Annotated in this window: 47 protein-coding genes and 1 tRNA gene (2 of these 48 running past the window's edge); 22 read left to right on the top strand and 26 right to left on the bottom strand. The window is 68.9% G+C overall.

Features of this window, described 5'->3' with window-relative positions:
* On the top strand, nt 1-296 hold the end of the coding sequence (locus tag PG878_RS09575; protein ID WP_209031330.1) for an SGNH/GDSL hydrolase family protein. The gene continues 403 nt to the left of window position 1, outside the view; 296 of the gene's 699 nt are visible here — the last part of the coding sequence; its start codon lies beyond the left edge, outside the window; the stop codon is at nt 294-296.
* A 145-nt stretch (nt 297-441) separates the two neighbouring features.
* On the top strand, nt 442-930 hold the full coding sequence (locus tag PG878_RS09580) for a GNAT family N-acetyltransferase (RefSeq protein ID WP_244672612.1): 489 nt from the start codon (nt 442-444) through the stop codon (nt 928-930).
* A gap of 43 nt (nt 931-973) precedes the next feature.
* Here the strand turns inward: PG878_RS09580 and PG878_RS09585 are convergent, their stop codons facing one another.
* The 8 genes from PG878_RS09585 to hutI form a co-directional block, all read right to left on the bottom strand.
* Nucleotides 974-1600: a TetR/AcrR family transcriptional regulator gene (locus PG878_RS09585; RefSeq protein ID WP_209031331.1), complete on the bottom strand. Its 627-nt coding sequence runs from the start codon at nt 1598-1600 to the stop codon at nt 974-976.
* Nucleotides 1600-1857: an acyl-CoA-binding protein gene (locus tag PG878_RS09590; RefSeq protein ID WP_209031332.1), complete on the bottom strand. Its 258-nt coding sequence runs from the start codon at nt 1855-1857 to the stop codon at nt 1600-1602. Before PG878_RS09590 ends, PG878_RS09585 begins: the two co-directional genes overlap by 1 nt.
* Before the next feature lie 98 nt (nt 1858-1955).
* Nucleotides 1956-2774: a hypothetical protein gene (locus tag PG878_RS09595; protein WP_209031333.1), complete on the bottom strand. Its 819-nt coding sequence runs from the start codon at nt 2772-2774 to the stop codon at nt 1956-1958.
* 145 nt (nt 2775-2919) lie between these two features.
* Nucleotides 2920-4356, bottom strand: a complete 1437-nt coding sequence (locus PG878_RS09600; protein ID WP_209031334.1) for a serine hydrolase domain-containing protein — start codon at nt 4354-4356, stop codon at nt 2920-2922.
* A gap of 187 nt (nt 4357-4543) precedes the next feature.
* The gene (hutU, locus tag PG878_RS09605; protein WP_209031335.1) at nt 4544-6211 is read right to left on the bottom strand and encodes a urocanate hydratase; all 1668 of its coding nucleotides are present in this window, start codon (nt 6209-6211) and stop codon (nt 4544-4546) included.
* Nucleotides 6212-6261: 50 nt separating this feature from the next.
* A complete protein-coding gene (gene hutG / locus PG878_RS09610; protein WP_209031336.1) occupies nt 6262-7125 on the bottom strand; it encodes an N-formylglutamate deformylase in 864 nt (287 codons plus the stop codon).
* Between the two features lie 108 nt (nt 7126-7233).
* Nucleotides 7234-8772 (bottom strand): histidine ammonia-lyase, encoded by a 1539-nt coding sequence (gene hutH / locus PG878_RS09615; RefSeq protein ID WP_209031337.1) that lies wholly within the window; start codon nt 8770-8772, stop codon nt 7234-7236.
* Nucleotides 8769-9971, bottom strand: a complete 1203-nt coding sequence (hutI, locus tag PG878_RS09620) for an imidazolonepropionase (protein WP_209031464.1) — start codon at nt 9969-9971, stop codon at nt 8769-8771. The genes hutH and hutI overlap by 4 nt, the downstream gene beginning before the upstream one ends.
* Nucleotides 9972-10034: 63 nt before the next feature.
* Between hutI and PG878_RS09625 the strand changes: the two genes are divergently transcribed.
* From PG878_RS09625 to PG878_RS09635, 3 genes are all read left to right on the top strand, one after another.
* Nucleotides 10035-11432, top strand: coding sequence for a formimidoylglutamate deiminase (locus PG878_RS09625; protein WP_209031338.1), 1398 nt, complete (start codon nt 10035-10037; stop codon nt 11430-11432).
* A gap of 52 nt (nt 11433-11484) precedes the next feature.
* A complete protein-coding gene (hutC, locus tag PG878_RS09630) occupies nt 11485-12216 on the top strand; it encodes a histidine utilization transcriptional repressor HutC (protein WP_209031339.1) in 732 nt (243 codons plus the stop codon).
* A 307-nt stretch (nt 12217-12523) separates the two neighbouring features.
* Entirely contained in the window at nt 12524-14512 is a 1989-nt protein-coding gene (locus PG878_RS09635; RefSeq protein WP_209031340.1) for an SDR family oxidoreductase, read from the top strand.
* A gap of 164 nt (nt 14513-14676) precedes the next feature.
* On the opposite strand, the gene PG878_RS09640 is transcribed toward PG878_RS09635, so the two are convergent.
* The 3 genes from PG878_RS09640 to PG878_RS09650 all read right to left on the bottom strand — a co-directional run bounded on the left by PG878_RS09640 (nt 14677) and on the right by PG878_RS09650 (nt 17915).
* Complete coding sequence (locus PG878_RS09640; RefSeq protein WP_209031341.1) at nt 14677-15678, bottom strand: restriction endonuclease; 1002 nt, start codon at nt 15676-15678, stop codon at nt 14677-14679.
* A gap of 199 nt (nt 15679-15877) precedes the next feature.
* Nucleotides 15878-16528, bottom strand: a complete 651-nt coding sequence (locus PG878_RS09645; protein ID WP_209031342.1) for a phasin family protein — start codon at nt 16526-16528, stop codon at nt 15878-15880.
* 121 nt (nt 16529-16649) lie between these two features.
* A complete protein-coding gene (locus PG878_RS09650) occupies nt 16650-17915 on the bottom strand; it encodes a patatin-like phospholipase family protein (RefSeq protein WP_209031343.1) in 1266 nt (421 codons plus the stop codon).
* 87 nt (nt 17916-18002) lie between these two features.
* Here PG878_RS09650 and PG878_RS09655 point away from each other — a divergent pair, with 87 nt between their 5' ends.
* Nucleotides 18003-18722: a DUF8198 family protein gene (locus PG878_RS09655; protein ID WP_209031344.1), complete on the top strand. Its 720-nt coding sequence runs from the start codon at nt 18003-18005 to the stop codon at nt 18720-18722.
* A gap of 756 nt (nt 18723-19478) precedes the next feature.
* Here the strand turns inward: PG878_RS09655 and PG878_RS09660 are convergent.
* On the bottom strand, nt 19479-19754 hold the full coding sequence (locus PG878_RS09660; RefSeq protein ID WP_152236279.1) for a polyhydroxyalkanoic acid system family protein: 276 nt from the start codon (nt 19752-19754) through the stop codon (nt 19479-19481).
* 116 nt (nt 19755-19870) lie between these two features.
* Here PG878_RS09660 and PG878_RS09665 point away from each other — a divergent pair, with 116 nt between their 5' ends.
* Nucleotides 19871-20668: an FHA domain-containing protein gene (locus PG878_RS09665; RefSeq protein WP_209031345.1), complete on the top strand. Its 798-nt coding sequence runs from the start codon at nt 19871-19873 to the stop codon at nt 20666-20668.
* Here the strand turns inward: PG878_RS09665 and msrQ are convergent.
* The gene (gene msrQ / locus PG878_RS09670; RefSeq protein ID WP_209031346.1) at nt 20637-21266 is read right to left on the bottom strand and encodes a protein-methionine-sulfoxide reductase heme-binding subunit MsrQ; all 630 of its coding nucleotides are present in this window, start codon (nt 21264-21266) and stop codon (nt 20637-20639) included. The genes PG878_RS09665 and msrQ overlap by 32 nt on opposite strands.
* A gap of 134 nt (nt 21267-21400) precedes the next feature.
* Complete coding sequence (gene msrP / locus PG878_RS09675) at nt 21401-22369, bottom strand: protein-methionine-sulfoxide reductase catalytic subunit MsrP (RefSeq protein ID WP_209031347.1); 969 nt, start codon at nt 22367-22369, stop codon at nt 21401-21403.
* Nucleotides 22370-22522: 153 nt separating this feature from the next.
* On the opposite strand from msrP, the gene serC reads away from it, so the two are divergent.
* Complete coding sequence (gene serC / locus PG878_RS09680; RefSeq protein ID WP_209031348.1) at nt 22523-23608, top strand: 3-phosphoserine/phosphohydroxythreonine transaminase; 1086 nt, start codon at nt 22523-22525, stop codon at nt 23606-23608.
* A gap of 79 nt (nt 23609-23687) precedes the next feature.
* Entirely contained in the window at nt 23688-24836 is a 1149-nt protein-coding gene (pheA, locus tag PG878_RS09685) for a prephenate dehydratase (protein ID WP_017916069.1), read from the top strand.
* A gap of 81 nt (nt 24837-24917) precedes the next feature.
* Here the strand turns inward: pheA and PG878_RS09690 are convergent, their stop codons facing one another.
* Nucleotides 24918-25151: a hypothetical protein gene (locus PG878_RS09690; RefSeq protein ID WP_209031349.1), complete on the bottom strand. Its 234-nt coding sequence runs from the start codon at nt 25149-25151 to the stop codon at nt 24918-24920.
* Between the two features lie 403 nt (nt 25152-25554).
* On the opposite strand from PG878_RS09690, the gene aroA reads away from it, so the two are divergent.
* The gene (gene aroA / locus PG878_RS09695) at nt 25555-26871 is read left to right on the top strand and encodes a 3-phosphoshikimate 1-carboxyvinyltransferase (RefSeq protein ID WP_209031350.1); all 1317 of its coding nucleotides are present in this window, start codon (nt 25555-25557) and stop codon (nt 26869-26871) included.
* A 205-nt stretch (nt 26872-27076) separates the two neighbouring features.
* On the opposite strand, the gene PG878_RS09700 is transcribed toward aroA, so the two are convergent.
* The 4 genes from PG878_RS09700 to PG878_RS09715 form a co-directional block, all read right to left on the bottom strand.
* Complete coding sequence (locus PG878_RS09700; protein ID WP_209031351.1) at nt 27077-29884, bottom strand: S9 family peptidase; 2808 nt, start codon at nt 29882-29884, stop codon at nt 27077-27079.
* 1 nt (nt 29885) lies between these two features.
* Nucleotides 29886-30218 (bottom strand): thioredoxin, encoded by a 333-nt coding sequence (gene trxA / locus PG878_RS09705; protein WP_160970992.1) that lies wholly within the window; start codon nt 30216-30218, stop codon nt 29886-29888.
* 49 nt (nt 30219-30267) lie between these two features.
* On the bottom strand, nt 30268-32037 hold the full coding sequence (locus PG878_RS09710; protein WP_209031352.1) for an ABC transporter ATP-binding protein/permease: 1770 nt from the start codon (nt 32035-32037) through the stop codon (nt 30268-30270).
* 85 nt (nt 32038-32122) lie between these two features.
* A complete protein-coding gene (locus PG878_RS09715) occupies nt 32123-34519 on the bottom strand; it encodes a TonB-dependent siderophore receptor (protein ID WP_209031353.1) in 2397 nt (798 codons plus the stop codon).
* 385 nt (nt 34520-34904) lie between these two features.
* On the opposite strand from PG878_RS09715, the gene PG878_RS09720 reads away from it, so the two are divergent.
* Nucleotides 34905-36428: an aminotransferase-like domain-containing protein gene (locus PG878_RS09720; protein WP_209031354.1), complete on the top strand. Its 1524-nt coding sequence runs from the start codon at nt 34905-34907 to the stop codon at nt 36426-36428.
* A 368-nt stretch (nt 36429-36796) separates the two neighbouring features.
* Here the strand turns inward: PG878_RS09720 and PG878_RS09725 are convergent, their stop codons facing one another.
* Together PG878_RS09725 and PG878_RS09730 are read right to left on the bottom strand one after the other, a co-directional pair.
* Nucleotides 36797-37051, bottom strand: coding sequence for a hypothetical protein (locus PG878_RS09725; RefSeq protein ID WP_209031474.1), 255 nt, complete (start codon nt 37049-37051; stop codon nt 36797-36799).
* A 105-nt stretch (nt 37052-37156) separates the two neighbouring features.
* Nucleotides 37157-37813, bottom strand: a complete 657-nt coding sequence (locus PG878_RS09730) for an energy transducer TonB (RefSeq protein ID WP_209031355.1) — start codon at nt 37811-37813, stop codon at nt 37157-37159.
* 132 nt (nt 37814-37945) lie between these two features.
* Here PG878_RS09730 and serS point away from each other — a divergent pair, with 132 nt between their 5' ends.
* The 3 genes from serS (at nt 37946) to PG878_RS09745 (ending at nt 40786) form a co-directional block, all read left to right on the top strand.
* A complete protein-coding gene (serS, locus tag PG878_RS09735) occupies nt 37946-39226 on the top strand; it encodes a serine--tRNA ligase (RefSeq protein WP_209031356.1) in 1281 nt (426 codons plus the stop codon).
* Nucleotides 39227-39607: 381 nt separating this feature from the next.
* Complete coding sequence (locus PG878_RS09740) at nt 39608-40597, top strand: LysR family transcriptional regulator (RefSeq protein WP_209031357.1); 990 nt, start codon at nt 39608-39610, stop codon at nt 40595-40597.
* Between the two features lie 99 nt (nt 40598-40696).
* A tRNA-Ser gene (locus tag PG878_RS09745) sits at nt 40697-40786 on the top strand.
* A gap of 251 nt (nt 40787-41037) precedes the next feature.
* Here PG878_RS09745 and PG878_RS09750 read toward each other — a convergent pair.
* On the bottom strand, nt 41038-41958 hold the full coding sequence (locus PG878_RS09750) for an AraC family transcriptional regulator (protein ID WP_209031358.1): 921 nt from the start codon (nt 41956-41958) through the stop codon (nt 41038-41040).
* A 114-nt stretch (nt 41959-42072) separates the two neighbouring features.
* Here PG878_RS09750 and PG878_RS09755 point away from each other — a divergent pair, with 114 nt between their 5' ends.
* From PG878_RS09755 to PG878_RS09775, 5 genes are all read left to right on the top strand, one after another.
* The gene (locus PG878_RS09755; protein WP_209031359.1) at nt 42073-42780 is read left to right on the top strand and encodes a DUF2306 domain-containing protein; all 708 of its coding nucleotides are present in this window, start codon (nt 42073-42075) and stop codon (nt 42778-42780) included.
* 369 nt (nt 42781-43149) lie between these two features.
* Nucleotides 43150-43812 (top strand): rhodanese-like domain-containing protein, encoded by a 663-nt coding sequence (locus PG878_RS09760; RefSeq protein WP_244672613.1) that lies wholly within the window; start codon nt 43150-43152, stop codon nt 43810-43812.
* 65 nt (nt 43813-43877) lie between these two features.
* Nucleotides 43878-44387, top strand: coding sequence for a hypothetical protein (locus PG878_RS09765; protein ID WP_244672633.1), 510 nt, complete (start codon nt 43878-43880; stop codon nt 44385-44387).
* Complete coding sequence (locus PG878_RS09770) at nt 44374-44964, top strand: hypothetical protein (protein ID WP_244663690.1); 591 nt, start codon at nt 44374-44376, stop codon at nt 44962-44964. The genes PG878_RS09765 and PG878_RS09770 overlap by 14 nt, the downstream gene beginning before the upstream one ends.
* Complete coding sequence (locus PG878_RS09775) at nt 44961-46265, top strand: hypothetical protein (protein WP_209031361.1); 1305 nt, start codon at nt 44961-44963, stop codon at nt 46263-46265. The genes PG878_RS09770 and PG878_RS09775 overlap by 4 nt, the downstream gene beginning before the upstream one ends.
* Before the next feature lie 149 nt (nt 46266-46414).
* On the opposite strand, the gene PG878_RS09780 is transcribed toward PG878_RS09775, so the two are convergent.
* On the bottom strand, nt 46415-46993 hold the full coding sequence (locus PG878_RS09780) for a DUF3617 domain-containing protein (protein WP_244663691.1): 579 nt from the start codon (nt 46991-46993) through the stop codon (nt 46415-46417).
* Nucleotides 46994-47341: 348 nt separating this feature from the next.
* Between PG878_RS09780 and PG878_RS09785 the strand changes: the two genes are divergently transcribed.
* Nucleotides 47342-48529 (top strand): DUF2252 family protein, encoded by a 1188-nt coding sequence (locus PG878_RS09785; RefSeq protein ID WP_209031362.1) that lies wholly within the window; start codon nt 47342-47344, stop codon nt 48527-48529.
* 24 nt (nt 48530-48553) lie between these two features.
* Here the strand turns inward: PG878_RS09785 and PG878_RS09790 are convergent, their stop codons facing one another.
* Nucleotides 48554-49018 carry a GNAT family N-acetyltransferase gene (locus PG878_RS09790; RefSeq protein WP_209031363.1) on the bottom strand — a complete coding sequence of 155 codons (465 nt, stop codon included), beginning with the start codon at nt 49016-49018 and terminating at the stop codon, nt 48554-48556.
* Nucleotides 49019-49477: 459 nt separating this feature from the next.
* Here PG878_RS09790 and PG878_RS09795 point away from each other — a divergent pair, with 459 nt between their 5' ends.
* Nucleotides 49478-50125, top strand: coding sequence for a response regulator (locus tag PG878_RS09795; RefSeq protein ID WP_010342586.1), 648 nt, complete (start codon nt 49478-49480; stop codon nt 50123-50125).
* Nucleotides 50126-50685: 560 nt separating this feature from the next.
* Here the strand turns inward: PG878_RS09795 and PG878_RS09800 are convergent.
* Nucleotides 50686-54255: an Rne/Rng family ribonuclease gene (locus PG878_RS09800; RefSeq protein WP_209031364.1), complete on the bottom strand. Its 3570-nt coding sequence runs from the start codon at nt 54253-54255 to the stop codon at nt 50686-50688.
* 398 nt (nt 54256-54653) lie between these two features.
* Here PG878_RS09800 and PG878_RS09805 point away from each other — a divergent pair, with 398 nt between their 5' ends.
* The gene (locus tag PG878_RS09805) at nt 54654-55643 is read left to right on the top strand and encodes an RluA family pseudouridine synthase (protein WP_209031365.1); all 990 of its coding nucleotides are present in this window, start codon (nt 54654-54656) and stop codon (nt 55641-55643) included.
* 51 nt (nt 55644-55694) lie between these two features.
* On the opposite strand, the gene PG878_RS09810 is transcribed toward PG878_RS09805, so the two are convergent.
* A protein-coding gene (locus PG878_RS09810; protein WP_209031366.1) for a DUF3300 domain-containing protein crosses the window boundary here: on the bottom strand, nt 55695-56461 show its 3' end. The gene runs 1075 nt beyond the window's last position; the window shows 767 of its 1842 coding nt (coding positions 1076-1842); its start codon lies off the right edge, out of view — the gene reads right to left on this strand; its stop codon occupies nt 55695-55697.

A 56461-nucleotide genomic window follows, 5' to 3' on the forward strand; every position in this document is an offset into this window, starting at 1 on the left:
CGCGCGCCAACCTCACGGAGATGATCCGCGAGGCACGATCGGCGAACGCGTGCGTGGTGCTGATGACGCCGAGCATCGATTTGAAGGGCGATCCGCCAGCGGCCAAGTCGACCTTGCTCGAACAGGTCGACATGATCCGCAAGCTCGCGAAGACGCAAGGCGTCGCGTTGGTCGATTCCTACGCGGCCTTCGCTGCCTACAAGGGGAATCGGCAGGACCTGATGGCGCAGTCGAACCATCCCAATGCAAAGGGGCATCAGCTCATCGCGGACAGGTTGGTCGAACTGTTCAAGTGACGCGGTGTGCGTTGGCAGGCCGACGCGCGTGCGACGCAGTCCGCGTCCGGGTCGCCCCCCAGCGTCGCGAGCGAGCGGGTTCGCCGTTGGCGGCGGAACGCCGCGCTCGGGCATACTCGCGTGCCGTTCCCCGAGATGCCACTCCATGCAGATCCGGCCTGCGACGCTCGACGATGCCGAGGCGATGGTCGCCGTGCAGACTGCGATCTTCGCCGCCGGTCTGCGCAAGGCGCCGACCGATCTGGCGACGGTGTGCGCGACCTATCTGCAGCATCCCGATCGTCTCCAGTGCGTGCTGGCCGAGGACGCCGACGGGCGTGTCCTCGGCTTCCAGTCGCTGCGCATCGCGCGTCCCGGCAATGCCTACGACGTGGCCGAGGGCTGGGGCATCATCGGCACCCATGTCGACCCGCGGGCGGCGCGCCGTGGGGTCGGCAGCGCGCTGTTCCGGGCCACCCGTGCGGCCGCGCGCAGCGCCGGGCTGGCGCAGATCGACGCCAGCATCGCCGCCGACAATGCGCTCGGGCAGGCGTACTACGAGGCCATCGGCTTTCGCACCTACCGCACGCCGCCGGGCCTGGTCTGCAAGGTCTATCGGCTCGACGGGCCAGCCGCGCAGGCCGCCGCCGACTGAGCATCACCGCACCGCCTGTGCTTGCGCGCAGGGCAGGGCGCTTTCAGTCCAGATAGGCGTCCATCAACGCGGCCAGGTGCGCGCGCTCGGCGTCGCGCAGGAACGGCGCGATCAGTCGCATCACCTGCACGATGCCGTGGCGGATCGCCACTTGCTCGTCCTTCTCGCCGCGCGCGGCCGCGTAGTTGAGCCAGAACGTGGCTACCACCAGCACGTTGGTGGCCACGCCGCTTCTTTCCTGGGCGCTGGCGCGCATCGCGCCGGTCTGCGCCAGGCCCTCGAACACCGCCTGCACGCTGGCGTCGGCGCGGCGCAGGATGCGCGCGAAGCGCAGGCGCAGGCGCCGGCTGCGGCTGAGGATCTCGACCAGGTCGCGGTACAGGAAGCGGTAGTCCCAGATGCACTCGAACACCAGGTGCAACTGCAGCCAGATGTCCTCCAGCCCGGGCAGGCGCGCGCTCGGCAACGCCAGCGCCGCGTCCATGCGCTCCTCGTAGCGCGCGAACAGGTGCTCGATGATGTCGTCCTTGTTGCGGAAGTGGTAGTACAGGTTGCCGGGGCTGATCTCCAGCTCGTCGGCGATGTGGTTGGTGGTGACGTGCGGCTCGCCCTGCGCGTTGAACATCGCCAGGGCGGTCTCGAGGATGCGCCGCCGGGTGTCGCGGGCCATCAGGCCAGCAGCTTCTTCACCAGGTCCACGTACTTCTTCTGCGCGTCCGCCTGCGGCATGCCCTTGAGCTTGGCCCAGGCCTCGTACTTGGCGGTGCCGACGAAGTCGAAGAAGCCCGGCTTGGTGCCGCTGACGTCGCCTTCCGAGCCTTGCTTGTACAGCGCATAGAGCCGCAACAGCGTGTCGTTGTCGGGGCGCTCGGCCCGTTGCTTGATGTCCTGGACCGCTTTCTCGAAGGCCGCCTTGCTGTCTGCCATGATCCCGCTCCGCTCCGCCCTGACCGGCAGGCATCACAGCACGGGCGAGAGGCCGGGTCAACGCGGGGCGCGGCCGTCGGCCGGGACGGATGGCGCCGTCACAGCATCGGCAGTGCGTCGGCCTGACGGCTGTCGGCGATGCGTTCGTGCGCATGCGCGGCCTGTTCGTGCGCGGCCTGCGCCTGCCGCGCCAGCGAGGCCTTGGCCGCGATGGAACGGATCGCATCGGTGACCTCGGCCAGCGGTACCTGCGTGCTCAGCCGCTGGAAGGTGTCGCGGCTGTTGTAGCCGGAGCCGTCGCGCAGGTACTGCTCGTACATGGTCAGCAACTCGGTGCAGGCCGCGGTGAGGGTTTCCATGTTGTTGCGGGCCAGGGCGTGGCCGACCTGGTCCAGGTTGTGCAGGCAATCCGACAGCCAGTGCAGGTCGTAGCGCGCGCTGGCCGGCTCCGGGCCATTGTGGCCGCGGCTGTAGGCGCTGTAGCGGCGGATACTGCGCGCCACCCGCGCGACGTGCGCGAGCAGGGTGCCGACCTCGTCGGCGATGTCGATCTGCGCCAGGGCGATGGTCGAGGGCGGCGCGGCCGGGGTCGGCGCGGGCGCCGCCTTCGCTGCGGCCGGCGAAGGCGCATTGGCAGGCGCGGCCGTGGCGGACGCGCCTGCAGCGGGGGCGGCTTCGTACTCGTAGGTCGCACGCAGGCGCTCGTGGTCCTGGCGCAGCGTTTCCAGTTCCTGCGCGCTGGCGGCGGCCTGCGCCTTCAGTTGGCTCAGCGCCGCCTGATACCGCGCGATGGTCTCCTTCGCAGTCGCGTCGCGCCGATAGGCGTGCCCCAGACGCTGGAACAAGCCATGCGCGAACGCTGTGGCAACGGCAGCCCACAGCGCCACGGCAGGAGTGAGGTAGATCAGGATGCCCATGCAGGCTCCTTGAAACGATGCATCCCTTGTCGGCGTGTTTCCGCCGAACTTGAGGGCCTCTCGTTCGAGGAGTGACGCAGTTCCGGTTTGAGTCGGCAGCAACCGTCCGCCGCCCCGGGCAGGTGGCGCGCGGGCCGTCGCGATGCTACTGAACGGGTTTGGAGAGCGCTTTCGACTTGGCGTACAGCGTCTTGGCGATCTCGGCCTCGCCCAGTGCGGCATGGCATTCGGCCAAGCTGTCCCACGCATTGGCCGAGTCCGGAAACATCGCGGTATTGAGGGTGAACACCCGCAACGCCCTGCGGGCGCCGAGGTTCTCGCGGATGGCGTAGCCGCTGGCGTTGATCACGCGTTCCTGTTCGCTGGCGGCGACGCCATTGCCATCGCGCAGCCACGCGCGGAGGCTGTCCGTCGCGCCGGGGCCATCGTCCAGCGCATAGGCGATCATGCGCTCGGAGAGCAGCGCATGCAGGAACTCCTTCGGCGCGGCCTGCGCCATCGTGCTTTCCACCAGCGTGCTGGACCAGACATTGCGGGCGCTGCCGTTGGTGAAATACACGAAGATCCAGTAGCCATTGCGCAGGGTGCCCTTGTAGGCCAGGCGCGCCCGCACGCGGGTGCCGCCATCGTGACCGACCTGGGTGTAGCCATCGCTGCGCGTGGTATCCCATCCGGTGGAGAAGAAGTTGCTGCCGCCACCGGTCAGCGTCTGCGGCTGCCACAGTCGTTCCAGCGTCGCCGTGGGCACCAGCCTGCCTGTGGCCAAGGCTTGCAGGAAGCGGTTCATGTCGCCGACGGTGGTCTGCAGATCGGCATGCCCCCAGCCGTAGCTCGGCCAGGGGGTTTCATCGGCCGGCTGCAGCGCACCGTCCTTGCCGATGTACGGCACCGCCGCACGATCCGGCGGGACGCTGGGCCGGCCCCACGATGTGCTGCGCATGTGCAGCGGCCGCAGAATGCGTTCGCGCGCGATGACGGGGTAGGGCTTGCGGTAATGCGCCTCCAGCAGGGCGGTCAGCACCAGGTAGTTGGCCTGGGTGTACTGCACCCGGCTGCCGGTGGCGAACTGCATCGGTGCCGCGCCGGCCACCTTGAGTGCGGCGGCAAGGTCGGGTGCCAGGCCGGGGTAGCCCTTGCTCACCCAGCGGTTGTCCACGCGTTCGTAGTACTCGGCGATGCCGGAACTGTGATTGAGGAAATCGCGGACATGGATCGTCTGCCACGCGGCCGGCAGCGCCGGAACGTAGCGGCTGGCCGGGGCATCCAGATCCACCTCGCCCTGATCCACCAACTGCATCACCAGCGTGCTGGTCAACAGCTTGGCCATCGACTGCGCGGGGAAGATGGAATCAACGGTGGCCGGCGCGTGGCTGGCCGGATCGCGTTCGCCGCTGGCGCCCCGGTAGAGCACCCGACCGTTGTGCGCGACCAGCACTGCCTGACCGGCAATGCCATAGCGTTCGCGGTTGACCTGCAGTTGCGCGTCCAGTCGCGCGGCAAGGGTGTCCGCGCTATCCCGAGCCGCGGCAGGCATGCTGCCGAGCAAGGTGCAGAGCAGCGTGGCAGCAAGGACACGAACCATCGCGGTGATCCGTCAGCGGCGATGGCGCATCATGTCACTCTGGAAAACAGGGTCAAGCGTCGCGAGGCGCGCCTTGTTCGACTGCGCATGGCAGGCATGTACCTTTGCCTATCGGGCCGGGCGCACCTTGGCGCGACAGAACGCAGGCGGATGCCGGCCAGTGGTCAGCTCCCTCGTCGGCACCCGATCAGCCGAGAATGCCCGGCAGATCCAGTCCCTTCTCCTTCGCGCAGTCCATCGCGATCGGGTAGCCCGCATCGGCATGCCGCATCACCCCGGTGGCAGGATCGTTCCACAACACCCGGGCGATGCGCTTGGCCGCGGCCTCGGTGCCGTCGCAGACAATGACCATGCCGGCGTGCTGCGAGAAGCCCATGCCGACGCCGCCGCCGTGGTGCAGCGACACCCAGGTGGCGCCGCTGGCCGTGTTGAGCAGGGCGTTGAGCAGCGGCCAGTCGGAGACCGCGTCGGAGCCGTCGGCCATGGCCTCGGTCTCGCGGTTCGGCGAGGCGACGCTGCCCGAATCCAGATGATCGCGGCCGATCACCACCGGCGCCTTCAGTTCGCCGTTGGCGACCATGTCGTTGAACGCCAGTCCCAGGCGGTCGCGATCGCCCAGGCCGACCCAGCAGATGCGCGCCGGCAGGCCCTGGAACTTGATCTTCTCGGCGGCCATGTCCAGCCAGCGGTGCAGGTGCGGGTTGTCCGGAATCAGTTCCTTGACCTTGGCGTCGGTCTTGGCGATGTCCTCCGGGTCGCCGCTCAGCGCGGCCCAGCGGAACGGGCCGACGCCGCGGCAGAACAGCGGGCGGATGTAGGCCGGCACGAAGCCCGGGAAATCGAAGGCATTCTCGACGCCTTCTTCCAGCGCCATCTGCCGCAGATTGTTGCCGTAGTCCACGGTCGGCACACCCAGCGCGTGGAAGGCGAGCATGGCGCGGATGTGGTTGGCCATCGAGTCGCGCGCGGCGGCCTCCACTTCCTTGGGCGCGCTCGCGCGCTTTTCGTCCCACTGCTCGACGCTCCAGCCCTGCGGCAGGTAGCCGTTGACCGGGTCGTGCGCGGAGGTCTGATCCGTCAGCAGGTCCGGCTTGACGCCACGGATCAGCAGTTCATCCAGCACGTCGGCGACATTGCCGAGCAGGCCGACCGACAGCGGCGTCTTCGCCGTGCACGATTCGGCGATCAGCCGCAGTGCCTCGTCCAGATTATCGGTCCAGGTGTCCAGATAGCCGGTGCGCAGGCGCATGTCGATGCTGCTCTTGCGACATTCCACCGCCAGGCACGAGGCGCCGGCCATCACCGCGGCCAGCGGCTGCGCGCCGCCCATGCCGCCGAGACCGCCGGTGAACAGCCACTTGCCGGACAGGTCGCCGCCGTAGTGCTGCCGGCCCATTTCCACGAAGGTTTCGTAGGTGCCCTGGACGATGCCCTGCGCGCCGATGTAGATCCAGCTGCCGGCGGTCATCTGCCCGTACATGGCCAGGCCCTTCTTATCCAGTTCGTTGAAGTGGTCCCAGTTGGCCCAGCGCGGCACCAGATTGGAGTTGGCGATCAGCACCCGCGGCGCGTCGGCATGGGTGCGGAACACGCCGACCGGCTTGCCCGACTGCACCAGCAGCGTCTGGTCGTCGTCCAGCCGCTTGAGCGTCTCGACGATGGCGTCGAAGCTTTCCCAGTCGCGCGCGGCGCGGCCGATGCCACCGTACACCACCAGCTCCTGCGGACGCTCGGCCACATCCGGATGCAGGTTGTTCATCAGCATGCGCAGCGGCGCTTCGGTCAGCCAGCTCTTGGCGGTGAGGGTGCTGCCGGTGGGGGCGTGGATGCGGCGGGTGGCGTCGAGGCGGGTCATGCGGGAATCCTCAGGTGGATACGCGGAATGCGGAACGCGGTGCGCGCGCGTCAGTCGGCGGCGCGGCGGGATGCGACGGGATTGCTGGCGAAATCGAGGCAGGCCTGCAGCACCTGCTGCAGCACCGCGCGCAGCGGCGCGGCGTGGTCGGGTTGCCAGGGTGACGGCCAGTTGCCGGGGGCGAGCGTGTCCGGCTCGTGCATGTAGCCGCGGCAGGCCAGTTCCATCTGGATCGCGTGCACGCCGTCGGCTGGCGCGCCGTGGTGGCGGGTGCTCCAGCCGCCCTTGAAGCGGCCGTTGCGCACGTGGCTGAAGCCGCTGCCGGCGCAGACGCCTTCGACCGCATCGGTCAGCGCGGCCGCGCAACTGCCATCCACCGCGCCGGAGGCGCCGGCGCTGCCGATGTTGAACTGCGGCAACTCGCCGTCGAACAGGTGCGGAATGCGCGAGCGGATCGAATGCGCGTCGTACACCACGATGGCCGGGTGCAGCGCGCGCAGGCGCGCGATCTCCGCGTCCAGCGCGGCGTGGTAGGGGACGAACCACTGCTCGCGGCGTCGCGCGATCTCGGCCGCATCCGGCTCGGCGCCGGGCCGGTACAGCGGCTGCGCATCGAAGGTGGTCAGCGGGCACAGCCCGGTGGTGTTCTGCCCGGGATAGAGCGACACCCCGGCCGGGTCGCGGTTGACGTCGATCACCGAGCGCGAGATCGCCGTGCGCACGGTGGTCGCGCCGAGCGCGTCGGCGAAGTCGTACAGCAGGTGCACCCACCAGTCGGCATCGCGCTGCGCCAGCCATGGCGAGACGAAGCGCTCGGCCAGCCCCTCCGGCAACTCGGTGCCGGTATGCGGGAAGCTGAGGATCAGCGGCGCATCGCCGCGGTGCACAGTGAGCCAGTCGGGCAGGGATGTCATACGGCCTCGCGGGTTGTGCTGTGGTGTAGGAGCGGCTTCAGCCGCGACCGGGCATTGCCGGGAAAGCCCCGTCGCGGCTAAAGCCGCTCCTACGACCGGTTCTTCGGATCAGATACTGACCTCGGGCAACGGCATCCCCACCGCCGCAGCCAACGCGCCGTCGCGCACCAGCGCGGTGGCGGCCAGCATGTCCGGGTGGAAGTAGCGATCGTCCTGCAGCGCCGGCACGCGGGCGCGCAGCAGCGCGCGTGCCGCTTCCAGGGCGGCGCTGGAGCGCAGCGGCGCGTGGAAGTCGCAGCCCTGCGCGGCGGCCAGCAGTTCGATGCCGACCACGTTGGCCGCGTTCTCGGCCATCGCCAGCAGGCGGCGCGCGCCATGCGCGGCCATCGACACGTGGTCTTCCTGGTTGGCCGAGGTCGGAATCGAGTCGACGCTGGCCGGATACGCGCGCTGCTTGTTCTCCGAGACCAGCGCGGCAGCGGTGACCTGCGGGATCATGAAGCCGGAGTTGAGGCCGGGCTTGGGGGTCAGGAACGCCGGCAGCCCGGACAGCGCCGGGTCCACCAGCATGGCAACGCGGCGCTCGCTGATCGAGCCGATCTCGCACACCGCCAGCGCCAGCATGTCGGCGGCGAAGGCCACCGGCTCGGCGTGGAAGTTGCCGCCGGACAACGCCTCGCCGGTGTCGCTGAACACCAGCGGGTTGTCGGAGACGCCGTTGGCCTCGGTGGCCAGGATGGTGGCGGCCTGGCGCATCACGTCCAGCGCTGCGCCCATCACCTGCGGCTGGCAGCGCAGGCAGTACGGGTCCTGCACGCGCACGTCGTTGTCGCGGTGCGAATCGCGGATCGCCGAGGCGTGCATCAACTCACGCAGCGCCGCGGCAGTGGCGATCTGCCCGGGTTGCCCGCGCAGCGCGTGGATGCGCGGATCGAACGGGGTGTCCGAGCCTTTCGCGGCCTCGGTGGACAGCGCGCCGGCGACCAGCGCGGCATGGAACACGCGCTCGATCTCGAACAGCCCGGCCAGCGCGTAGGCGGTGGAGAACTGGGTGCCGTTGAGCAGGGCCAGGCCCTCCTTGGCGCCCAGCGTCAGCGGCTGCAGCCCGGCCTGGGCCAGCGCCTGCGCCGCCGGCAGGCGTGCGTCGCCGACGAAGGCCTCGCCGACGCCGAGCATCACCGTGGCCAGGTGCGCCAGCGGCGCCAGGTCGCCGGAGGCGCCGACCGAGCCCTGGCACGGCACCACCGGGACCACCTCGTGCTGCAGCAGCGCTTCCAGCATCGACAAGGTTTCCGGTCGCACGCCGGAGGCGCCCTGGGCCAGGCTGGCCAGCTTCAGCGCCATCATCAGCCGCACCACCGGCACCGGCATCGGCGCGCCGACCCCGGCCGCGTGCGACAGCACGATGTTGCGCTGCAGGGCTTGCAGGTCCTCGCGCTCGATGCGCACGCTGGCCAGCTTGCCGAAGCCGGTGTTGATGCCGTACACCGGCGCGCCGGTCGCCACGATCGCCTCCACGGTCTGCGCGCTGCGCAGCACCGCGTCGGCGCAGGCCGGGTCCAGGCGCACACCGGCGCCGCGGTACACCGCGCGCCACTGCGCCAGGCTCACCGCGCCGGGGCGCAGCAGGATCTCGTCGTCGCTCATTGTCCTCTCCAGATACGCGCATGCAGCGGGTTGAAGCCCATGCGATAGACCAATTCGGCCGGTTCGGCGATGTCCCAGATCGCCAGGTCGCAGGCCAACCCGGCGCGCAGCCGGCCGACCTGGTCCTGGCGCCCGAGCGCGCGCGCCGCTTCGCGGGTGAAGCCGGCGATGCACTCGGCCACGGTCAGCCGGAACAGCGTCGCCGCCAGGTTCATCGCCAGCAGCGGGCTGGTCAGCGGCGAGGTGCCGGGGTTGCAATCGGTGGCCAGCGCGCGCGGCACGCCGGCGGCGCGCAGCGCGGCGATCGGCGGCAGTTGGGTGTCGCGGGTGAAATAGAACGCGCCCGGCAGCAGCACCGCGACGGTGCCGGCCGCGGCCATCGCGGCGACGCCGGCGTCGTCCAGGTATTCGACATGGTCGGCCGAGCGCGCACCGTAGCGCGCGGCCAGCGCCGCGCCGCCCTGGTTGGACAGCTGCTCGGCATGAATCTTCAGCGCCAGGCCGTGGCGTTGCGCGGCCTGGAATACCTGCTCGGTCTGCGCCGGGGTGAACGCCAGGTGCTCGCAGAACACGTCCACCGCCTCGGCCAGGCCCTGCGCGGCGACCGCCGGGATCATGCGCTCGCAGACTTCGTCGATGTAGGCCTGCGCCTCGCCGCCGGGCGGTACCGCGTGCGCGCCGAGAAAGGTCGGCGACACGTCGACCGCGCGCAGCTCGCCCAGGCGCCGCGCCACGCGCAGCAGGCGCACTTCGTCCTCAAGCGTCAGGCCGTAGCCGGACTTGATCTCCACCGTGGTCACGCCTTCGGCCAGCAGCGCGTCCAGCCGCGGCAGGCTGGCGGCGAGCAGGGCATCCTCGTCGGCGGCGCGGGTGGCGCGCACCGTGGAGACGATGCCGCCGCCGGCGCGGGCGATGTCGGCATAGCTGGCGCCGAGCAGGCGTTGCTCGAACTCGCCGGCGCGGTTGCCGGCATAGACCAGGTGGGTATGGCAATCGATCAGGCCGGGGCCGATCCAGCGCCCGCCGCAGTCGATGCTGCGTTGCGCCGACAGCGGGCCGGGCAACTGCGCGGCGGCGCCGGCATAGACGATGCGGCCGTCGCGGCAGGCCACCACGCCGTCGTGGACCAGCCCCAGTCCGCCGTCCTCGGCGTCCAGCGTCATCAGGTGCGCGTTGTGCCAGAGCGTGTCGCAGGGCATGGTCACGGGCAGGCTCGTCGGTTATTTTGTATATACAATATTGTGGTCGATGGAGGGTGTCCAGTGCAGACCCAGGCGCAGCAGCAGGCCAGCGGCAACGCGGGATCGGGCGAATTCTGGTGTGCGCATGCGTTGCTGCCGCAGGGCTGGGTGCGCGACGTGCGCATCGGCGTGTTCGGCGGCCGCATCGCCACGGTGGAGCGCGGCGTGGCCGCGGCATTGGGCGATCAGCGCCTGGACATCGTGGTGCCTGGGCTGGGCAATCTGCACAGCCACGCCTTCCAGCGCGGCATGGCCGGCCTGACCGAGATCGGCGGGCGCAGCGGCGACAGCTTCTGGAGCTGGCGCGAACTGATGTACCGCTTCCTGCAGCGGCTGAGCCCCGACGATCTGCAGGCCATCGCCGAGCAGGCCTATGTGGAAATGCTCGAGGCCGGTTTCACCCGGGTCGGCGAATTCCATTATGTCCATCACGCCGCCGACGGCCGGCCCTACGCCGACCGCGCCGAGATGGCGCAGCGCCTGGCGGCCGCGGCGCAAACCAGCGGCATCGGCCTGAGCCTGCTGCCGGTGTTCTACGCGCATGCCGACTTCGGCGGCGCCGCGCCGAACCCGGCGCAGCAGCGCCTGCTGCACGACGTCGACGGCTTTGCCGCATTGCTGGACGGCAGCCGCCGCGCCTTGCAGGGGCTGGACGACGCGGTGCTGGGCCTGGCCCCGCACAGCCTGCGCGCAGTCTCCCCGGACGAACTGGCGGCGCTGCTGCCGCTATGCGACGGCCCGGTGCACATCCATATCGCCGAGCAGACCCGCGAGGTCGACGCCTGCCTGGCCTGGAGCGGGCAGCGCCCAGTGCAATGGCTGCTGGCGCACGCGCCGGTGGATGCGCGTTGGTGCCTGGTCCACGCCACCCACGTCGATGCCGCCGAAGTGCAGGGCATCGCCGCCAGCGGCGCAGTGGTCGGGCTGTGCCCGATCACCGAGGCCAACCTCGGCGACGGGCTGTTCCCGATGCAGGACTTCCTGCGCGTCGGCGGCCGCTTCGGCGTGGGGTCGGACTCCAACGTGCTGATCGATGCGGCCGAGGAACTGCGCCTGCTCGAGTACGGCCAGCGCCTGAGTCTGCGCGGGCGCAACGTGCTGACCGGCGACACCGCACTGTCCAGCGGCCGCTTCCTGTTCCAGTCCGCCGCACAGGGTGCGGCGCAGGCGCTGGGTGTCGAACAGGGCCTGGGCGTGGGCGCGCCGGCCGATCTGGTCGAGCTGGACGCCGCGCATCCGGCCTTGCAGGCGCGCGATGGCGACGCCTGGCTGGACAGCTGGCTGTTCGCCGCGCGCGGCGGCGCGGTGCGTTCGGTCTGGCGCCACGGGCGTGCGCTGGTCCGCGAGGGCCGCCACCTGCAGCGCGAGGCGGTCGCCGCGCGCTACGCGCGTGCGCTGACCCGGCTGCTGGACGCATGAGCCGCGCGCATCGCGCGGCGTCGCGCATCCGCCGCGGCGGCGCGGAGCGCCAATGAGTGCCGCCGCGCCGTCGCTGCCGCTCAACCAGCGCATCCGCCGCGATATCGAGGCGCATATCCGCAGCGGCGAGTGGCCGCCCGGCCACCGCATTCCGTTCGAACACGAGCTGATGGCGCAGTACGGCTGCTCGCGCATGACCGTCAACAAGGTGCTGGCGCTGCTCGCCGACGCCGGCATGATCGAGCGCCGGCGCCGCGCGGGTTCGTTCGTGGCGCGGCCGCATCCGCACATGGAGCAGGTGGCGCTGGAGATTCCCGACATCCCGGTCGAGGTCGCCGCGCGCGGTCATGTCTACCGTTTCGAACTGCTGGAGCGGCAGCAGCGCGCACCGCGCGCAACGCTGCCGCAGGAAGCCGAGGTCGCGGCAGGCGGCAGCCTGCTGGCGCTGCAGTGCCTGCACTACGCCGACGGCCGCTCATTCGCGCTGGAGGAGCGGGTGATCAATCCGGTGGCGGTGCCGGAGGCCTTGCAGATGGACTTCGCGGTCACCGTGCCCGGCAGCTGGCTGTTGCAGCATGTGCCCTGGACCCGCGCCGAACACCGCATCAGCGCGGTCGGCGCCAGCGCCGCGCAGGCGGCACGGCTGCAGGTGCCGGCCGGCACCGCCTGCCTGCTGATCGACCGCCGCACCTGGCGCGGCGAGCAGGCGGTGACCTTCGTGCGCCAGGTGTTCCTCGGCGACACCTACGATCTGGTCGCGCGGTTCTCGCCCGGCGCGCGCTGAGCCTGGCGCGCACGGCGACCGCAGGCAACTTACGTATGCCGGGAAGCATCGTGTAGGAGCGGCTTCAGCCGCGACGACGTTGTCCGTGGAGGGCCATCGCGGCTGACGCCGCTCCTCCAAGACGCGGCATGACGCGCGACGAGCACAGGCGATGAGCGGCACCGGCAGTCGCCTCGGCGATGCGCGATGCTGCGACGCCGCACGTTCGCCATACGCCGGCGTGCGTTTGTCCTGCCCGCCGCACTCTGGCAAGTTAGCGCCGGGGCCGGGCGAGGGGCCGTGGCCGCGGAACGAGGGATGGTTCGGCATGACGTATTTCGTGACAGGCGCCACCGGTTTCATCGGCCGCTACCTGATGGCCAAGCTGATGCGGCGCAAGGGCGTCGTGCATGTGCTGCTGCGCAAGGAGTCGCAGCGCAAGTTCGATGCGCTGGTGCGCGAGCAGGGCTGGGATCCCAAGCGCCTGGTGGTGCTGCACGGCGACGTCGGCGCCGAGTACTGCGGGCTGACCGCGGCACAGCGCAAGGCGCTGCACGGCAAGGTCAAGCATTTCTTCCACCTGGCCGCGCTGTACGACCTCACCGCCAAGGCCGAGGACCAGCGCGTCGCCAACCTCGACGGCACCCGCAACGCGCTGGAACTGGCCGCGCAGATAGGCGCCGGCATCTTCCACCACACCAGTTCGATCGCGGTGGCCGGGCTGTACCCGGGCATCTTCCGCGAGGACATGTTCGAGGAAGCCGAGGGCCTGGACGATCCCTACCTGCGCACCAAGCACGACGCCGAGGCGCTGGTGCGCGCCGAGACCCGGATCAAGTGGCGCATCTACCGCCCGGCGATGGTGGTCGGCGATTCGCGCACCGGCGCCATCGACAAGATCGATGGCCCGTACTACTTCTTCCCGCTGATCAAGAAACTGCGCCAACTGCTGCCGCCATGGGCGCCGATGCTGGGCATCGAGGGCGGGCGGATCAACCTGGTGCCGGTGGACTTCGTCGCCGACGCGATGGACCACATCGCGCACAAGCCCAAGCTCGACGGCCACACCTTCCACCTCACCGATCCCGAGCCGCTGCGGGTGGGCGAGGTGCTCAACGTGTTCTGCCGCGCTGGCCACGCCCCGGAAATGACCTTGCGGATAGACGCGCGCATGTTCGCGTTCGTGCCCTCGAGCATCCGCGCCGCGGTCGGCAGCCTGCCGCCGATCCGCCGCTTCACCGGCATGCTGCTGCGCGACTTCCGCATCCCGCGCGAGGTGCTGAAGTTCATCACCTATCCCACGCGCTTCGACAGCCGCGAGACCGAGCGCGCGCTCAAGGGCAGCGGCATCGCCGTACCGCGCCTGGAAGACTACGCCTGGCGCCTGTGGGACCACTGGGAACGGCACCTGGATCCGGACCTGTTCGTCGACCGCTCGCTCAAGGGCAAGGTCCGCGGCAAGGTGGTGCTGATCACTGGCGGCTCGTCCGGCATTGGCCTGGCCACCGCACAGCGCGTCGCCGAGGCCGGCGCCATTACCGTCATCGTGGCCCGCGGCGAACAGGAACTGCATGCCGCGCGTGATGCCATGAACGCCAAGGGCGGCAAGGTCTTCGCCTATACCGCCGACCTGTCGGACCTGGCCGACTGCGACCGCCTGCTCAAGACAGTGCTGGACGCGCACGGCCATGTCGATGTGCTGATCAACAACGCCGGCCGCTCGATCCGCCGCTCGATCGAACTCAGCTACGACCGCTTCCACGATTTCGAGCGGACCATGCAGTTGAACTACTTCGGCAGCCTGCGCCTGATCATGGGCGTGCTGCCGGGCATGACCGCGCGGCGCAAGGGCCACATCATCAACGTCAGCTCGATCGGTGTGCTCGCCAATTCGCCGCGCTTCTCCGCCTACGTCGCCTCCAAGGCCGCACTGGACGCCTGGAGCCGCTGCGCGCAGGGCGAGCTGTCGGGCAAGGGCATCAGCTTCACCACGGTCAACATGCCGCTGGTGAAGACCCCGATGATCGCGCCGACCAAGATGTACGACAGCGTGCCGACGCTGAGCGTGGACGAGGCCGCCGACCTGATGGTCAAGGCCATCATCGAACGCCCCAGCCGCGTCGCCACGCGCCTGGGCATCTTCGCCGCCCTGGTCAACGCCGTGGCGCCGAAGGCCTACGAGGTGGTGATGAACACCGCCTTCGAACTGTTCCCCGATTCGGCCGCGGCCAAGGGCGACCGCAAGGCGCTACGCGAGACCAAGCCGAGTCAGGAGCAGATCGCATTTGCGGCGTTGATGCGGGGGGTTCATTGGTGATGGGGCGGGGATTGGGGAGTCGGGATTGGGGATTCGCAAAAGCGTGTTCCCGATATCGGATCTGTGTCGATTAATCCCTGATTGGGCTACGGGACTTCGCAACAGCCCATCCGCCGCAGTAGCCCGCTTTTACCAATCCCCAATCCCGACTCCCCAATCCCCGCTCAAAACGTCCTACATTGCCGCCACCGCACCGGCTCCTCGTGGCCGGGGCGTGGGTTGAGCTGGATGCGGACCGTGCGCAGGGACGGGTAGCGCTCCACTTCCCTGCAGATGCGCGGCCACACCTGGGCGTCGTCGCCGCTGCGGTCGACCACCAGGGTCATCTGCGTCTGCCAGATGCCGCGGATCACGCCCGGGGTGCCGGCCAGGGCCTTGGAGAGATCCTGGCGGTGGCGTTGTTCGGTGGCGGGGTCGGGCTCGGCCAGGTCGCCGGCGGCGTCGAGCGTCGGCGGGGGCGCGGCGGTCGCCGCGTTCGTCGGCGTGGCCGCGTCCTGTGTGGGGGCGGCAGTGGCGGCGGGCGCAGGTGGCGGCACGGAGGTGGCCACGGCTGCCGGCGGCTCCGCGGGTTGCTGCAACGCCAGCGCACCGACGCCGATCACCACGCCCAAGGCCAGCGACGCCAGGCCGGCGATGGCGATGTGGCGCTGCGCGCGGCGACGGCTGGCGCCGATCACGCCGTCTTCCAGTTCGCTGGGCAGGTAGGGCTTGAGCATCGGCCAGATGCGCCGGCCGTCGAGGATTTCCACCGCCTGCTTCTCCGCCGCGGCGATGCCGTCGCGCTGCACCTTGCCTTCGGTGATCAGGATGCCGCCTTGCGCGCCCATCAGCCGCGCCGCCGCACCCAGTTCGTTCACCGCGGCCGAGCCGATCCGGTAGGCGCGGCCGTGCTTGCACGACAGCAGCCAGCGCGCGTCGCCGCGGGTCATCACGAAATCGCTCTGCGGTTCCTGGCTCGTGTGCTCGTCGATGGTCGCGTCCTGCAGGTCGCGCTGTTCGCGCATCGCGCGCCGCACCATGTAGGAGAAATCGCGCCAGTGCAGGCCGGCCAGCGCATGCAGCCCGGCGCTGGTCTCGTTCTCGCGGCGCCGCACCAGCCACAGGTAGCCACTGGCCGCCAGCCATGCCGCGACTGCCAAGACCGTTGCCGCTATCCAGGAAAACATGCTCGCACCCGCACACGCGCCGAAAGAAGTCAGTGTATCGCCAGCGTGTCACGGCGCCGGCAAGGCGACAGCGGGGAACGGCGGACAGAAAAGACCCGCCAGTCCGAAGCCGAGAGGGGAGGGGAGCAAACGGTCTTCTGATGGACTGGCGGGTCCGTTTCGATTGTCTGGAAAAACGTGTTGCTTTGCAACAATCCGGTTACTCGGCCGTGGTCGGCGTCTCGCTGCGCTTGCGGCTGGCGCGCTTGGGCGCGGTCGCGCGCTTGGCTGGCGCGACCTTGGCGACCACCGGTCCGGCGCGGCGGCGCGCCGGTGCCGCGCGCTTGGCGGCGCCGGCGGGCGCTGCAGCGGTTTTCCTGGCGGCCTTCTTCGCCGCCGGCGCCTTGCCCGACGCCTGCGCCGCACGGCCGCCGCGCAGATGGCGCAGTTCGCCATTGAGCGCGTCCACGCGTTCGATCAGCGCGCCCAGGTCTTCGCGGCTGGGCACTTCCAGGCGGCGCAGGGCGCGTTGCACGCGGTCCTCGAACACCTTCTCCAGGCGGTCCCAGGTGTCGGCGGCGCGCTCGCGGGCCTGGCCGACCCGGTTCTCCACCGCATCGCGCACCGCGTCGACGCCGCCGCCGGCCAGCTTGCGCGTGCTCTGCTCCAGGCTCAGGCCTTCCTTCACCAGGGTCTCGAACAGCTTTCCGCCCTCGGCCTGCGCACGGCCGAACGCGCCGACGCCGGCCAGCCAGACCTGCTGCGCCGATTCGCCCAGGCGCTTGGACAGCTTCTCCGCCTGCGCCTGCAGGGTGTCGTCGGCAGCGGCGGTGCTGCGCTTCTTGCGCGCGGATTTCTTCAGAGTGGCCATGACGGTGCGGTTCCTTCGGCGGGTGAGTGGCGGGATTCGAGACTCGGGACTGTGACTAGAGTAATCACACCAGCGTGCCCGTGGGGTACGCGGACGACACGGTTGGCCGGCGCGGCGTTCGCTACGCCGGCGGCGCACGCCGGGTGCGGCGCGTGGCGCGGCGGTTGGCGATGACCTGGTCGACGTCGTCCAGCGCACGCCGCAGCCGCGCGGTGGTCTCGGTCATGCGCCGCGGCTGCACGTCCACGCCATCGAGGAAGGTGCGCCTGCGGTCGTTGAGGATGTCGTGGCGCAGTGCGATGCCGTGCGCGGCCAGCAGCGGCTCCAGCGTCTGCGCGTTGCGGCGCAGGTCGGACAAGGTGTTGCGGTAGGCGAGCTGGCACACGCGGTGACGCGCGGCGTAGCTGAAAAGATTGGTGAAGAACAGCTCGCCGTTGTCGGCGTTGGGCTCGAACACCAACTGGTCCACCTGCGGATACTGCCGGGCGTACTTCTCCAGCCCTACCTGCATGCGCGATTGCAGCAACGTGCGAAAGGTCTGCGACAGCACCGCCGGCAGGCCCCCGGCGAGCAGCCGCGCCCGGTCGACGTGGCCATTGCGGCGCGGCGCGTGGGTGGCGTCGTAGGGAACCAGCGGGTTGATCCCGATCATCAGGTCGATGCCGCGCTCCAGCAGGGTGGAGGCATGCATGGTGCGGCGCAGCGCGCCGTCCACGTAATGGTGGCCGTCGATCTGTACCGGCGGGTACAGCCCGGGCAGCGCCGCGCTGGCCTGGATCGCCAGCGAGATCGGCACGTGGTCCATGCCCGGCTCGCCGAAGCGCACCGTGCCGCCGCTGTCCAGGTCCACTGCGACCACGAACAGCTTGGTGCCCAACTCGCGGAAATCGTTGCTGCGACCGCGGCGGCTGAACACGTCCTGCAGGAAGCGCTCGACCCCGGCGTTGTCGAACAGGCCGCTGGGCACCAGCCCGCCGAAGCGGGTGATCAGGTCCGACCAGCGGGTCTTGCGCGGTTCGGTGAGCAGGTCGTGCCACCAGCCGTAGGCCAGCCGCGGCAGCGTCGCGGCGCGGCGCAGGTATTCGTAGACGTTGGGCCGCAGGAAGTCTTCCGGGCGGAAATGCGCATCGTCGCTGTTGCCGGTGACGAAGATCCGGCAGATCTCGACGCTGCTGACCCGGTTGGCCAGCCCTGCGGTGAGGAAGGCACCGGAGCTGACCCCGACGTAGCAATCCAGGCGGGTCAGGTCCAGTCCGTCCAGCGCTTCGTCCAGCGCGCGCAGCGCGCCCAGGCCGTACATGCCGCCGATCGGGCCGCCGCCGGCGATGGCCAGGCCGATGCGGCCGTTGGAATGGGGACGGGGCGAGGCGCTGTGGAGGGAGAGCATGCGCGGTCCGCAGGAGGCAGTGGCGCGAGTGTAGCCGAGCGCCGTGACGCTTGCGGTCGTGCCGGGCTGCGACCATCATCGGCGGCCATGGCGCGCAGCACTCCCGTCCTGGAACGACTCGGCCGCCGCCTGGCGTGGCACCAGGCGCTGCACGACCCCGTGCGCGAACCGCGCAACGCGCTGCGCTGGCTGCAGGAACTGCGGCGCTGGCAATCGGAGCGGCTGGAGCGCAGCTTCGAGCATTTCCTGGAGGACCCGCAGCGGCGCCCGGCGGCGATGTTCTTTCTCACCGACGTCTATGGCGACCGCGACTTCAGCCGTCGCGACGCCGACATCGTCAAGGTGTTGCCGATGATGCAGCGGCTGATGCCGGCGTCGTTGCTGGACACGGTCGCCGACGGCATCGAACTGGGTGCGCTCACGCATGCCCTGGATCTGCGCATGGCCGAGGCGCTGCAGGCCCTGGCGCCACGGCGCAAGCGCCTGGACGAAGCCTTGTATGCCGAAGCCTATCGGCAGACCGGGCTACCCCGGCTGCGCCAGCGCCAGATCGACCTGATCGCCCGCGTCGGCCTGGGCCTGGCCAAGGCGGTGCATACCCCGGGCGTGCGCATGCTGCTGCGCTTCGCCCGCGGCCCGGCCAAGGCGGCGGGGCTGTCGGAACTGCAGGGGTTTCTGGAACGCGGCTTCGACGCGTTTTCCACCCTGGGCGACGCCGAGGGGTTCATTGGCGATATCGAGACCACCGAGCGCGCCGTATCGCGGCGGTTGTTCGCGGGCGATCCGGATCCGTTTGCGTTGGAGTGAGGGCGCGGTTCCGTACCCTCACCCCAACCCCTCTCCCGGCGGGAGAGGGGCTTTGGCCGTTCCTTCTCCCCTCGGGAGAAGGTGCCCCGCAGGGGCGGATGAGGGTACGTGCGAAGCCTCGTGCAACTGCTTGCGTCAGCGCTTGGTACCGCACCCTCACCCCAATCCCTCTCCCGGCGGGAGAGGGGCTTTGGCTTCTCCCTTCTCCCGCCGGGAGAAGGTGCCCCGCAGGGGCGGATGAGGGTACGTGCGCAGCCTCGTGCAACTGATTGCGTCAGCGCTTGACGCCGCACCCTCACCCCAACCCCTCTCCCGGCGGGAGAGGGGCTTTGGCTTCTCCCTTCCCCCACCGGGAGAAGGTGCCCCGCAGGGGCGGATGAGGGTACGTGCGCCGCCTCGTGCAACTGCTCGCGTCAGCGCTTGACGCCGCACCCTCACCCCAACCCCTCTCCCGGCGGGAGAGGGGCTTTGGCTTCTCCCTTCTCCCCTCGGGAGAAGGTGCCCCGCAGGGGCGGATGAGGGTACGGGCGCAGCCTCGTGCAACTGCTTGCGTCAGCGCTTGACGCCGGACCCTCACCCCAACCCCTCTCCCGGCGGGAGAGGGGCTTTGGCTTCTCCCTTCTCCCCTCGGGAGAAGGTGCCCCGCAGGGGCGGATGAGGGTACGGGCGAAGCCTCGCGCAGCTGATTGCGTCAGCGCTCGACGCCGGACCCTCACCCCAACCCCTTTCCCGGTGGGAGAGGGGCTCAATTCCGTATCAGCCCAGCTTTTCCGCCAGCACGCGGCGGATCTCGCTTTCCACCGTGCCCTTCATCGCCGACAGCAGGAAGCCCAGTTCGGCGGTGACGTGCACCTGCTTGGGCAGCAGTTCGATGCGGCCGTCCACGCCCGAGCGCGAGAACAGCAAGGAATCGCCATCCCAGTGCGATTCCAGGTCGAAGCGCTCGGCCAGTTTCTTGGCGGCGGTTTCGATGGCCTTGCGGGCCTGCGCGGGGGTCTTGTCGTGGTCGTGGCGGATGTCGATGCTGGACATGCTGGCTCCTGTGCGGGCGGGTGCCCACGTGAACGATCAGGCATTGTGCGTATGCGCGGTGCATTGTCCAGCACGCGCGCTTCTGCGCGCGCAGGCAACCTGCTAGGCTGCCCGCCGTGCACGATCTGCTAGTCCATTTCAGCAACCGCCAACATCCCGACCGGCCCCTGCGCGCGGGCGTGCATCGCATCGTGCGGCTGGCCTCCGGCCAGGTCAGCGTGGTCGACGACACCCAGGGCGCGTTGCTGCTGGCGCAGTTCTGCCTGGACCGGCGCGGCCTGTGGCTGCAGGTCGCCAACGGCAGCCGCGGCATCCACGTCAACGGCCGCCCGGTGCGGCGCATGGCCTTGCTGCGCCCCGGCGACGCGGTCTACGCCGACGGCGTCGAAATGGTGGTGCAGGGCAAGTGCGAGCCGCTGCAGCGCCTGCCCGAGGTCAGCGAGGCCGAGCACGACGATCCGCGCCTGGTGCTGCGCGGCGTCGGCGGTCCGCATCATGGCCGCAGTTTCACCGTGGACCGCGTACGCAGCGTCGGCCGCCTGCGCGAGTGCGACATCCGCATCGACGATCCGGCCTGCGCCGAGCAGCATGCGCGCCTGGAACGGCATGGCGAGCGGGTGCTGCTGCGCGGCTTCGGCGATGCGCAGACCCAGGTCAACGGCGTCGCCGTGCGCAGCTGCTGGCTGCAGCCCGGCGACCAGGTGGTCTTCGATGCCCAGCACCGCTTCGTGCTGGAAGTGCCGCAGGTGGTCGGCGCCGAACCCCTGCGCGACGACCCGGCCCTGGCCGCGTTGGCGCTGACCCCGGCGGTGGCGCCGCGCCCGGCCACCGCGCGGCGCTGGCCGTGGCTGTTGCTCAGCGCCCTGCTGCTGGCCGCCGCGCTCAGCGGCCTGCTGTGGTTCGGCGCGCGCTGAGCGCCCGCCAGCCGCGCCAGCCCAGCAGCACCGCCAGGATCGCCGCGTACAGCAGCGGTTCGCGGATGTCCGATTTCACCAGCCACCAGAAGTGCAGCACGGCGAGCACGCCGATCGCATAGATCGCCTTGTGCAGCTTGCCCCAGTTGCGCTTGAGCCGGCGCATCCAGCCCTGGGTGGAGGTGACCGCCAGCGGCACCAGCAGCAACCAGGCCAGGAAGCCGACGGTGATGTAGGGGCGTTTGACGATCTCCTCGAAGATCTGCGTCCAGTAGCCGCGCAGGTCCAGCCCCAGATAGGCCGCCAGATGCACGGTCGCGTAGAAGAACGCGTACAGCCCGAACATGCGCCGGAAGCGCAGCAGCACCGATTGCCCGGTCAGTTGCCGCAGCGGCGTGATCGCCAGGGTCAGCAGCAGCAGCCGAAGCGCCCACAGCCCGGTGCGGTGCTCGACCTCGGCCACCGGATCGGCGCCGAGCGCATCGCTGCCGCTCTGCCACACCTGCCAGAACTGCCAGCCCAGATACGCCATCGGCGCCAGCGCCAGCGCATGCACCACCGCCTTGGCAGCGATCAACGAAGCGGAGGTCTTAGCCATGCGCCGTCATCGCGCCGTACTGGCACAGGTGCCACGCGGCACGCCGACTGCGATTCCAGCCGTCGCGCGACGCGGCCACCAGGCGCCGCGCTTTTCCCATTCCCGATTCCCAGTTCCCCATTCCCAGCCTCTCCTCAATACCATTTCTTCAGATCCATCCCCGCATACAGCGACGCCACCTGGTCGGCATAGCCGTTGAACGGGCGGGTGGGAATGCGCTCGGCGAACAGTTTGCTGGCCTTGCCGGCGATACGACGCTCGGTCTTCTGGCTCCAGCGCGGATGGTCCACCGCCGGATTGACGTTGGAGAAGAAGCCGTACTCGGACGGCTGCAACTCGTGCCAGGCGGTTTCCGGCATGCGCTCGACGAAGCGGATCTCGACGATCGACTTGATGCTCTTGAAACCGTACTTCCACGGCACCACCAGCCGCAGCGGCGCGCCGTTCTGCTGCGGCAGCGGCTTGCCGTACAGGCCGGTGGCGAGCAGGGTCAGCGGGTGCATGGCCTCGTCGATGCGCAGGCCTTCCTTGTACGGCCAGTCGATCGAGCTGTAGCGGACGCCGGGCATCTGCTGCGGATCGGCCAGGGTGGTGAAGGCGACGTACTTGGCCTTGGAGGTCGGCGCGAAGCGCTTGAGCACGTCGCCCAGCGGCACGCCCAGCCATGGGATCACCATCGACCAGCCTTCCACGCAGCGCAGGCGGTAGATCCGCTCCTCGGGCGTATGGCCCTTGAGCAGGTCGTCCAGGGACAGCGTGCCCGGCTTTTCGCATTCGCCGGACACCTTCACCGACCACGGCGAGGTGCGCAGGGTCTTGGCCGCCTTCGACGGGTCGGTCTTGTCGGTGCCGAACTCGTAGAAATTGTTGTAGCTGCTCACGTCCTCGTAGCGGGTCAGCTCCTCGTTGGTACGGAACCCGCTGCGCGCCTGCTCCGGCGTCACCACGGTCTTCGGCGGGGCCAGCGGCTCGGCGTCGGCGCAGCCGACCAGGCCGGCCACCGGGGTCAGCGCCAGGGCCTGCAACAGGCGCCGCCTGTCGCGGTAGACCGCCTCGTCGGTGATCTCGCGGCTGGGAACGGTGAGGGCATCGCGCAACGACATGGCGGACTCCTGGAGCGAAGGGGCGAGCGGTAGCGGGGACTTCAACACAGACTACGCATGCGCAGGGCGAATGGATGCAAATGCAACCTAAATTGCCCGGGCCGCAAGCTGTTGCGCTGCGGCATACTAGGGGTCCTGTCCGATAGGTGCCCCATGACACGCGCGTTCAATTTCAGTGCCGGCCCCGCTGCCTTGCCGGAATCGGTCCTGCGCCAGGCGCAGGCGGAGATGTTGGAGTGGAATGGCGTGGGCGCCTCGATCGTGGAGCTGAGCCACCGCGGCGCCGAGTTCATGGAGGTGGCGGCGCAGGCCGACGCCGACCTGCGCCGGCTGATCGGCATCCCCGACGACTACGCGGTGCTGTTCCTGGCCGGTGGCGCCACCACCCAGCAGGCGCTGCTGGCGTTGAACTTCGCTTCGCCCGGGCAGACGGTGGACTACGTGGTGACCGGGCATTGGGGCAAGACCGCGATCAAGCAGGTCGGGCCGTACGTCGACGTGCACGTGGCCGCCAGCAGCGAGGCCGACGGCTTCCGCGACATCCCGCCGCGCGCGGCCTGGCAACTGCGCGAGGATGCCGCCTACGTGCACATCACCGCCAACGAGACCATCCACGGCGTGGAGTTCCGCGACACGCCCGACGTCGGCGACGTGCCGCTGTTCGCCGACTTCAGCTCCAGCATCGCCTCCGAGCCGATCGACGTTTCAAAGTACGCGCTGATCTACGCTGGCGCGCAGAAGAACCTGGGTCCGGTCGGGGTGACGGTGGTGATCATCCGCCGCGACCTGCTCGAACGCGCCGGCCAGCCGCGCGCGGACATCTTCGACTACCGCTCGCATGTGGCGCGCGACTCCATGCTCAACACCCCGCCGACCTGGAACTGGTACCTGGCCGGGCTGGTGTTCAAGTGGATGCTGGCCGAAGGTGGAGTGGAGGCGTTCGCCGCGCGCAACCAGGCCAAGTCGGCCCTGGTGTATTCGGCGATCGACGCCTCCGGCGGTTTCTACCGCAACGAGGTCGCGGCGGCGGTGCGCTCGCGGATGAACATCCCGTTCTTCCTTCCGGACGAGACCCTCACCGCGCGCTTCGTCGCTGAGTCCAAGGCGGCCGGCCTGCTGGCGCTGAAGGGCCACAAGGCGGTCGGCGGCATCCGCGCGTCGCTGTACAACGCCATGCCCCTGGCCGGCGCGCAGGCGCTGGTGGCGTTCATGCGCGACTTCCAGCAGCGCCACGGCTGAGTCACCGATTTTTGTAGGAGCGGCTTCAGCCGCGACCGGATCGCTGCGGCGATCCGGACCACCGAGGAACCCACGATCCATGGCCGCAAAGCCGAAGAAATCTCCCGCCGCCGACGCCAAGCCGGCCAAGTCCGCGAAACCTGCCGCCACGCCGGCCCTGGCCGACGTGCGCGCCAAGATCGACGAGATCGATCGCACCATCCAGGCACTGATCGCCGAGCGCGCGCAGTTCGCGCACCAGGTCGGCAAGGCCAAGGGCAAGCTTGCCGCGGCAGTGGACTATTACCGCCCCGAGCGCGAGGCGCAGGTGCTGCGCATGGTGGTCGACCGCAACCAGGGCCCGCTCAGCGACGAAGTGCTGGTGCACGTGTTCCGCGAGATCATGTCCGCCTGCCTGGCGCAGCAGGAGCCGCTGAAGATCGGCTACCTGGGGCCGGAAGGCACCTTCAGCCAGCAGGCGGTGCTCAAGCACTTCGGCCGCTCGGCGGTGGGCCTGCCGATGGCCACCATCGAGGAAGTGTTCCAGGAAGTGGAAAGCGGCAACGCCGACTTCGGTGTGGTGCCGGTGGAGAACTCAGGGCAGGGCACGATCCAGGTCACGCTGGACATGTTCCTGACCTCCAACCTGAAGATCTGCGGCGAGACCGAGCTGCGCGTGCATCAGTTCCTGCTCTCGCGCAGCGGGCGGCTGGACGCGATCGAGCGGATCTACGCGCATCCGCAGTCGTTCGCGCAGACCGCCGGCTGGCTGCGCGCGAACCTGCCCAAGGTGGAGAAGATTCCGGTCTCCAGCAACGCCGAGGGCGCGCGCCGCGCGCGCAATGCCGACGATGCGGCGGCGATCGGCGGGGAGAGCGCGGCGCATGTGTATGCGCTGAAGAAGGTGATCATGAAGTCGATCGAGGACGACGCGGACAACACCACGCGCTTCCTGGTGATCGGGCGGCAGATCTTCCCGCCGTCGGGGCACGATCGCACTTCGGTGCTGGTGTTCATCCACGACAAGCCGGGTGCGCTGTTCGATGTGCTCAGTCCGTTTGCGCGGCATGGGATCAGCATGAACCGGATCGAGTCGCGGCCGTCGCATCAGGCGAAGTGGGAGTACGGGTTCTTCATCGATCTGGCGGGGCATGTGGAGGATGAGGCGATGAAGTTGGCGTTGGCGGAGTTGAAGGCGCATTCGGCGCAGATCAAGGTGTTGGGGTCGTATCCGGTGGCGGTGCCTTGAGGTGGTCGCGCGGTTGTGTCGGCACTGTCGTGGCGGGGCGCTTTGGTCACGAGGAGATGTGCACCTGTTGTAGGAGCGGCTTCAGCCGCGACGGAGCGTTCCTCGGGAATGAATCCCTTCTTCAACAGCAATAGCTTTGACGGCGATAGCAACAGCAACGGCAACAGCTTTCGCGCTGACGCGCGAGTCACTTTTCTTTGCTTGTGCAAAGAAGCGCTTTACAGCAGCCGGAGGCTGATCAAAGTAACCAAAACAAAGCACACCCGGGCGGGCTGCCCCGCGCTGCGCGCGGAGTCCGCGGTCACGACGGGACATCGGAAGGCACATCCATGTGCCTGCCGAAAACGACGCGCATCCTGCGCGTCGCCCCTGACGGGGTTTTACCCGCCGTGCCCGCCAGCCCTCACGGGGGATTGAGAGCAACAGCAACAGCAAGAGCAAACAGCAAGAGCAAGAGCAAGAGCAAGAGCAAAGAGCAAGAGCAAAGAGCAACAGCAAAGAGCAAAGAGCAAGAGCAAAGAGCAAGAGCAAAGAGCAAAGAGCAACAGCAAAGAGCAACAGCAAAGAGCAAGAGCAAACAGCAACAGCGAGAACAACAGCAACAGCGATGGCGGTGGCTGACTGGGTGTAAGCGTTGTAGTGGTGGCGCGAACGCCGGTAGCGGCCGCGGTGTCGTCGGGTAGGGGTGGATCTTCGGGTGGTTGGACTTTCAGGAACGATGATGAGCAACGAGCAAGGCTGGATCGCAACGCGCGGCACTGCGCTGCAGGGCACGCTGACGGTGCCGGGGGACAAGTCGGTGTCGCACCGGGCGGTGATGTTCGCAGCGTTGGCCGATGGCACGTCGCGGATCGAGGGGTTTCTCGAGGGCGAGGACACGCGTTCGACCGCGGCGATCTTCGCGCGGCTCGGGGTGCGGATCGAGACCCCGTCGCCGTCGCAGCGCGTCGTGCATGGGGTGGGCGTGGATGGGCTGCAGGCGCCGCAGGGCGAGCTGGATTGCGGCAACGCCGGCACCGGCATGCGCCTGCTCGCCGGGCTGCTCGCGGCGCAGCCGTTCGACAGCGTGCTGGTCGGCGATGCATCGCTGTCCAAGCGGCCGATGCGCCGGGTCACCGAGCCGCTGGCGCTGATGGGCGCGCGCATCGACACCGAGGCCAACGGCGTGCCGCCGCTGCGCATCCATGGCGGCCAGCCGCTGCGCGGCATCGAGTTCGTCTCGCCGGTGGCCAGTGCCCAGGTCAAGTCGGCGGTGCTGCTGGCCGGGCTGTACGCCGAGGGCGTCACCTCGGTGCGGGAACCGCATCCCACCCGCGACTACACCGAGCGCATGCTGTCCGCGTTCGGCGTGGACATCACGTTCTCGCCGGGCCAAGCGCGCCTGCACGGCGGTCAGCGCCTGCGCGCTACCGATATCGCGGTGCCGGCGGACTTCTCCTCGGCGGCGTTCTTCATCGTCGCCGCCAGCATCATTCCCGGCTCGGACATCACCCTCAAGGCGGTCGGACTCAATCCGCGCCGCACCGGCCTGCTGGCGGCGCTGCGGCTGATGGGCGCGGACATCGTCGAGCACAACCACAGCGAGCATGGCGGCGAGCCGGTCGCCGACCTGCGCGTGCGCTACGCGCCGCTGCGCGGTGCGACGATTCCGGAGAGCGTGGTGCCGGACATGATCGACGAGTTCCCGGCGCTGTTCGTGGCCGCGGCCGCGGCCGAAGGCCAGACCGTGGTCAGTGGCGCGGCGGAGCTGCGGGTCAAGGAGTCGGACCGCCTGGCGGCGATGGCAACGGGTCTGCGTAGCCTCGGCATCGTCGTCGACGAGACCCCGGACGGCGCCACCATCCATGGCGGCCCGCTGGGTGCGGGGACCATCGAGAGCCACGGCGACCATCGCATCGCCATGGCCTTCGCCATTGCCGGGCAGTTGGCGCAGGGCGAAGTGCGGATCGAGGACGTGGCGAACGTGGCGACGTCGTTCCCGGGCTTCGACACGTTGGCGCGCGGCGCTGGATTCGGGTTGCGCGCTGCCGGTTGAGGCATGACTGCGGCCTGCCGAGCGCAGGCCGCGGTGCGTGCATCGATTTCGGCATGTGCAGCGCCTCGGGCGAACGTGCCGCCTCGCGCGTGCGGCAAGCCTCGGCGAGCGTCGCCGGGGGCGGGATGTTGCTGAGACGCTCGCTTGCGCGCTCGGCCGCCACCCCGCTACGCAGCGCGCAGTGGAGTGGCGGCGCCGGCATCCATCATGCGACCTTGCGTGCGGAATGCCGCGTCAGTTGCAGCGAATGGCCCGGATAGTCCGTTTCGGACCACGCTTCTGCACGGCCGCCCAGGTGGTGGCTCAGGAAGTCCTCGCACAGCGCGTTGAACGACATGCGGTTGGCCTCCCGCACGAAGCCATGGCCCTCGTCCGTGTAGAGCGCGTAGGTCACCGCGATGCCGCTCTGCCGCAGCGCGGCCACCATCTGCTCGGATTCGGCCTGCTTCACGCGCGGGTCGTTGGCGCCCTGGGCGATGAGCAGCGGCGTGCGGATCTGCGCGGCGCGGTGCAGCGGCGAGCGCTCACGCAACTGCGCACGGCCTGCGTCGGTGCCCGGGTCGCCCAGCGCACGGTGCTGGCGCACGCGGTCCGCTTCCCAGTAGGCGGGAATGGAGGCCAGCAGCGTCTCCAGGTTGGAGGGCCCCACCACGTCGATGCCGCAGGCGTAGCGCGTCGGATCCCGCGTGAGCGCCGACAGCACGGCGTAGCCGCCATAGCTGGCGCCGAAGATGGCCAAGCGCTGCGGATCGGCGATCCCACGCTGCAGCGCCCAGGCCACGGCGTCGTCCAGGTCTTCGTCCATCTTGCGGCCCCATTCGCCGTCTGCCGCGTTGACGAAGCGCTTGCCGAATCCGGTCGAGCCGCGGAAGTTGACGCTCAGCACCGCGTAGCCGCGGTTGGCCAGCCACTGGTGCATGGGGTTGAAGCCGAAGGCGTCGCGCGACCACGGGCCGCCGTGCACCAACAGCACCAGCGGCAGCGGATTGGCGGCGCGCAGATCGCCCGCGTCGGCATCCACGGGCACGGTGAGGTAGGACACCAGCGGCAGCCCGTCGCGCGCGGGGATGACCACCGGCTGCATCCGTGCCAGCGGCGCCCAGGTCAGCCGGGGCCGCAGGTCCATCAGGTGCTGCAACGTGCGCGCCTGGCGGTCGTACAGCCACGTCGACGAGGGCCGCGTGTCCGACGACAGGGCGACGATCCAGCGCTGGTCGTCCTCGGTGCGTGCGGTCATGCGCCATTCGCCGTTGCCGGCGGCATCGTCGAGGGTTTCGATGTCGCGCAATAGAGCTTCGTCCAGCATGTGCAGCTTGAAGCGCTCGTAGGTGACGCCGTAGGCCAGGGGACGGTGGCTGGCGGCATCGGTGAGCATGCCGCCGATGTCGGCGCGCGGGTCCTCGGCCAGCACGCTGATGGCGCCGCTGTCCCAATCGATCGCGACCAGCGCGGCGGTGTCGCGGCCGCGGCTGTCGTAGGCATATAGCGTGCGGCCCTGCGCGTCGAAGTGGGAGGGGGCCGAACTGCGTGCGTCTTCGGCGGAGAACACCTGCCAGGGCTGCCAGTGTCCGGCCGCATCGCGGCGGAGCCACTCGCTGCCGCCATCGCGGGTGTTGCGCACGGCCAGCTTGCGCTCGTAGCGCGCATCCAGCACGAAGCCGGCGAAGCCCGGGTTCTCTTCCAGGCACTGCAGCTCACCGCTGCGCAGATTCAGTAAATGCACGTCGAAGAAGCGCGCGTCGCGCGCGTTGGAGACGATGGCGATCTCCTCGCGCCGCTGTCGGCTGACGCTCTGCACGCCCGTGCGCACGCCGGGCGTGGCGGGCGTCAGGGCGCGCAGGGATCCATCCGTGAGGTCTGCGCCGAAGAGTTGGAAGTTCTCGTCGCCGTCGCGATCCTGCGAGAACAGCAGCATGCCGGGGAGGTAGGTCCAGTGGAAGCCCTGGATGCCGCGTCGCGTGTCATGGGTGATCTGCCGCGCCTCCTGCGGGCTGCTGCTGGGCGCGGCCCAGATGTTCATGACGCCATCGCCGTCGGCCAGCCAGGCCAGCCACTGGCCGTCCGGGCTGATGCTCATGGCCGCCCGCGCCGGGTTGGCGAACAGGTGCTTGCGCGGGATGAGCGCGGCGGGCGCGGAGCCGTCGGCGGCATGCAGGATGTTCTGCAGCACCAGCGCTGCCTGGCGCCATTGTTTGGCGTACTGGTTCCTCTGGTACCTGTAGAAGGCCCTCAGCCGCTTGGCTTTCTCGGGATGCTTTTGCTCCAATAGAAGGAAGACATTGGTGTATTCGGTGTCGCCCGGCTCGCGGCTGGCCTTGTCTTCCTCATGCAGGGCTCCCAGCAACTGCTTCATGTCGTCGTCGTCCGCCTTGCTCCAGGAGTAGGCGGCCATGCCCGCCGCGATCCGTGCGCTCATCCAGCCGCGCAGCGTGTCGGACACGGCACTGCGGGACTGCATCGGGTCCCAGGCGGCGGCTTCGATGCACGATCCCACGGCCGCGGCGACCGACCCGGGCTCCTGGACATTGGTCTGCTCGACCGCAGCGCGGCGGGCTTTGCGCCAGCGGGCGCCGTCGACGTCCTGGCCCTCCAGGCGTGCAGCATGCAGCGCGGCAACGCCTTCCAGCGCCTCGGCCAGGCCTGCGGCCGCTTCCAGGCCGTGCAGACCGTGGGTCTTGCCCTTCAACAGCTCCAGCAGGGTACGGCTGCCCACCGTATCCATCGGCATGCCGGGCGGAATGCCCTGCAGCAGGTGGATGCCCCATGCCACGCCGAGGGTCGAATTGCCGGCGACCATGGAGTCGATTGCCAGGGCGAGCCACTTCGGCAGGCCGAAGTCCGCCTCCCAGCGGTCGAGGTCGTCGCTCTGCAGCAGGCTGCCGACGACGCTGCCGACCTCGCCGTTCCAGTAAAGAGGCCGGTGCTCCCAGCGGCCCGCGTGTTCCAGGCCGTACAGCTGGTCGATCACTTGCTGACGCAGCTGCGGGTCGCCGTGGTATGCGTGCATGCTCATGTCAGGCCTCCAGGCATTCGTCGATGACCTGGGCGATCCGCGTCTTGGAGACCAGGCCCACCAGGCGGGCCTTTTCCTTGCCGTCCATGAACAGGATCATGGTGGGCAGGCCGCGCACCTGGAACTGCTGCGCAGTGTCCTTGTTCTCGTCCGCGTTGATCTTGCAGATGCGGGCTTCGCCCGCGTATTCCTCGGCGATGTCGTCCACGATGGGCAGCAACTGCTTGCAGGGAGCGCACCATTCGGCCCAGAAGTCCACCAGGACCGGGCCGGAGGATTGGAGGACCTGTTCTGCGAAGGTCGCGTCGGTGAGTGAGATGAGCTTGGAGGGCATGGTTCGGCCTCTGTCAGTGGTCGGAAAGGGGGGGGGGGAGTAGGGGGATTCAGGCGGGTACCGGAGGGGGACTGAAGCCGTGGCCGTCGCCATCGTGCGTGTGGCCGTCCTCGCCTCCGCCTTGGCTGCGTTGCGGCGTCATGTCCAGCACGTGGTCGTGATAGGCGGCCAGCGATTCGCGGTGCGCCACGCTGATCAGGGTGCTGTCCGGCAGCGCGTGCACCAGCGCCTGGTAGAGCGCGCACTCGGTGTCGGGGTCCAGCGCGCTGGTCGCCTCGTCCAGGAACAGGTAGTCGGGCCGGTGCAGCAGCGCACGGCAGATCGCCAGCCGTTGCTGTTCGCCGCCGGAGAGCGTCTGCTGCCAGCGGTCGCTGTCGTGCAGCCGTCCGGCCAGCGTCGACAAGCGGACCTCATGCAACACGTCCTGCACGCGCCCGTCGTCGAAGTCCTCGGGTTGCCCGGGATAGCACAGCGCCGCCTTGAGCGTGCCCTGCGGGATGTAGCTGCGCTGGGGCAGGAACATCAGCCGGCCATCCCGGGGCTTGTCGATCTCGCCCTCGCCGTAGGGCCAGATGCCGGCCACGGCGCGCAGCAGCGTGCTCTTGCCGGCACCGGAGGCGCCGCGCAGCAGCCAGCGTTCGCCACGGCGCATCCGCAGCGCGGGAATGGTGGTTAGCGGCGCGCCATCGGGCCTGTGCAGGGCCAGGCCGTGCGTGGCGATGGCGGACTCGGGCGTCTGCGAGACGTGGATGCCCGCAGGCTGTGCGTGGACATCCTGCAAGGCGCCCAGCAGGTCGCGCAGTCGGTTGCCGAGTGCCCACCACTCGGTGAAGGTGACGTAGGCCTGGCTGAAGAAGGCCAGGCTGCTGCTGACGGCGCTGAAAGCGCCGCCCACGCGCGTCACGTCGCCCATCGTGATGGCGCCGGAGAGGTAGCGCGGCATCGCCGCCGCCGTCGGCAGGAGATGGGAGGAGAAGGTGTTGCTGTAGGTTTCGCGCGCCAGCATCAGTTTGGCGTTGCGCGCGATGATGTCCCGCCAGTTGGCGCGCACCTGTTCGAATGCGTCGTCCAGGCGCTTGTGCTCCTGCGCGCCGCCATCGTAGAAGGCGATCTGCTCGGCGTTCTCGCGCAACTGCATGCCGCGGTAGCGGAAGTTGGCCTCGACGGTCTGGCGGAGATTGAACAGATGGATCAGCGGCCGCCCGGTAAGGTGCGACACCAGCAGCATGCCGGCCGAGTATGCATACACCAGATAGACCATGTACCCCGGAATCGCAAAATCGATGCCCCACAGCGTGAAGTGCAGCGTGCCGGACAGGTTCCACAGGACGACGGTGAAGGAGATGGCCGACACCAGCACATGGATCGGATCCAGGAACAGCTGCAGCGTCAGTTCGATGAAGCGCGCCACGTCCTGCGAGATACGCTGGTCCGCGTTGTCCAGGCGCCCGTCGCGCTCGATGGCGTAGTACGCGCGCCGGCGGGTCCACGCGCGCAGCAGCCAGCGGGTCATGGCGGTACGCCATTCGTATTGCTGCAGTTGCGTGATCGCGAACAGGAGCACCATCGCCAGCAGCATGGTGAGCATACCGGCGATCCAGGACAGTCCCAGGCTGTGCCAGATGTCGTCCCATTGCCGCTTCACCAGCGCATCCACCACCTGGCCCTGGAGCTGGTTGCTCCAGACCGCCAGATAGATGCTGGTGAACATCAGCGTCAGCCTGATCGCGAGCAGGATCCAGCCGCGCCAGCTTTCCCGCGACGTCCAATAGGGCAGGATCAGCTCGCGCAAAGGGGGGCGGTGGTAGGGGGCGTTCATGGGCGTCGGAAACCTGGGATGGGCGCAAGCGCAAGCCTTGGGTTGCATGGCGCGCGGATGCCCCGCGCGCCATGCGGCCGGATCCTCAGAGCTTGCGCTCGTAGGTCAGCGTGTAGGTACGCTTGTCGTAGATGGGCACGTATATGTTGGTCGTGGAGTAGCCGTAGAGCGTGCGGTTGGCCAGGTTCTTCGCACCAAACCGCAGCGACCACTTTGGCCGGGTATAGGCGATGCCGGCATCGATGCGGGCGCCGCCTGGCGAGCGCGGGTCGGTTTCCCTGACTCCCAGAATGGACTCGCTCCAGGCGCTGATACCGAAGGCCAGGCTCAGGTCGCGCAGCCGTTCGGACTGGAAGTCGTAGGTGCTCCAGAGGCTCGCCTGGTTGCGCGGCTGCCCGCCCGGGCGCAGGGTCGGGTCGAACAGGCTTTCCAGCTTCACGTAGGAGTAGTTGAAGATGAGGTTGAGCCCGGGCATGAGTGTTCCCGACGCTTCCAGTTCCGCGCCGCGGGAGCGTTGGCCGTCGATCAGGTCGTTGCAGTTGCGCGGGCGGTTGCGCTGCAGCAGGTTGAGCTGATCGATCTGGAAGACGGAGGCCGTCCAGGAAAAGGTGTTGTCCGCGTTGCTGCTCTTGACGCCCAGTTCCTTGCTTTTCGACTGGGTGGGCGGGGTCGACGTCGAATCGGTGCCGCAGACCACCAGATCCGAAAACAGCGGCGAAAAGCCTTCGGCATAGCTGGCGTAAAGGGAGGTGTTCGAACTCAGGTTGTAGATCAGGCCGGCATTGACGGTGTTCTTGCTGAGCGACTGCTTGTTCGACACCAACACCGCACCAGGCGCGGGCGGCACCGGATACACGATGATCGTTCCCTTGCCGATGTCGATGCTCGAATGACGCAGGCCTGCCACCAGGGTCCACTTGTCCCATCTCACGGTGTCCTGCAGGTACAGGCCGCGCTGGCTTTGCGCTTGGGCGGCGCCGAAGGCGCGGTTGCCATCGTTGCGTTGGAGCACGGGGAACAGGGGCTGCGTGGGCGCGTCGAACCGATTGGTCACGCTAGGGCCAGAGTACTGGGTGTAATCATTGTCGAAGTGACTGTGGTTGACGCCCGCCACCAGGCGCTGCTCCAGCGGACCGGTGTTGAACGTGTAGCTCAGGTAATGGTCGCCGCTGGTGGTGGTCTGGTTCGTGCGGTTGACGGTACCGCCGTAGTTCAGCAACAGGGGGACCGTGCTGACCGGAAACTGCACCGTCCACAACGACAGATCCAGGGTGGTGCTGGTGCGCTGCATGCGGCTGGTGAACTGCAGCGCATCGGTGAAGGAATGCTGCAGGGTGTAGAACGCCGAGCGCGTATCGGTATCGACGCCATCGTCGCGGTTGCCGGGCCGTGTGGGGGGCGGAGGTTCGATGGAGCCGCGGATCGCCACGGTGTACCGGTCCGGCGGCACGTGGGACCGGTCGGCCGAGACGCCGGCGATGAAATCGGTGTCCGCGTTCTTCCAGCGGATTTCGCCCAATCCGTAGTCCTGCGTCCGTCCGTCATAGCCCCCGGCGCTGCCGCTGGCGCGCGTCGACGAAGCGATCACGCGGTAGCTGAGCTCCTTGCTGTCGTTGAGGGCGCCGGCCAGGTCGACGGTGCCGGTGCGTTCGGCGTGGCTGCCGTAGCTGAGCGTCACGTCGCGGATGGGGTCGGTCGTCGGCTTCTTGGTGACGATGTTCAGGGTGCCCCCCAGGGCGTTGGCGCCGGCGAGCAGTGCCTGCGGTCCTTTCAGCACCTCGACGCGTTCCACGCCGGCGATGTTGGTCTTGACGGAGTTGGGATCGCTCAAGCCATTGGACAGTGTGCTGCTGGCCGTGCCGAAGCCGCGGATGTTGAACGCGCTGGCGCCCTGCGCGCCGGGGCGCACGATCACGCCGGCCACGTTCCGCAGCGCGTCCTCCACTGTGGCCGTCTGCTGGGTCTCGAACACCTTGGCCGTCAGCACCGTGACCGACTGCGGCACGTCGCGCAGGTCGGCGTCGCCGCGTGTCGCGGTGGAGGAACGTGAGGCGCGGAAGCCGGTTTCGGCTTCGTCGCGCTTGGCGGTGACCACGACCGAATCCAGTTGCTGCACGAACACGCGGATCGAGCCGTCGGGGGCCGATGCCATGGTCAGGCCAGTGCCAGAGACCGCGGCCTGCACCGCCCCCTGCGCGGTCGTCTGGGAGGAGATGGCAGGGGCACGGATGTCCTGCACGTCCGACGCCTGGAATTGGATGCGCGTTCCGCCGATCCGCTCGATCGCCTGCAGGGTGGCCGACAGCGGGCCGGCCGGGATGGAAAAGTTCAGGATTTCCGGAGCGGCCTGCTTGGTTGGCGCCGCAGGGCTGTCCTGCGGCTGGGCATGTGCGGTGCCCGACAGCGCGAGCGTGAGGGCGGCGTAGAGCGCGGTCGAACGGAACAATGCCGGGCGGAGCGTCAGAGACTGGATGGGAAACACGGCGGAATCCTCTGCGATGGCGTGGTGTGCTGAATCGCGATCGACGGACGCGATTCATGGTCCATGGGTGCAACTCAGGTGTTCCATACACTTTTCATGCGATCTGCCTCGGGCGATCCCCTGCCGCGTGTTGCTTGCGGGAAATCGCTTCGGACCGAGCATGCCACGTCAAAAGTGTTTGGTACAGTTGAAATTCACGTCATGTCACACACTCGTAGGGGGCGGGCTGTAAAAGCCCGGCCGCCTGCGCCGCAATGCACCTCGCTGGGGCGTGGTAGAGGCTCGGAAGTGCAGGAAACGGGAGTGCTGCGCCCCAGGGTGGTGCGGTCTGCGCACTGCGGCGGCGCAACATGGCGGCGCGCAACTGTCCGCATCAATTTGTCGTATGCGCCAGCCGCTGCTGCCGACGGTCTATCATCCTGGGTTCTTCGCCTTCCATTGCCTCCCGCCCATGCCAGCCTCTCCTCCTCCCTCGAAGACCGGCGCCAAGCGCACGCGGAAGGCGGCCCCGCCGGCTATCCGCGCCAGCGGGCCTCTCATCGACCGGATCTTCGACGACGTCAGGACCCGGATCGAGCAGCAGTCGCTGGAGATCGGCGAGCGCCTGCCGTCGGTCAGGGCGATGGCTGCCAGCATGGCCATCAGCAACGAGACCGTGCTGCGTGCCTACGACAAGCTCGCGGCGGCGGGGTATCTGGAAGCGCGCCGCGGATCGGGTTTCTACGTGTCGCCGCGGGCGCTTCAGGCAGGAGCGGCGGCGCAGCCGGATCAATGGAGCGGGCCATCGACCGGCGTCAGGTGGGGCCACCTGCTGCATGCGGAAGGACCGCATGACGGATCGGCGCTTGGCACGCTGCCTGCGGACTGGGGCGGGAGCGACCTGCTGTCCGAGGCCCTGCGGGCCGTGGCGGCGCGGCCGCGCAGGAGTCTGTTCGATTATTCCGATGTCCGCGGCTGGCTGCCGTTGCGCGAGGCGCTGGCTGCCAGGTTGCGCACGGCCGGGATCGCTGCCGCCGCCGATCAGATCGTGACCACGGCCGGCGCCGCCGATGCCCTGGACCTGATCGTCTCGATGTACCTCCACCCGACCCAGTACGTGTTGGTGGAGGAGCCGGGGCCGTTCATCCATACGCAGCGGCTCCTGGCCAGCGGCCTCTGGCTCCTGCACGTGCCCCGCCTGGACGACGGCCCCGACCTGGAGCAGCTCGCGCAGTTGTGCGAGCAGTACCGGCCCAAGGCGTTGTTCTGCAGCTCGGTGCTGCAGAATCCGACCTGCACCAGCATGTCGCCGCGCAAGGCCCATCAGTTGCTCAAGCTCGCCGAGCAGCACGATTTGTGGGTCGTGGACGACGACTCCCATGGCGACCTGCTCCCACGTGGCCAGCAGGGATCGGTCACGCGCCTGGCGGCCCTCGACCACTTCGAGCGCGTCATCCACATCGGCAGCTTCTCGAAGACGCTGGCGCCGGGCCTGCGATCGGGGTTCCTGGTGGCCAGCGGCCAGCGTCTGGAGCACATGCTGTTGAAGCGATCGGTCTGCTCCATCCATTCCTCGCTGCTCACGGATCAGATCGTCCACCACGTGCTCACCGGGGGCGGCTACGAGCCGCACTGCGAGAAGTTGCGCAAGAAGCTGGCCGTCAGTGGCGAGGCGCTGCTGGCGAAGGTCCGTGCCCGCGGCTGGCAGGCCAGGGACACCGGGGCGGGCATGTACCTGTGGACGTCGTTCGGCGAGGACGTCGACGCCCGGGCGGTCGCGGAAATCCTGCGTGCGGACGGCGTGATGCTGGCCACCGAAAGCGCGTTCTCGAGCGATGGCGTCGACCGTCACGTCCGCCTCAACGTCGCACGCACCGACGATGGGTTGCTCGATCGGATCGCTGCCGCGGTCGCCAGCGTGGTCGGCTAGCCGCGACCGACGGAGGTGTGTTGGCCGAACCGGGCGTGCTGGCGGCTGGAGGTACGCCTGATTCAATCGGGCAATGCGTCGCTGCCTACAGACGTTCGGCAGCATCGCCGCATCGGGCTGGGCGCAGCTACGCTCGGAAGCCGCCGCACCATCGCAGCGGCATCACATTCGCCATCGTCAGGTGATTGGCGCAGGGCGCAGTGCGGATCGGGGATGGGGCGCGTGGTGACGTCGTTCTTGGACCTCACCGCGTGGCGCACGGCGAGTGAGCGCCCAGGCGGGTGCGTGGCAGTGGCCGCGTGCAGGCGCGGCCGGTGTTTTCCATCTGGGCAATCCAGGCGCCGGAACGACGAATCCGATGCCGAACCTCAATGGACGGGCGGCTGCGGGCGTGGCGGATCGTTTACAGGCGTGGACGGGGGCGCGCGGTGGCCGCTACCGTCGTCGTCGCGATCCACCGCCAGCCACCAGCCGGCCACCGCCAGAGCCAGGGCGATCACGATCATCCACGCCCAGGGCGAACCGCGGTCGGCACGCGCATGCGTTTTCCCGCGCGCAGACGACGGGCGGGCGGGGCGCTTCCACGCGTCCAGCGGCTGTGTCGACTTGTACGGGGTGGGCATGGCGGCAACTCCGGCGCCGTGGGACGGGGCCAGTGTCACCCAGGACCCGCCCCAAGGGTGTCACCCCCATGTGAACGCCGCCCGCGCGTCCGGTCGGCGGTTCAGTTACGGCCCCGGTTTGAAGTCGAACGGAATCTCGATGCTGGCCGGTACTGCATGGCCGTTCTGCTGCGCCGGGCGGAACTTCCAGCGGCGTACCGTTTCCATCGCCGCGCGGTCCAGGTCGCGCGAGCCGCTGCGGCGGAGCAGGGCCACGCCGGCAGGCGCACCGCTGGCGTCGACCTCGACCCGCACCACCACGGTACCGGCGTCGCCGCGGCGCAATGCCGCCGGCGGGTAGCGCGGCGGCGGGGTCTGTCCTTCCAGCGGCACCGGGCGGTCGCCCGGGGCCAGGGCGGTGGCCGTGCTGCCGGCGCTATCGCTGCCTGCGGCAGGAGCCGGCGCTTCCGTGGTCGGCGCCGGCGCCGGCGCGGTCTCCACCAGCTTCGGCGCGTCGCCGGCGGGCGCGGGCTTGGCCTGCGGCATGCTGCTGGCAGCGCTGCCGGCCGGCAGCGGCTCGGGCAGCGGCTTCACCTGTTCGGTGTCCTGCTGCACCTGCTGCGCCGGCTGCGGCTTGTAGAAATCGTTGTCCTTGCGTCCGACCAGCCATACCACCAGGAACAGCAGCAGGCCGGCGGCGAAGGCGATGCCGACGATCGCGAGCAGGCGCCGCGGCAGATGCAGCACGATGCCGGGCTTGGAAGACGAAGGCGACGTGGACATGGGACTCACCGTGAGGAACCGTTCGATTCTGGCATAGCCGCGGTGAATCGCGCGCGGCGCCCGGAACGGTTCGGCAAAACCGCGACGGACAGGCGATAATCCCGGGTTCGTTCCCCTGGCACCCCCGCGCCCATGCTCGATCCCGCTCTGCTTCGCCAACAGCCCGCCGACCTCGCCGAGCGCCTGCGCACCAGCCGCGGCTATGCGCTGGACGTGGCCGCCCTGGAGGCCCTTGAGGCCGACCGCAAGCGCATCCAGGTACGCACCCAGGAACTGCAGAGCCTGCGCAACAGTCGTTCCAAGGCGATCGGCCAGGCCAAGGCCAAGGGCGAGGATGCGAGTGCGCTGATGGCCGAAGTGGCCGGTTTCGGCGACGAGTTGAAGGCCTCCGAACAGCGCCTGGACGAGATCCGCGCGCAACTGGAGACGCTGGCGCTGGAGATTCCCAACCTGCCGCAGGCCGATGTGCCCTTGGGCAAGGACGAGGCCGACAACGTCGAACTGCAGCGCTGGGGCACCCCGCGCAGCTTCGAGTTCGAGGTCAAGGACCACGTCGAACTCGGCGCGCGCCACGGCTGGCTGGACGGCGAGTCGGCGGCCAAGCTGTCCGGCGCGCGCTTCACTGTGCTGCGCGGGCCGATCGCGCGCCTGCACCGCGCCCTGGCGCAGTTCATGCTGGACCTGCACACCGGTCCGCATGCCTACCAGGAAACCAACGTGCCGGTGATCGTCAACGCCGACAGCCTGTACGGCACCGGCCAGTTGCCGAAGTTCGAGGAAGACATGTTCGCCACCGCGCTGGGCGAACAGAAGCGCTACCTGATCTCCACCTCGGAGATCTCGCTGACCAACCTGGTGCGCGACGAGATCGTCGAGGCCGAGCGCCTGCCGCTGCGCAAGACCGCGCACTCGCTGTGCTTCCGCTCCGAGGCCGGCAGCGGCGGCCGCGACACCCGCGGCATGATCCGCCAGCACCAGTTCGAGAAGGTGGAACTGGTCAGCGTGTGCCGCCCGGAGGACAGCGCCGCCGAACACGAGCGCATGACCCGCTGTGCCGAAGTGGTGCTGGAAACGCTCGGCCTGCCGTACCGCAAGATGCTGCTGTGCACCGGCGACATGGGCTTCTCGGCCAGCAAGACCTACGACCTGGAAGTCTGGCTGCCGTCGCAGCAGACCTATCGCGAAATCTCCTCCTGCTCCAACTGCGGCGACTTCCAGGCGCGGCGCATGCAGGCGCGCTGGCGCAACCCGGCCACCGGCAAGCCCGAGTTGCTGCACACGCTCAACGGCTCCGGCACCGCCGTTGGCCGCGCCATGATCGCGGTGATGGAGAACTATCAGAACGCCGACGGCTCGATCACCGTGCCCGACGCGCTGCGCCCGTACATGGGCGGGGCCGAGCGGATCGGCTGATCGCCGCTCAGCCCCGGGTATCCGTCTCGGGCGAGCTTGGCGTCGCCGTTAACTGCGGCGACGCCCCCTGTCTGTTACCGCGCTCAGGGGGATTGGCGTGATGCGGGCAATGCCCCGCCTTGCGCCAATTGGGTCTTCGACCCAGATGGAGCAAGTTCGCATGCATTGCCCCTGCAGCACTCGCAGCAGGCGGCGCGCCGCGCGCGCCGAACTCCCGTACCCGTCACTTCGCGCTAGCCCGGCCGGGGTTATCTTGCGCCGTCTACGTCTACCTCAGTGCCTGAGTTCGCCAGCGCGACCGGCGTCCCTGCAGCGCAAATCGTTGTAGGAGTAGAATGAACAGGGTCCGATTGTCCCCATCGTTCTAAATATCGAAAGAACATGCACGACCTCAACGATCTGTACTACTTCGCCATGGTGGTCGACCACGGCGGGTTCGCCGCCGCCGAGCGCGCCCTGGGCATCCCCAAGTCGCGGCTGAGCCGCCGCATCAGCCAGTTGGAGACCGACCTAGGCGTGCGCCTGCTGCAGCGCTCCACGCGCCGCTTCGCCGTCACCGACCTGGGCATGAGCGTGCACCGCCACGCCCAGACCATGCTGGCCGAGGCGCAGGCCGCGCGCGAAGTGGTGGACCGGCTCAGCGCCGAACCGCGCGGACTGGTGAGGGTGAGCGTGCCGGTGTCGCTGGCGCAGATGCAGCTGCCCAAGCTGCTGCCGATGTTCCTGGACCAGTATCCCAAGGTGCGGCTGCAACTGAACATCAGCAACCGCCGCGTCGACATCATCAACGAAGGCTACGACGTGGCCCTGCGCGTGCGCTCGCGCCTGGACGACGACGGCAGCCTGGTGATGCGCAGCTTCGGCCAGGTGCAGGAACTGCTGGTCGCCAGCCCCAAGTACCTGGACCGCGCCGGCCGTCCCAAGGACCCCGAAGAACTGACCTCGCACGTCACCCTCAGCATCAGCGAGGACGAGGCGCGGCAGCGCTGGGAACTGCACGGCCCGGCGGGCGAAGTGCGCCGCGTCGATCTGCAGCCGCGCGTGGCCGGCTTCGACTTCCCGCTGCTGCAGTCGATGGTCAAGGACGGCTTCGGCATCACACTGCTGCCCGAGACCGTCTGCGCCGAAGCCGTGCGCAATGGCGAACTGGAAGTGGTGCTGCCGGAATGGTCGCTGCCGCAGGGCATCTGCCACGCCGTGTTCGCCTCGCGCCGCGGCCTGCTGCCGGCGGTGCGCGTGTTCATCGACTTCCTCGCCGAACACCTGCCGCGCCAGATCGAAGCCTCGCGCCTGGACTGCGGCGGCAACTGCCCCGAACGCACCAAGGCCCGGCACTCGACCCTGGGCGCGATGGCGGTCGAGGCGGGTTGAGCGACGCCGGCCGAGCACGTCGGTCGAGCAAAACCGCCGCGGGCGTGCGAAAATGCGCGCCCGTGCTGGTGGTTCTGGGTTACCGCCGCATTCGCAAACGGAGAGATGGCCGAGCGGTTTAAGGCACCGGTCTTGAAAACCGGCGAAGGGTCAAACCTTCCGTGGGTTCGAATCCCACTCTCTCCGCCAATCTCTTCGACGTCATCGATTTTGAATATAAATCGCTGACCTGGTTTGACTGCAAGGCAGGATGCATGCAGAGGACACACTCGCGTGCGTATCCCACATCATGTGATGCCGGTCGTCCACCGGTCGATGGTCTCTGGTCCGGCGTGTGCCTGTCATTTGCAAACCGCGATGGTGCAGAGCCTGGGGCGGACGCCTGCGGTGACGTAGCGGGCGGGACCTTCGCGCTTGCACGTTCTACAGACATCACACCGTCAAGGCTTGGCCGGTACCGATTGCGCGCGATACTGGCTGGGCGACACATCGAAGTTGCGCTTGAATGCAACCGCGAACGCGCTTTCAGACGAGTAACCGACAGACATGCCGATCGCACCGACCGACAGCGTCGACGTCAGCAGACGATGAGATGCCAGGGTCATGCGCCACCGGGTCAGATAATCCATCGGCGTCTCGCCGGTGACCCGCTCGAAATGTCCGGCGAAGCTGGAGCGCGACATCCGCGCGGCAGAAGCCAATTCTGCGACCGTCCAGCGATGGCTGACGTTCGCGTGCATGGCCGTCAGGGCACGATGGAGCGAGGGCACGCCTAGCGCGGCCAACCACCCCATCTGCTGCTGGCCTGACTCCAGATGTGCGCGTAAGGCCTCGATCAAGAGGGCCTGCGCAAGGTGTCCCGCGAGCAGATCGCTGCCCGGCCGAGGTTCGCGCAGTTCGGCGATGAGGCGCCGTACGCTGGCTTGAAGCGCTGCCTTGTGGTCTTCGGACCGAATGTGGACCACCGCTGGGACGGCTGAAAGGATGGCCGCAGCATGTTGGCCACGCAACGAAAAGAAACCCCCGATGCCTCGACATACCCCGCCGCCGTCGAGTTCAGCGACGTGGCCGGGCGGGACCTGTGTCAGGAATGGGATGGCGTCTTGCCACGTCACAGGGGCGCCTGCATACAGCTGCATCGCGGCTCCTCCCTTTACAAGAATCACATCACCCGGTTGCAGGGCAATCGAAGCGCCGGCGTCCTGCAGCACGATCCTGCATTCCCCCGAATCGATGGCAAAGCATCGGATGCCGTCGGCTGGGGGGAAACGCAGTCCCCAGTCGCTGCCTGCGTCCAATCCGCGAAATCCATACGAGTCGAGCTGAACGAGGGTGAGGATGTCGGAAAGCGGGTCGGTCATGTCTGGACGATAGCGACAGAGGTTTCGACGATCGAACATGGGCTCGGCTGCCCGGCAACGATAGTGTTGCACTTGAAGGACGTGGCGGACACACCGCGGCCTGAAGTCCGGCCCATGGCCGCATTTGTCTCTTCGGGAAGCAGCATGATGAATTCGGCGCATCGGTCGCTGGCACCTGCGACAGTGAAATCCAGAGGTTCGAAATACGCATGGGGAGTGCTCGCTATGTTGAGCGGCGCGGTGGCTCTGGTGTCCTATCGCTATCTGTTCGACCGAGGCCCCGTGCCACCTGGCGTCGCAGCCAACCGGCACGTGCATCCCTGGTTGATCGTGCACGCGACCAGCGCCGCGACGGCGCTGCTCTGTGGGCCCTTGCAGTTCGTTCGCCGGCTTCGTCTGCGTCACCCGAGGTGGCATCGCGCGACCGGACGCGTTTATGTCGCGGGCTGCATGGTCGGAGGCGTCTCCGCCCTGTTTCTTGCCGCCGGCATCTCCACCGGGCCTGTCGCTGGCGCGGGGTTTGGTGCGCTTGGAATCGCTTGGATGGCGACAACGGCCATCGCGTTACGCAAGGTGCTGACAGGTCGGCTGGCTGAGCATCGGCGCTGGATGATCCGCTCTTTCGCCTTGACCCTGTCTGCGGTGACGCTGCGTCTTTACCTGCCTGTCTCGACGTTCATCTTGGGCATCGAATTTGCCGTGGCCTATCGGGCAATTGCCTGGTTATGCTGGCTACCGAATCTTCTGGCGGCCGAGTGGCTGATGAAAGCGCACCCGTCTGCCCCCGGGCAAGATAGCCCCGATTTCAAGCGCTCAGACTAGGCATCCGTGTCGCGGGATCCGTCAATTGGCGTCGTGCAAGCCAATCGTATGTTCGCGCTCATGACGATGACTGCTCCGCGATTGGTACTCAATCGACGGTAACCGGGGTTTGGCGCGTGGGGTGAGACGGGCCGACTCTTCCTGGTTCCCTTTCATGGGCGGTGAAGCCTGCTTCCGTGTCTGGAAGCCACGACAAACCGTAGGCAGACATCCCAGCACTCAATGCGAAATCGAAGGCGCGAAGCGTCTTGCAGGGAGATGGTGTTGCGCGATAAGCGCCTTGTCTCTCGCTTGAGCATTTGCAAGTCGGTCTGGAAGTAGGATCTACAGTTCGGACGGGGGGGCTTTTTCTCTTCACTCAGTTGCGGGTTGCACCTCTTCGCACCCCGGTGCTACCGTCCGGCCGAGCTTCCAGAAGGGTCATCCGGTTTGGCGAGCAAAGCGTCTCTAGGACAGTGGCGGACACGGATGCTGGCCGGGATCGGTGGCATTGCCGCGATCGTGGTGGGGTGGGGCATCGGCTTGTTCGAGGCCAAGGAGGTGCCGGTGCCGCCCGCACTGCAGGCCGGGAAGGACGTTGCCGCAGGCGAATGGTCGCTGCGCTTCGACCACGTGGAGATCAGCGACCGCCTGCCGAATGGCGAGTTGGTGTCGCGCGACGGGCGCAAGGCGATCGTGCTGTATCTGCAGGCGACCAATCGCACCACGCAGACCAGCGGCTCGCTGGTGCAGGCAGTGGCGTTGAAGGCACCTCCGCGCGGGGCCGATGCGCGGCCGACTGCTTATCTGTTGCGCGATCGTGCGGCGACCACCGAGTTGCAGCCCGGCTTGTCGGAAGAGGTCGCCCTGGTCTGGACCTATCCGGCGACGGAGCGGATGGCTGCGCGCGTGCGCTTCGACGTCACCGCCAGGACCTTCAAGGCCTTCGACAATCTCTACGCGCAGCCGCTGTGGACCGATCCGCATCCGGTCGGCGTCGTGGAAATGCCGCTTGGCGCAGCGCGTCGCGCCGTGCCGGCGGGTGCGCCGTGAAGTGGCTTTCCGCCATCGCGATCCTGCTGCTCGGCTTCGTGTTGCTTGCCGGCATGCGCTGGACGATGCCGCGCTACGAGCGCATCACCGGCCCGATTCCGGTATCCGGAGCACCTGACAGTTGGGTGCAGACCGACAACCTGGCCGTGAACGCCGGTACGCCGCAGCTCGCGCACACGATCCGCTTCAAGGCGGCTGGCGCCCTGCAACAGCGCGACAGCGGCGGCGTGTGGCTGGTGGTGCCGGTGCGGTCGAAGGTCGCGCGCGCGACCGCGCGCGTTTATGGCCGCGTCTGGGCAACGCCCGACGGCCGTCGTTATCGCGCCAGCGGCCGCGCGGAGATGGGCGAGGCGGTGTTGTCGTCGATCAAGACATTGCAGCCCGGGTTGGAGCGCAAGGACGTGCTGGTGTTCGAACTGCCGACCGCGCTCGCCAGGGCCGGCGGCACGCTGGTGCTGTCGGAAGACCGCGACCCGCAGCTGACGGCCGAGGCGCAGGTGCGCTATCCGCCGCTGCCGCCCGCAGCGGCGGTCACCGATCTGCTCGATCTGGATGCGCTGCATGCACGCCTCTGACCGCGACGTGGCCCCGGCCGTTTCCGAGCGGCGCATGCGCTGGCTCGCACTGGCGGCGCTGGTCGTGCTGGTGCCGTGCACGATGGCCGCGACCGGCTGGCGCGACGTGCGCGAACTGCTGCATGCGCGCGAATGGCGACCGGTCGAGGTGGCGATGGCGCAGACCACGGAGTACGACGGTGCGGCCGTCCAACTGCTGTCGGTCGACGTGCTGCCGTTCGAGCCAGGTTTGCCCGCCGATCGCACCTTCGTGCGCACGCGCCTGTCGCTCGTGCCTGGCGCCGCCGGTGCGCAATGGAGCGATTGCACACTCAAGCTGGTCGATGGCACTGGCCGGTCGTGGGCTGCGATCGACACCGTGCCGGACCTGTTGCAGCGCGCCCTGGCCAAGCCGGGCGAACCACCCGGCGTGGCCTGCGATGGGCTGGCCGTGTCCGCGGCCAGGCCGGGCATGCCGTTGGCGATCGACGGCTACTACCTGGTGCCGCGTGCGGTGGCCGCGCAACTGCAACTCACCGTGAGCACGCGCGGCGGCCGCCCGCGTTACCTGCGTTTCGCCAGAGGAGCAACGCCATGACCGAGATGGCGCTGCGCGGTGGGCCGCTGGGGCTGATCGGCGACACGCTGCGGCTGTGGTTCCGCTACCTGCCGCAATTGCTTGCGGTGGCGCTGGCCGGCGTGTTGCTCAACGAACTGCTGCTGCAGGCCGCGGTGTGGATCGGCTATCAGAACCGGCTTGCCGGCTTGCTGTCGCTGACGCTGGTGGTGCTGGTCAAGCTGGTGATCTTCGTCCTGCTGTTCGAAACGCTGCGCCCGGCCTTGCCGGGGATCGCCAGCGCGGCGCTGGCCGAACAGGCCGACGCGTCGGCAGCAGACCAGGCGAGTAGGGCGCGCTTGCGTCGCCTGTCTGCGATCGTGTCGCAGGCGCTGGTGCCGTTCTTCGCCTACTACGCCGCCTGGGGTTTCCTCGGCGAGACCATCCGCGCCTACGGGCGCGAAGGGCTGGGGCAGTTCAATCCGTTCGATCCGACCTACCGCGGGTCATTGTTCGAGGTGTCCGGCGGCTGGTGGCTGGCGGCATCGGTGGCGTTGCTGTGGCTGATCCGGCGCGCGGCGAAAAGACAGAAGCAGCGCAGCGCGCATCCGGCGTGGAACGTGCTGATCGTGCTGTGCGAAGCCGGCTGGACCTTCGTCGGCATGTACGTGCTCACCGAATGGAAGGGCGGGGTGTTCCGCTGGCTGGCGCATCTGCGCATCGTCGATCTCGGCCAGCAACTGTGGCAGGGCATCAGCCATCCGATCGGCGTCGCCCACGCCGCATTGCCTGGCGCGGTGGAGCAGACGCCGCCAGGCGTGGCGGACACGCTGGTGGCGATCTTCTTCTCGGCCTTGTTGCCGGTGGTCTGGCTGGCCTTGGCCGCGCTGATCTACCGCTACGACGTGCACAACGCCGAATTGAACGCGCCCGGTAAGTGGTCGAGCAAGGTCGACGGCACGCTAGGGCTGTGGCGGAAACTGCCGACGTGGTTGCGCGACTTCATCGGCCATTTCTGGGCCGGCACCGTCTCGCGCTATCGCGCCGCGGCCAACAGCGTGCAGTTGGCCGGCGCGACCGGCCTGGCGGCGCTGGTGACGCTGGTCGTGCTGTATCGCGCCCTGGACTGGGCCTCGGCCTGGGCCTGGATGGGCCTGACCCGGCTGATCGGCCCGCACCCGCAGGTGGTGTGGCAGGCGATCGCCAATCAGCTGTCGGTGGTGCTGGGTACGCCCAGCGACCCGGGCGACGGGATCCTGCCGCAGACGCTGAAGATCTGCCTGCTCGCGGCGACGCTGGAGCGCGCGTTCCGTGCCGGGCGGAGTTGGCGCGCGTTGAAGTAGTCCGGCGATGTTGCGCCGTCTTCGCGGCGCCACCGGTCGTGGGATGCGAAGGCGCAAAGAAAAACGCCGCGATGACTGAGCATCGCGGCGCTGCGGAACAGGGCATCAGGGCGAGGCGGTCTGCTCGCCGCCGTCGAAAACCCGAAGGATCAGCCGGCAGCCGGCGCCTTGGCGTCACCCGCCTTGATGTCGCCCGGCTGGCACTCGCCCAGGCGCTTGCCGTCCATCTTCATGTGCGTCTTCATCGACATGCCGCCCGGCAGGCCGGTGATCGTGGAGTGTGACTCGGAGGCCATCTCGGTGGCGCTGAAGGTGCCGGTGCTGGTGCCGGCGACCTTGATGTCGCCCATCGTGCAATGCATCTTCGCGTCGATCTTGCCGTCCTTCATGCTGAAGGTGTCGTACACACAGTTCTTCTGCATCGGCGAGGCGCTGCCGAAGAGGCTGGCCGGATCGTTGATCTGCTCGGCGGTGAGGCAGACCTTGGCGGTGCTCGGCGGCATCTTCGGCATCTGCGGCATGTTGCCGGAACCGCCGCTGGTCTCGCTGCTCACCTGTTCGATCCGCATCTCCCATTGGCCGGGCTGCAGCTTGGCCGCCTGCACCTTGGCCACGTCGGCGACCGAAGCGTTGGACATGGCGATGTTGTCGCCGTTCTTGTCGCCGCCCTTGCTGCAGGCGGCGAGCAGCACACACACAGCAAGCGTTGCCGGCATGGTCAGACGCATGAACTTCTCCCTAAGTTATGTGAGGTGCGCGGAGCATAGCCGGGGGCGTGATTAAGATCACGTCGACGCCGGGCGCTCGCTGCCGACGCGTGTCTGGCGCCGCAGCGGCACCGGGGAAGCGGACGAGCCGACTGTTGTCGGCTCGCTCAGCGGCTGCAACGGAAAGAAAACCCCCGCGCAATCGCGCGACATCGCAGCGCGATTGCACGCGCGTCGCAAGCGCGTGATCCGGCGACAGCGGAGCGCGTTGCCGCCGCGGCCGCCCTGCACGGACCATTCCGCTCGGCTCTGCTAGCGTCTGCGCCGCCGCGCGTGACCCCCACGCCCATTGCTTCGGTTCTCCCCGCCATGCCAAGCCTCGCCGAACGCCCCGCCATTCTCGAAGACAAGCGCACCCTGAAGATGGCCCGCTCCGCACACGCCTACGTGCGCGGCAATACCGCCAGGTTCTACGAATGGCTGGCGGCATCGCCGGCGGCGCGGCGCGTGCCGATGGGGCCGGCGATCTGGATCTGCGGCGATTGCCACCTCGGCAACCTGGGGCCGGTCGCCGACGGCGAGGGGCGTGTCGAGATCCAGATCCGCGATCTCGACCAGGGCGTGATCGGCAATCCCGCGCACGATCTGATCCGCCTGGGCCTATCGCTGGCCACCGCGGCGCGCGGCTCGGACCTGCCCGGCGTCACCACGGCACGGATGATGGAAGCGATGATCGACGGCTACGGCGCCGCGATCGCCGACCCGACCCGCGAGCATCCGGGCGCCGAACCCGAGACCGTGCGCAGCATCCGCCGCGAGGCCTTCGGCCGGCGCTGGCGGCATCTGGCCAAGGAACGCCTGCAGGCGGTGGAGCCGCGCATCCCGCTGGGCGAGAAGTTCTGGGCCTTGGCGCCGGAAGAGCGCGAGGCGCTGGAGCGGCTGTTCGCCGATCCGGCGGTGGCGCAGATGGTGCTGTCGTTGAAGGGGAAACCCAAGGATCGCGAAGTGCGTCTGGTCGATGCGGCGTACTGGATGAAGGGCTGCAGTTCGCTGGGTCTGCTGCGCTACGCGGCGATCGTCGCGCTGAAGACCGGCAAGGGCCACTGGTCCTATGCGCTGGTCGATCTGAAGGAGGCGGTCGCCCCGATCGCGCCGGCGGCGCCCGATGCGCGCATGCCGGCGGACAACGCCGAACGCGTCACCGCTGCGGCGCGGGCGTTGTCGCCCTACCTGGGCAGCAGGATGATGCCGGTGCACATGCTGGGCCGATCGCTGTTCATTCGCGAGCTCTCGCCGCGCGATCTGAAACTCGAAGTCGACCAGTTCAATCACGCCGAGGCGGTGCGCTCGGCGCGCTATCTCGCCTTTGTCGTCGGCAAGGCGCATGCGCGGCAGATGAAGCCGAGGACGCGCGCCGGGTGGCTTCAACTGCTGAACGCCGATCGGCGCAAGGCCATCGACGCACCGTCGTGGCTCTGGGAGAGCGTGGTCGCGCTCGCCGGCCATCACGAGGCCGGCTATCTGGAGCATTGTCGTCGTTACGCGCTGGCGGCCTGACGGCGTTGCGAGGCGCGATCGGTTTCAACCGCGCGCGCAGTCCAGATCCAACGCCATGTCCCATCGCTCCAGCCCCGGGCCGTAGCCGTCCGCCACCACGCGCTCGATGCCGAAGCCGAAGCGCGCGTAGAACGCCTGGGTGTGCTGGCTGGTGTCCAGTTCGATTCGCGCCACGCCGGCACTGCGCCGGCAGGCGTCGAGCCGCGCCTCGGTCAAGGCGCGGCCCAGGCCCTGGCGGTGCAGGCGGCGGTCGACCATGCCCCAGCCGAAGCTGGCGACGCGGCCGTCGACGCTCAGCGCGTGGCCGCCGCATGCCACCACCGCGCCCGCGCGGACGATGACCAGGTAGTGCCAGGCGCCGACCTCGTGTTCAAGGAAGCGCTCGAACGCGGCGCGCTCGCTGCGATCGAAGAACTGCGGCACATTGCTGTCGAACAGCGCCAGGCAGGCGGCGTGGTCCTGCATGGCGTAGGGGCGGATCTCGTTCACCCGCCAAGTGTGCCGATTGCGGCCACGCGTGTCGTGCTGCATCACGTGCGATGGCGCGCATCGGTCATTTCCGAGCACGTTGTCGGAAAATTTCGCCGACCCTGTCCGGGATCTGCAGTGGGGGGTGTCCGGAAGCGGGAAGGGTGAGGGTCAGATAATTCTGACGTGAGATCAGGATTGTCCTGATAACGCTTTTCCCACTGCGCCAGCATACTGGCCTCGGCCTGACGCAGGGACCGTCGCGCGCCTTCCGAGGAAAGCGCAGGCAGGTCACTCGACCCTGCGTGCCGAGCCTTGAGTAAGCTCGGCAGGGTTTTGATGACGCCATCATGACGTTTCGCGAGGTGCGAATGAGCACCCCGTGAAGCGTCGTCGTTTGTCTACGAATTCGTCTTGCCCTGAATAATTCACGCAGATAGTCTGGATGGTGCGGTATCCGCTGCGTTGGGGTTATACGAGATGGCCATCAGGGTTTTTCTGGTCGATGATCACGCTCTTGTCCGGACGGGCATGAAGCTGATCCTGTCGAATCAAACGGATATCGAGATCGTCGGCGAGGCCGACAGTGGCGAAAATGCGCTCCCGCAGATCCGGCAGCTGAAGCCGGACATCGTCCTGTGCGATCTGCACATGCCCGGCGTCAGCGGGCTGGAAGTCACCGAGCGCATCGTCAAGGGCGACCACGGCACCAAGGTCATCATCGTGTCGGTACTGGAAGACGGCCCGCTGCCCAAGCGCCTGCTGGAAGCCGGCGCGTCCGGTTACGTGGGCAAGGCCGGCGATGCGCAGGAGTTGCTTCGCGCGGTGCGCGACGTGGCGATGGGCAAGCGCTACCTCGGCGCCAACATCGCGCAGAACCTGGCGCTGGCCAATCTGGAAGGCGGCGGTTCGCCGTTCGACGCGCTGTCGCCGCGCGAACTGGAAGTGGCCCTGCTGCTGACCCGCGGCCTGCGCCAGGAAGATATCGCCAAGCGCCTGAGCCTCAGCGCCAAGACCGTCAACACGCACAAGGCGCGGCTGTTCGAGAAGGTCGGCATCCAGGACAACATCGCCCTGGCGCGCCTGGCCACGCAATACGGATTGCTGGATCCGGCGCACCCGCTGTAATCGCCGGGACTGGCCGGATTGCATGGGAGCGGCCTTCGGGCCGCTCTTGCGTTTTGCTTGCGCGAACGAGGGGACTTGTTCGAGGTAGATCGATTGAGACCAAGCGTTCGCCGGCTTCGCCGGCTTCGCCGAGGTTCCTTGCCTTCGCGAGTGCCGCGGTCGGGATGGCTGGGTGCCGCCGCGGCATCACTTGGCGCAAGCGCGGTGGAGGAAGCTGCAGGCGCTCTTCGCGCATGCGTCAGGCACTGCTGCGCAAGCCGGCAACGACGTGGACGTGCAGGTGTTGGGGCATCTTCAGGACAACTCCAGTCGCCGCTTTCCACGCATCACGTGCGCGACCATTTGCTCTCGTAGGAGCGGCTTCAGCCGCGACAGCATGACCCGTCATGCCTGTCGCGGCTGAAGCCGCTCCTACGCGATGGCAGCGCGAGCAGGATGCGCTGAAGATCTCGCCATGCAGGCGATCGTCTTGAACGGCTGCACTGCGCGTCCTCCGCAGCGCCCATGAAAAAAGCGGCCCGAAGGCCGCTTCTTTCGTGCCGCAACGGACTTGACGAGGATCAGCCGTGATCCTTGTGCCCGTCGCCGTCCGCCTTGTCCGCGGCCTGCGGCGCATGCGCTGCGGCGGCAGCGCGTTCGCGCTCCTTCCGGGCCGCTTCGTCCACAGCCGCGGTCTCAGCCTGCGTCGGCGTCGCCGGAGCAGCGGCGGAAGTTGCGGTGCCGCCGCTCGCCGGGGTGGCCGATACGGCCTCGGTCGACGCTGCGGCCGGTGCGTCACCACCATGCGGGACCTGCGCCGGTGCATCGGCGAAGGCGTCGAGCAGGGTGGTCTGCACGGGCGCGTAGGCCGGCTTGGCCGGGGCCGTTTCTTCCGTACGCGGCTCCGCGGAAGCCGTAGGCAGGGCGGTGACAGCCGGTGCGGCGCTCGGCGCGACGGCGGCCGCCACCGGCGCGGTGACACCGGCCGGATCCTCGACCGTGGCCGTGGTATCCGCGGCATCCTGCTCCGCGACCGGCGCCTTGACGGCGGTGGCGGTCGGTTGCTCGACGGCGGTGGTGACTGCCTGTGGCTGCGGCTGCTGCGCGGCAGGTTCGGCGGCCGGCGTTGCGGGTTCGGTCGGTGCCGCGGCGCGCTCGGTGGCGACAGTTTCCTGCGCGACCGGCTTGGTCTCGGCGACTGCGGCCGAGACCGGTGCGGCGGCGACCACGGTGTCTGCGTGGGCCACGGCGGCATCGCTGACGCCCTGGGCTGCAGCGGCCGGCGCGGTCGGCGCAGGCGATGCGATCACGGCGTCGGCAGGGGCGGCCGGCTGCATCGGTGCGGTGGCCGGCGCAGGCACGGGGTCGGCGACGATCGGCGCGGGGGCCTGGGCTGCGTCGTCGGCCGGTGCCGGTGCACTGGCGGCGGCTGCACGCTCACGACGCGGCTCGCGCTTTTCCTGCGGCTCGCGCTTTTCCTGCACGGACGGCTGCGGCTTGGGCGCCGGCGCGTCGGTGGCAGCGTCGTCGTCGAAGTCGAACTCCGGCTGGCTGCGGCTCGGCGCCTGCGCGCTTTCGCCATCGCTGTCGCTGTCGCCGGCATCCAGGTCGGCATCGTCCAGCCCGCTGGCATCGCCGGCAGCACCGGCTTCGCCATTGCCACGGCGGCGGCGGCGGCCACCGCGACGGCCACGACGGCGGCGGCCGCCGGCATCGCCGGTGCCGTCCTCGCCCTCGGCGCCTTCGCCGGCAGGCACGGCCTGCGCGGTTTCCGCGGCGCTTTCGCGCGCATCGATACTGTCTGCTGCTGCGGCGGCCGGTGCCGGTTGCACCGCTGCCGGGGTGGTGGCCTCGACGGCCGCTGCCGGCTCCTGGGTCGCGGCGATCGCGCCACCGGCCACCGCGGCGGCGGCCAGGGTGGTGGCGTCCTGCGCCGGCGTCACCGGGGCGGTCGCGGCGGGCGCGGCCTGCTGCTTGGCGACGGCCTCCTCGGCGCGCGGCTGACGCGGCGGCTTGTCGCCCTGCACGGCGGCCTGTGCCGGATCCTGCTGCGGCTTCGGCTGGCGTGGCGGGTTCTGCGGCTGCTGCTGCTTCGGCGGCTTGGGCTGTTGCGGCTGCTGTTGCGGCTTGGGCTGCTGCGCGGCCTGTTCGTTGCGCGGCGCCTTGGGCTGCTGGTTCTGCTGCCCGGCGGGCGCGGCGCCACCGTTGCCATTGCCGGCGCGGCGCTCGTCACGGCGCGCGTTGCCGCCACCGTTGTTGCCGTTGCCGCGGGCGGCATTGCCGCCCTGGCCGCCGTTGCGGTTGCCGTCGCGGCGCGCGTTGCGGTCGTTGCGATCGCCACGGTCGTTGCGGTTGCGGCTGCCGTCCTGCGGGCGCTGGCGCTGGGCCGGTTCGGCGGCGGCCGGGGCGGGTGCCGGGCTGTCGCCGGCGCCGAAGATGCGCTTCAGCCAGCCGACCACGCCGGTGGCCGGCGGCGCGACCGGGGCCGGCGCAACCACTGGCGCCGGTGCCGGTGCGGCTACCGGTTCTTCGGCCACTTCGCGCACTGGGGCCGGCTGCGAGTGCTTCACATTGGTCACCGCAGGCGCCGGGATGTTCAACTGCGCCTTGGTCAGCGCGTGCACCGGCAGCTTGCGCGGGGTGCCGCGCTGGTAGCTGGGCTTGGTGCTTTCCTCGCCCAGCTCGTTCTCGCGCAGGCGCGTCACTTCGTAGTGCGGGGTGTGCAACTGCTCGTCGGCGACGATCACGATCGGCGCGTCGTGGCGCTTCTCGATCTCGCTGAGCGCGCGGCGCTTCTCGTTGAGCAGGTAGTTGGCGATCTCCACCGGGGCCTGCACCAGCACCTGCCCGGTGTTCTCCTTCATCGCGTGCTCTTCGGCGACGCGGATGATCGACAGCGACAGCGACTCGACGCTGCGCATGCGGCCATGGCCGTCGCAGCGCGGGCAGACGATCTGGCTGGATTCGCCCAGCGACGGACGCAGGCGCTGGCGGCTCATCTCCAGCAGGCCGAAGCGCGAGATGCGGCCGATCTGCACCCGCGCACGGTCGTACTTGAGCGCGTTCTGCAGTCGGTTCTCGACCTCGCGCTGGTGCTTGTTGGAGGCCATGTCGATGAAGTCGATGACCACCAGGCCGCCGAGGTCGCGCAGGCGCAGCTGGCGCGCGACCTCTTCGGCCGCCTCCAGGTTGGTCTGGAACGCGGTGTCCTCGATGTCGCTGCCCTTGGTGGCGCGCGAGGAGTTGACGTCCACCGCGGTCAGCGCCTCGGTCTGGTCGACCACGATCGAGCCGCCGGAGGGCAGGCGCACGCTGCGCTCGTAGGCGGCCTCGATCTGCGACTCGATCTGGAAGCGGTTGAACAGCGGGATGTCGTCGGTGTAGTGCTTGAGCTTGCGCAGGCTCTGCGGCATCACCTGCTGCATGAATTCCTGGGCGTCGCCGTACATCTCGGCGGTGTCGACCAGGATCTCGCCGATGTCGGCGCGCAGGTAGTCGCGCAGGGCGCGGATGATCAGCCGCGATTCCTGGTAGATCAGGAACGGCGCCGGCTTGGCCAGGGCGGCCTCGGCGATCGACTTCCACACCTGCAGCAGGTAGTCCAGGTCCCACTGCAGCTCTTCGGCATCGCGGCCGACGCCGGCGGTGCGGATGATCACGCCCATGTCGTCGGGGATGTTCAGCTTGTCCAGCGCTTCCTTCAGCGCGGCGCGGTCCTCGCCCTCGATCCGGCGCGAGACGCCGCCGGCGCTGGGCGAGTTCGGCATCAGCACCATGTAGCGGCCGGCCAGGGAGATGAACGTGGTCAGGGCCGCGCCCTTGTTGCCGCGTTCCTCCTTGTCCACCTGCACCACCACTTCCTGGCCCTCGCGCAGCAGTTCGCGGATCGTCGCCTTGTTGTGGTCGACGCCGGCCTGGAAGTAATCGCGGGAGATTTCCTTCAGCGGCAGGAAGCCGTGGCGCTCGCCGCCGTATTCGACGAAGGCCGCTTCCAGCGAGGGTTCGAGCCGGGTGATGCGGCCCTTGTAGATGTTGGACTTCTTCTGTTCCTTGGACGGCTGCTCGATGTCGATGTCGTACAGGGTCTGGCCGTCCACGATGGCCACACGCAGTTCTTCTGCCTGCGTGGCGTTGATCAGCATTCGCTTCATTGTTGCGTTCCTCGCGCTGCTACCGCGCGGAACGCCATGGGGTTTCGCTTCTGGTCACGCTTCGTCGCCCATCGCGCAGGCGCGGGGTGGGCGTCTTGGGTTTCCAGCGCTACGACACCACGGCGAGCCGCGGGAGCGCTTTTTGCTTTTTAGGTGGTTCAGGACCGGCGGCGACTCCACCAGCCAGGCTGGGCGCCGCACGGGGCATGTTCAGCGCGGACGCTTGCGGCATCCGGCGATGGCCGGGTAGGCCGGTGAGCCGCTAACATGGCCGCCCCGGGGGCGGTGGTCGCGCACTGTGCCGGAATCGTCGTAAGCCGGGCTTCTGGCCCTCAACTAACTTCCAACGAAATCAAACCCTTATCTCGCCCCCCGAGTGTAACAGAATAAACTGCCTGATGACTTCCCCCCCGATCCCTCCAAAGCCGCGCGATGTCGCGACCAGCGCGGTGCGCATTCTCAAGGTCCCGGAAGACAGGGCCGGACAGCGCGTAGACAATTTCCTGCTCGGCCAGCTCAAGGGCGCGCCGCGCAGCCTGATCTACAAGCTGATGCGCAGCGGCCAGGTGCGGGTCAACGGCGGCCGCACCAAGGCCGAGCGCAAGCTCGAGGCCGGCGACGAGGTGCGCATCCCGCCGGTGCGGCTGACCGAGGAGGGCGAGAAGAGCGCGCCGCCGGAGGCGTTCATGGCCCGGCTGGAGGCGGCCATCGTCTACGAGGACGCGCGGCTGCTGGCGCTGAACAAACCCTCGGGCGTCGCCAGCCATGGCGGCAGCGGGATCAGTTTCGGTGCCATCGAGACGCTGCGTGCGCTGCGTCCCAATCAGTCGCTGGAACTGGTGCACCGGCTGGACCGCGACACCTCCGGGCTGCTGATCGTGGCCAAGAAGCGCTCGGCGCTGACCGAGTTGCAGGCGCTGATGCGCGAGGACGACCGGGTCCAGGGCCGCGGCATCAGCAAGCGCTACCTGACCCTACTGGTCGGACGCATGCCCGACGGCACCATGAGCGTGGACGCGCCGCTGCACATCGGCCTGCGCCAGGGCGGCGAGCGCCATGTGCAGGTGAACGCGGCGGGCAAGCCGTCGCTGAGCCACTTCCGGGTGCTGGAGCGGCGCGGCGGACATTCCTATTGCGAGGTGCGGATCGAGACCGGCCGCACCCACCAGATCCGCGTGCATGCCCAGCACCTGGGACATCCGGTCGCCGGCGACGACAAGTACGGTGATCCGGCGGTGAACAAGCGCCTGCGCGAGCAGATCGGGCTCAAGCGCCTGTTCCTGCACGCCGCCTCGCTGGAGTTCAGCCTGGACGACGGCAAGACGCCTTATCTATTGAATGCCCCGCTGGCCGACGAACTGGCCGACGCGCTGAACCGTCTCGGCTGAGGCGAGGCGCCTTAACCCGGGAGCTGCATCGCGGCCGCCCCCGGATCGTGCTCAGCTTTCGTGGTGGTCGTGATCGTGGTGCCCGTCGTGGTGGGCGGGTGCCTGGCGTTGCTGTGCCGGATGCGACTCGGCCGGCCGCGGCTCGGGCATGCGCGGCGGCGGGGAGAACCGGGCCACGCGTTGTTCCTGGTGCTGTTCCTGACGTTGCTCCTGGCGCGGTTCCGGCATTGGCGCGCGCATCGTCTCGCGCGGCATCTCCTGCGCGCGCGCCTCGCGCTGCGGCGCAGGCGCATGCCAGGCCTGGGCGCGCGGCGCTTCGCTCGGCATCGCCTGGCGAGGCGGCTCCGTGCGCGCCATCTCGCGGGCGAAGCCGGAGGGCTGCATGCCCGGGTCGCCGCGCCGCGGCGGTTCGGCGAAGCGCGCTTCCGGCATGCCGCCGCGATTGGCGACGGCCTCGCGCGGCATCGGCGTGGGCGTCAGCGCCTGCGGCACCGGCCGGCCATGGAACTGCGGGACCGGCATCGACGGCGCCGTGCGTGGCGCCGTCGGCTGCGCCATCGCCACGTTGCGTTGCGGTGCCGCGGCACGCTGGGCGAAACCGGGCAGCAGGCGCTGGTCGCGCGCGGCGGCCATGGCCGCCGGGGTGCCCGGAGCCGGCAGACGCTGCACCGGTGGCGCCATCGCCGCGACCGGGCGGCCGGCCTGCAGCATCTGGTTGGTGAAATGCGGCATGGTCTGCGGCATCGCGGGCGGCTGGGCGCGGGCCGGCCCGAACGCCGCCGGGCTGCGCGCCGCCATCGCCGCAGCGGCCATCGCCG

It is taken from the genome of Xanthomonas hawaiiensis, assembly GCF_031834635.1.
Classification (GTDB): domain Bacteria; phylum Pseudomonadota; class Gammaproteobacteria; order Xanthomonadales; family Xanthomonadaceae; genus Xanthomonas_A; species Xanthomonas_A sacchari.

What these genes read in the sequence shown, in the direction of transcription:
- serS (WP_209031356.1), top strand. Translation starts at nt 37,946, where the DNA reads ATGCTCGATCCCGCTCTGCTTCGCCAACAGCCCGCCGACCTCGCCGAG.
- PG878_RS09795 (WP_010342586.1), top strand. Translation starts at nt 49,478, where the DNA reads ATGGCCATCAGGGTTTTTCTGGTCGATGATCACGCTCTTGTCCGGACG.
- PG878_RS09765 (WP_244672633.1), top strand. Translation starts at nt 43,878, where the DNA reads ATGCCGCGCTACGAGCGCATCACCGGCCCGATTCCGGTATCCGGAGCA.
- PG878_RS09785 (WP_209031362.1), top strand. Translation starts at nt 47,342, where the DNA reads ATGCCAAGCCTCGCCGAACGCCCCGCCATTCTCGAAGACAAGCGCACC.
- hutI (WP_209031464.1), bottom strand. Translation starts at nt 9,971, where the DNA reads ATGCCCTGCGACACGCTCTGGCACAACGCGCACCTGATGACGCTGGAC.
- PG878_RS09700 (WP_209031351.1), bottom strand. Translation starts at nt 29,884, where the DNA reads ATGAGCATGCACGCATACCACGGCGACCCGCAGCTGCGTCAGCAAGTG.
- PG878_RS09585 (WP_209031331.1), bottom strand. Translation starts at nt 1,600, where the DNA reads ATGGCCCGCGACACCCGGCGGCGCATCCTCGAGACCGCCCTGGCGATG.
- PG878_RS09805 (WP_209031365.1), top strand. Translation starts at nt 54,654, where the DNA reads ATGACTTCCCCCCCGATCCCTCCAAAGCCGCGCGATGTCGCGACCAGC.
- PG878_RS09730 (WP_209031355.1), bottom strand. Translation starts at nt 37,813, where the DNA reads ATGTCCACGTCGCCTTCGTCTTCCAAGCCCGGCATCGTGCTGCATCTG.
- PG878_RS09740 (WP_209031357.1), top strand. Translation starts at nt 39,608, where the DNA reads ATGCACGACCTCAACGATCTGTACTACTTCGCCATGGTGGTCGACCAC.
- trxA (WP_160970992.1), bottom strand. Translation starts at nt 30,218, where the DNA reads ATGCCCTCCAAGCTCATCTCACTCACCGACGCGACCTTCGCAGAACAG.
- PG878_RS09595 (WP_209031333.1), bottom strand. Translation starts at nt 2,774, where the DNA reads ATGGGCATCCTGATCTACCTCACTCCTGCCGTGGCGCTGTGGGCTGCC.
- PG878_RS09655 (WP_209031344.1), top strand. Translation starts at nt 18,003, where the DNA reads ATGGCGCGCAGCACTCCCGTCCTGGAACGACTCGGCCGCCGCCTGGCG.
- PG878_RS09725 (WP_209031474.1), bottom strand. Translation starts at nt 37,051, where the DNA reads ATGCCCACCCCGTACAAGTCGACACAGCCGCTGGACGCGTGGAAGCGC.
- PG878_RS09650 (WP_209031343.1), bottom strand. Translation starts at nt 17,915, where the DNA reads ATGCTCTCCCTCCACAGCGCCTCGCCCCGTCCCCATTCCAACGGCCGC.
- PG878_RS09645 (WP_209031342.1), bottom strand. Translation starts at nt 16,528, where the DNA reads ATGGCCACTCTGAAGAAATCCGCGCGCAAGAAGCGCAGCACCGCCGCT.
- PG878_RS09800 (WP_209031364.1), bottom strand. Translation starts at nt 54,255, where the DNA reads ATGAAGCGAATGCTGATCAACGCCACGCAGGCAGAAGAACTGCGTGTG.
- PG878_RS09770 (WP_244663690.1), top strand. Translation starts at nt 44,374, where the DNA reads ATGCACGCCTCTGACCGCGACGTGGCCCCGGCCGTTTCCGAGCGGCGC.
- serC (WP_209031348.1), top strand. Translation starts at nt 22,523, where the DNA reads ATGACACGCGCGTTCAATTTCAGTGCCGGCCCCGCTGCCTTGCCGGAA.
- hutH (WP_209031337.1), bottom strand. Translation starts at nt 8,772, where the DNA reads ATGAGCGACGACGAGATCCTGCTGCGCCCCGGCGCGGTGAGCCTGGCG.
- PG878_RS09780 (WP_244663691.1), bottom strand. Translation starts at nt 46,993, where the DNA reads ATGCGTCTGACCATGCCGGCAACGCTTGCTGTGTGTGTGCTGCTCGCC.
- hutG (WP_209031336.1), bottom strand. Translation starts at nt 7,125, where the DNA reads ATGACATCCCTGCCCGACTGGCTCACTGTGCACCGCGGCGATGCGCCG.
- hutU (WP_209031335.1), bottom strand. Translation starts at nt 6,211, where the DNA reads ATGACCCGCCTCGACGCCACCCGCCGCATCCACGCCCCCACCGGCAGC.
- PG878_RS09720 (WP_209031354.1), top strand. Translation starts at nt 34,905, where the DNA reads ATGCGCCAGCCGCTGCTGCCGACGGTCTATCATCCTGGGTTCTTCGCC.
- PG878_RS09580 (WP_244672612.1), top strand. Translation starts at nt 442, where the DNA reads ATGCAGATCCGGCCTGCGACGCTCGACGATGCCGAGGCGATGGTCGCC.
- hutC (WP_209031339.1), top strand. Translation starts at nt 11,485, where the DNA reads ATGAGTGCCGCCGCGCCGTCGCTGCCGCTCAACCAGCGCATCCGCCGC.
- PG878_RS09755 (WP_209031359.1), top strand. Translation starts at nt 42,073, where the DNA reads ATGGCCGCATTTGTCTCTTCGGGAAGCAGCATGATGAATTCGGCGCAT.
- PG878_RS09710 (WP_209031352.1), bottom strand. Translation starts at nt 32,037, where the DNA reads ATGAACGCCCCCTACCACCGCCCCCCTTTGCGCGAGCTGATCCTGCCC.
- PG878_RS09690 (WP_209031349.1), bottom strand. Translation starts at nt 25,151, where the DNA reads ATGTCCCGTCGTGACCGCGGACTCCGCGCGCAGCGCGGGGCAGCCCGC.
- pheA (WP_017916069.1), top strand. Translation starts at nt 23,688, where the DNA reads ATGGCCGCAAAGCCGAAGAAATCTCCCGCCGCCGACGCCAAGCCGGCC.
- aroA (WP_209031350.1), top strand. Translation starts at nt 25,555, where the DNA reads ATGATGAGCAACGAGCAAGGCTGGATCGCAACGCGCGGCACTGCGCTG.
- PG878_RS09750 (WP_209031358.1), bottom strand. Translation starts at nt 41,958, where the DNA reads ATGACCGACCCGCTTTCCGACATCCTCACCCTCGTTCAGCTCGACTCG.
- PG878_RS09775 (WP_209031361.1), top strand. Translation starts at nt 44,961, where the DNA reads ATGACCGAGATGGCGCTGCGCGGTGGGCCGCTGGGGCTGATCGGCGAC.
- PG878_RS09635 (WP_209031340.1), top strand. Translation starts at nt 12,524, where the DNA reads ATGACGTATTTCGTGACAGGCGCCACCGGTTTCATCGGCCGCTACCTG.
- PG878_RS09600 (WP_209031334.1), bottom strand. Translation starts at nt 4,356, where the DNA reads ATGGTTCGTGTCCTTGCTGCCACGCTGCTCTGCACCTTGCTCGGCAGC.
- msrQ (WP_209031346.1), bottom strand. Translation starts at nt 21,266, where the DNA reads ATGGCTAAGACCTCCGCTTCGTTGATCGCTGCCAAGGCGGTGGTGCAT.
- PG878_RS09640 (WP_209031341.1), bottom strand. Translation starts at nt 15,678, where the DNA reads ATGTTTTCCTGGATAGCGGCAACGGTCTTGGCAGTCGCGGCATGGCTG.
- msrP (WP_209031347.1), bottom strand. Translation starts at nt 22,369, where the DNA reads ATGTCGTTGCGCGATGCCCTCACCGTTCCCAGCCGCGAGATCACCGAC.
- PG878_RS09590 (WP_209031332.1), bottom strand. Translation starts at nt 1,857, where the DNA reads ATGGCAGACAGCAAGGCGGCCTTCGAGAAAGCGGTCCAGGACATCAAG.
- PG878_RS09660 (WP_152236279.1), bottom strand. Translation starts at nt 19,754, where the DNA reads ATGTCCAGCATCGACATCCGCCACGACCACGACAAGACCCCCGCGCAG.